We start from the raw sequence: 57671 nt of genomic DNA, 5'->3' as shown, positions 1-57671 counted from the left end.
CGCCGACCTGGTGCACGCGCACGGGATCCACGCGGCCCTGCGCGCGGCGCTGGCGCTCAGCGGGCGCCGCGTCCCCCTCGTCGTCACCTGGCACACCCGCTCGGAGGCGGACGGCGCCCGGGCGCACGTCCTGCGGCTCGTCGAACGCCGGGTCGCCAGGGCCGCCGCCGTGGTGCTCGGGACCTCCTCCGACCTGGTGGACCGGGCCCGCAGGAGAGGCGCGCGCGACGCGCGGCTCGCCGCCGTCGCGTTCCCGGCGCCGCGGCTGCCGGTCGAGCCGGTGGAACCCGACCGGTTCCGGCACAAGGCGCGGGCCGAACTCGGCGCGACCGACCGCCCGTTGCTCATCGCGGTCGGCTCGCTCGACCGGCACCGCGGCTACCACACCCTCCTGGACGCCTCGCGCGCCTGGTGCCGCCTCGATCCGATGCCGCTGCTGGTGATCGCGGGGGAGGGGCCGCTCCGCGCGGTCCTCCAGCGCCGGATCGAGGACGAGGAACTGCCGGTCCGGCTCGTCGGGCGGCGCGAGGACGTCGCCGAACTCCTGGCGGCCGCCGACGCCGTGCTGCTGCCCAGCAGATGGGAGTCCCGCTCGGTGCTGGCGCAGGAGGCCCTGCACGCGCGCGTCCCGCTCGTCGCCACGGCGGTCGGGGGCATCCCCGAACTGGTCGGCGACGCGGCCGAACTCGTCCCGTACGGCAACGCGAAGGCGCTCGGCGACGCCGTCGTACGCGTGCTCACCGATCCGGCGCGTCAGGAGGCGCTGCGGGAGAAGGGCGCCCGGCAGGCCGCCACCTGGCCGACCGAGGACGAGACGGTCGCCCAAGTGCTCAGCGTCTACGACGAGTTCACCCGCTTCCGGCCGCTGGCCTGACCGGCGAAGCGGCGGGCGCACCTCAGGGGACGTGTCTGCGGGCCCGCAGCGCCAGGCTCAACGCCAGTACGGTCTGCGGGTCGTCCAGGTCCATGCCCAGCAACTCGCCGATCCTGGCGAGGCGGTTGTACAGGGTCTGCCGGTTGAGGTGCAGTTCGCGGGCCGTCTCGGCCTTGCGGCCCGCGTGCGCCAAGTACGTCTGCAGCGTGGGCAGAAGAGGCGGCTTCGAGCGGACGTCGTGGTCGCGGAGCGGGCCGATCGCGCGCTCCACGAACGCGGCCAGGTCGGGATGCTCCCGCAGGCGCCACAGCAGCAGGTCGATGTCCAGCCGGCGCGCGTCGTACCAGGGCCGGTCCGACAGGCCCTGCGCGGCCGTCGCCGTCTCCGCCGCGTGCCGCAGGCCCGCCGACGCGGCCGCCCAGCCCCCGGCGACCCCGACGACCACCACCGGCGGCTGCGCCCCCGGCCGCTGCATGCCGGCCCGTTCCACCCCGGCGCGCAGCGCGGCCGCGACCCGGTCCGCGACGGCCGCCCGCTCCGACTCCGAGCGCAGGCCGAGCAGCAGCGGGACCCGGCCCTCGACGGGACGGACGCCCAGCAGCACCGGGACGCCCACCGAGGCCAGCTCCTCGGCGACGGCGCGGGCCAGGACCGCCCAGCCGCCGCCGGGCGCCAGACCGTCGGCGAGCCGCATCACGACCGGCAGCAGCGGACCGGCGCCGGGCTTGAACCCGAGGACGCGGGCCTGCGCCGGCGCGTCCTCGGCCTCGATCCGGCCCTCGGCGAGGTCGGTCAGGAAGTCGCCGCGCCCCCGCGCCGCCAGCTCCTCCTCCTGGCGGGCCTGCATCAGCACGACGGCCAGGATGCCGGCGGCCCGCTCGGCGGCGATCCGGTGCACCGGGGCGACCGGCGCGCCCACGGGCAGCAGCACCAGACGCGCCCGTACGGAGCCGGTGCCGGGACCGCCTCCGGGCACGTCGACCAGGGTGGTCCCCGCGGGCGGCTCCTCCTTGTGCTGGCCGCGCAGCCCCTCCCAGACCTGGAGCGGATCGGCGCCCGAGGAGCCGGCCCCGGCGGCGTACAGGAGCTGCCCGTCGGCCGTCTCCAGGAAGACCGGGCTGCCGCTGAAGTCGGCCAGAATGCACAGGACTTGAGGCACGCCGCCGCCGCCGAGCAGGGCCTCGGTGCAGCGCCGGTGGACTTCCTCCGCCTGCTGGAGCAGCGCGTAGTGTCCGTTGACGATCTCGGTGTGGATCTCCTCCGTGACCGTCACGAAGGGCACCTCGCGGTGCAACTGGACCAGCGGCAGACCGGTGGAGCGTGCCGTCTCCACGAGCGCTGCGGGCAGCCGGGCGAAGCGCGGGCCGAGTTCCACGACGAGCGCGGCGATCCCGCGCTCGGCGAGCGTGCGGACGAACGCGCGCTGGTCGGCGGGGCGGGTGCCGAGACCGTAGCCCGTGGTCAGCAGCAGTTCGCCGCCCTTGAGCAGCGAGGCGATGTTCGGCACCTCGCCCGCGTGCACCCAGCGCACGGTCCGGTTCAGGCGGTCGGCCCCGGCGATGATCTCCGGCAGCCCGCCGCGCAGTCCGGGCAGCTCGAGGGCCCGCTGCACGGTGATTCCGGCGCCCTGGGTGTCGTAACGGCTGTCCATGGAGCGGACGCTACCCGCGGACGGCTTCCGGGGGCATCTCCGGGCCCCGGCGGGGGACGGCCGGAGCCGCCGCGGGTGGTGTCCGGGGCGGGCGCCGAGGTCAGGCGCCGGCCGGTACCGGGGCGATGTTGTGGTTGAAGCGGAAGACGTTGTCCGGGTCGTACTCGGCCTTCACCGCGGCCAGCCGGCGCAGGTTGTCCTCACCGAGGCCGGCCGTGACGCGGTCCGTGCCCTCGTCCCCGATGAAGTTCAGGTAGACCGCGCCGGTGCTCCACGGCCTCACGTCCTCGCGGACCTTCCTGACCCAGTCGATGCACCGCTCGTCGTCGGCCGGGTCCTCCCAGATCCCGAAGGGATGCACCGCCCACGGCGCGTCGCGGTAGGGGACCGGGAACCGGGACGGTCCGGCGGCGATGGCGCCGCCCTGCGGGAACAGCACGTGCTGAGTGCCGGTGGGCACGGGCATGGCCTCGCCGAGGGCGCAGAAGACGTCCAGGAAGTCGTCGGGCGCGCCGGTGAGGTATTCCGCCGACCAGTAGTTCCGCAGGCCGGGCGGGTCGTCGAGCATGGAGTTGAAGTCGGGGTAGGGCAGGGCCGTGACGATCTCGACCTCGTGCGGCAGCGCCAGCAGCGGCTGCGCGATCTTGCGCATGTCCTCCTCGCCGCCCGCGTACGCCACGAGGGCGCCGCACAGCCGCGTGCCGACCAGATGCTCGGGCATGAACTCCTCGGGCGGGCCGGTCAGGTAGAGGACGCCGCCGCTCGCCTCGGGCGGCCCGTTCTCGATGATCTCGCGGTAGACGCGCAGGACGTCGGGGCCCGCGTCCGGCCGGAACATCACCATGGCGATCGAGAACTCGGGCAGCGGGTGGAGCTTGAGGGTGAGCGCGGTGGCGACGCCGAAGTTCCCGCCGCCGCCGTGCAGGGCCCAGAACAGCTCCGGGTTCTCCTGGTCGGTGGCGCGTACCGGCGAACCGTCGGCGGTGACCAGCTCGACCCCGAGGAGGTTGTCGACGGCGAGGCCGAGGGAGCGGTCCAGCCAGCCGCTGCCGCCGCCGAGGACGAAGCCGCCGACGCCGGTCGTCGAGACGCGGCCGCCGGTGGTCGCGAGGCCGTAGGGCTGGGTGGCCCGGTCGAGATGGCTCATCAGGGCTCCGCCCTCGACCCGGACCGTCTCGGACCCGGGGTGGACGGTGACGGCCTGCATGCGGCTGAGATCGATGACGAGACCGCCGTCGTTGAGCGACATGCCGGAGACGCTGTGACCGCCTCCGCGTACGGCGATCGGCAGATCCAGCTCACGCGCGAAGCGCACCGCGCGTGTCACGTCGGCCTCGCCCTCGCAGCGCACGATCACGGCCGGCCGTCGGTCGATCATCGCGTTGAAGATCGTCCGGGCCTCGTCGTACCCGGGATCGTCGGGGGTGAGGACATCACCGGAGAGACCCGCGCGGAGCGCGGTCAGCGCCGCGCCGGCCTTCGAAAGGGGAGCCATGGAAGCCGCCCCCTTCCATGAGGGGACAGGACTCCTTCCAGGCTAGGCGGGCACGGCGCATCGGGCGCGTCGGGGAGGTCCCGGCGCGCCCGGCGTGGTGCGGCTCAGCCGCCGTACGCCCCGCTCGCCGTCAGCCGCAGGGCCGTGTCGATCAGCGGAACGTGACTGAAGGCCTGCGGGAAGTTCCCGACCTGGCGCTGGAGGCGCGGGTCCCATTCCTCGGCCAGCAGACCGAGGTCGTTGCGCAGGTCCAGCAGGCGCTCGAAGAGCTTGCGGGCCTCGTCGACGCGGCCGATCATCGCGAGGTCGTCGGCCATCCAGAACGAGCAGGCGAGGAAGGCGCCCTCGTCGCCCTCCAGTCCGTCCACGCCCGCGTGCTCGCCGGAGGTCGGGTAGCGCAGGATGAAGCCGTCGGAGGTCGACAGCTCGCGCTGGATCGCCTCGATGGTGCCGATCACCCGCTTGTCGTCCGGCGGCAGGAAGCCCATCTGCGGGATGAGCAGCAGCGAGGCGTCGAGCTCCTTGGAGCCGTAGGACTGCGTGAAGGTGTTCCGCTCCTGGTCGTAGCCCTTCTCGCACACGTCCCGGTGGATGTCGTCGCGCAGTTCGCGCCATTTCTCCAGTGGGCCGTGCGCGTCCCCGGACTCGATGAGCTTGATGGTGCGGTCGACGGCGACCCAGGCCATCACCTTGGAGTGCACGAAGTGCCGCCGCGGGCCGCGGACTTCCCAGATGCCCTCGTCCGGCTGGTCCCAGTGGGTCTCCAGGTAGCGGATCAGCTTCAACTGGAGCAGCGAGGCGTAGTCGTTGCGGGACAGGCCTGTCATGTGGGCCAGGTGCAGGGCCTCGGTGACCTCGCCGTAGACGTCGAGCTGGAGCTGGTGCGCGGCGCCGTTGCCGACCCGGACCGGCGCCGAATTCTCGTACCCGGGAAGCCAGTCGAGCTCGGCCTCGCCCAACTCCCGTTCGCCCGCGATGCCGTACATGATCTGGAGGTTCTCCGGGTCGCCGGCGACCGCGCGCAGCAGCCACTCGCGCCAGGCGCGGGCCTCCTCGCGGTAGCCGGTGCGCAGCAGCGAGGAGAGGGTGATGGCCGCGTCGCGCAGCCAGGTGTAGCGGTAGTCCCAGTTGCGTACGCCGCCGATCTCCTCCGGGAGGGAGGTGGTGGGCGCGGCGACGATGCCGCCCGTGGGCGCGTACGTGAGGGCCTTCAGCGTGATCAGGGAGCGGACGACGGCCTCGCGGTAGGGGCCGTGGTACGTGCACTGGTCGACCCAGTCGCGCCAGAACTCCTCGGTCGCCTCCAGCGACTGCTCGGGCTCGGGCAGCGGCGGGGGCTCCTTGTGCGAGGGCTCCCACGACACGGTGAAGGCGATCCGCTCGCCCGGGGCCACGGTGAAGTCGGCGTAGGTGGTCAGGTCCTTGCCGTACGTCTGACAGTCCGTGTCGAACCAGACCGAGTCGGGTCCGGCGACCGCGACCGTACGCCCCTCGTGGCGGCGCACCCAGGGCACGACGCGGCCGTAGGAGAACCGCATGCGCAGCGTCGAGCGCATCGGCACCCGGCCGCTGACACCTTCGACGATCCGGATGAGCTGGGGCGCGCCGTCACGCGGCGGCATGAAATCGGTCACCCGGACCGTGCCACGGGGTGTGTCCCACTCGGATTCGAGGATCAGCGAGTCGCCGCGGTAGCGGCGGCGCGAGGCCGCCGGCGGCTGCGCGTCGGCGGCGTGCGCGGGACCGAGCCGCCAGAAGCCGTGATCCTCCGTACCGAGGAGTCCCGCGAAGATGGCATGGGAGTCGAAGCGGGGCAGGCACAGCCAGTCGACTGTGCCGTCCCGGCAGACCAGCGCGGCTGTCTGCATGTCTCCGATGAGTGCGTAGTCCTCGATGCGCCCGGCCACGTGCATCTCCAGTCGAACGGCCACGGCGCCCCTGCGCGGGGCGGTCGCTCTTGCGGTCAAAGGGAACGTAGGTACTGCAAAACAGTAGGCAATGGGAGTCGGTAACTGCGGAACGTCGATGATGGGGGACGTCCGCCGTGCGTCGCTGCGAAACGCCGGTTGTCGGTGCGATGGGCGATGCGATTGTCGTTTCGAAACGAACTGACAGGCCCTCTTTGTTCCGGTTACGTGCGGGATGGTGCCGTGTGCCGGAGGGGCTCGGCAGCGAGTGTCCGAGCAGGATACGACGCACGTGGATGATCCGCGTGCCGCTCCGGACAACCCGGCTGCGCCGATCGAGTGAGCGGTGTGTGAGGTGTGTGCCCGGGCGGCGGCCGGAGCGCGTTCGGCCGGTGTCCGGGTGTGCCCGCCGGTGTGCCCGGCCGTGCGCGGAGCGTGGCCGGAAGCGGCCTCGTCCGGTCGCTGATACCCTGGTAGCCCGTGGACCGGTGGGCAAGAAACCCCCGAACCGCAGCGACGGCAACCCCCGGAAATCTCCGGGCCCCACGCCGGCACGCACCCCAGACCGACCACGGGAGCCCCCTCTTGGCCATGCCGCCCAGTGCTTTTCGAAACAGCACAGCCACGACGACCAAGCACATCTTCGTCACCGGGGGTGTCGCTTCGTCCCTCGGCAAGGGACTGACCGCCTCCAGCCTGGGCGCGCTGCTCAAGGCGCGGGGTCTGCGCGTCACCATGCAGAAGCTCGACCCGTACCTGAACGTCGACCCGGGCACCATGAACCCGTTCCAGCACGGCGAGGTGTTCGTCACCAACGACGGCGCCGAGACCGACCTGGACATCGGGCACTACGAGCGCTTCCTCGACGTGGACCTGGACGGCTCGGCCAACGTGACCACCGGTCAGGTGTACTCCACCGTCATCGCCAAGGAGCGGCGCGGCGAGTACCTGGGTGACACCGTGCAGGTCATCCCGCACATCACGAACGAGATCAAGCACCGCATCCGCCGGATGGCGGCCGACGACGTCGACGTCGTCATCACCGAGGTCGGCGGCACGGTCGGCGACATCGAGTCGCTGCCGTTCCTGGAGACGGTCCGCCAGGTCCGTCACGAGGTCGGCCGCGACAACGTGTTCGTCGTGCACATCTCGCTCCTGCCCTACATCGGCCCGTCCGGCGAGCTGAAGACCAAGCCGACGCAGCACTCGGTCGCGGCGCTGCGCAACATCGGTATCCAGCCGGACGCGATCGTGCTGCGGGCCGACCGCGAGGTCCCCACCGCCATCAAGCGCAAGATCTCGCTGATGTGCGACGTCGACGAGGCCGCCGTCGTCGCGGCGATCGACGCCCCGTCGATCTACGACATCCCGAAGGTCCTGCACACCGAGGGCCTGGACGCCTACGTCGTCCGCAAGCTGGACCTGCCGTTCCGTGACGTGGACTGGGCGACCTGGGACGACCTGCTCGACCGTGTCCACAACCCGGTCCACGAGATCACCATGGCGCTCGTCGGCAAGTACATCGACCTGCCCGACGCCTACCTCTCGGTGACCGAGGCGCTGCGCGCCGGCGGTTTCGCCAACAAGGCCCGCGTCAAGATCAAGTGGGTCACCTCGGACGACTGCAAGACCCCGGCGGGCGCCGCCAAGCAGCTCGGCGACGTCGACGCGATCTGCATCCCCGGCGGGTTCGGCGACCGCGGCGTGTCCGGCAAGGTCGGCGCGATCCAGTACGCCCGCGAGAACCGCATCCCGCTGCTGGGCCTGTGCCTGGGCCTGCAGTGCATCGTGATCGAGGCCGCGCGGAACCTGGCCGACATCCCGGACGCCAACTCCACCGAGTTCGACTCCGGCACCGGCCACCCGGTCATCTCCACGATGGCCGAGCAGCTCGACATCGTGGCGGGCGAGGGCGACATGGGCGGCACCATGCGCCTGGGCATGTACCCGGCCAAGCTCGCCGAGGGCTCGATCGTGCGCGAGGTGTACGACGGCAAGGAGTACGTCGAGGAGCGCCACCGCCACCGCTACGAGGTGAACAACGCGTACCGCGCCGAGCTGGAGAAGAAGGCCGGTCTGCAGTTCTCCGGCACCTCCCCGGACGGCAAGCTCGTCGAGTACGTCGAGTACCCGCGCGACGTCCACCCGTACCTGGTCGCGACCCAGGCGCACCCCGAGCTGCGCTCCCGCCCGACCCGGCCGCACCCGCTCTTCGCGGGCCTGGTCAAGGCCGCCGTGGCGCGCAAGACGGGTAAGTAACACCAGGGTTGTACGGTGACCGGGGTGCGTGTTCGCGGGTGATCCCGCCGGACGCGCACCCCGGTTCCGTCACCGGACCGGCTTCTGTTTGCGTGCGTGGGAGGACAGGCCATGACCATCAAGGACACCCCCGAGGAGTGGGAGGTCCGGGCGACCGAGACCCCCTTCAAGGGCAACAAGACCTCGGTGCGCACCGACGACGTGGTCATGCCCGACGGATCCGTCGTCCGGCGCGACTACCAGGTCCACCCGGGCTCCGTGGCCGTGCTCGCCCTGGACGACCAGGACCGTGTCCTGGTCCTGCGCCAGTACCGCCACCCCGTGCGCCACAAGCTGTGGGAGATCCCGGCGGGCCTGCTCGACATCCCCGGCGAGAACCCGCTGCACGCCGCCCAGCGCGAGCTCTACGAGGAGGCGCACGTCAAGGCGGAGACCTGGCGCGTGCTGACCGACGTCTACACCACCCCGGGCGGCTGCGACGAGGCCATCCGCATCTTCCTGGCCCGCGACCTCTCCCAGGCGGAGGGCGAGCGGTTCGAGGTGGAGGACGAGGAGGCCGACATGGAGCTGGCCCGCGTCCCGCTCGGTGAACTCGTCGGCGGCGTGCTCGCCGGCGACCTGCACAACAACTGCCTGGTCGTGGGCGTCCTCTCGCTTCTCGCCGCACGCCAGGGCGACGGACTCGACGCCCTGCGCCCGGCCGAGGCGCCCTGGCCCGCCCGCCCCTTCGAGGCCTGACGTCCGCCTTCAGGGTGTCAGTCCTACGATCGCCTGATCCGATCGGGGGACGTCGCCGCCGCGCTCCGCACGGATCGTCGCAGAGCGTGAACTAGGCTCTGGAAAACGCCCGTACCGGAGTCCCGGCGGGCTTGCGCGTGCAGTGGAACGGGAGCGTGGCCCGTGGCGGATCAGGCGGTGGACGACGGCGGCACCGAGGTGTCGTCCCAGGGGCAGCGCCCGGCTGCCGGGTCCCCTCCTACGGGAAGTCAGTTCCTGGGCCGTACACGAGAGTTGAAGGAACTGCGCGCGGACATCGAGCGCGCGGGCCTCGACACCATCGCCGGCCGCAAGGCGCCGCGGGCACGGGTGCTGCTCATCGCGGGCAAGCCCGGCTCCGGCCGCACGGCGCTCGCCGACCGGCTCGCCGAGCAGGTCGCCGAGAGTTACCCCGACGGCCTCCTGCGCGCCCGGCTCACCGAGCCCGACGGCACACAGGTCCCCACCGAGGGCACCGCGCGCGAACTGCTCACCGCCCTCGGCGTGACCGCGCCCCCCGGAGCGGGCGCCGACGACCTCGGCGAGCGGCTGCGCGAGGCCCTCGCGATCCGCCGGGCGGTGCTCCTGCTCGACGACGCGGCCGACGCCGAGCAGGTCGACGCGCTGCTGCCCGACTCCCCGGACTGCCTCGTGATCGCCGTCTCGGGCGGGCCGCTGACCGGCATCGCGGACGTCCGCCCGTGCACGCTGGGCGGCCTGGACACCAAGTCCGCCCTCGAACTCCTCGGCCACTTCACCGGCTCGGTGCGCATCACCGTCGACCCGCTCGCCGCCGAAGGGCTCGTCGAACTGTGCGCCGGCCAGCCGACCGCCCTGGTGCTGGCCGGCGGCTGGCTTGCCGCGCGTCCCTCCTCGGCCGTAGCCGACCTCGCCAAGCACCTGCGCACCGAGGGCGAGGACGGCACACCCCTGGAGCGCGTCTTCCGGCTCTCGTACGCCTCCCTGCCGGGCACCGCCGCCCGGATACTGCGACTGCTCTCGCTCGCCCCCGCGGGCCTGGTCGACCCGCACACCGCCTCCGCGCTGGCGGGCTGCTCGGTCCAGGCGGCGCACACCGCGCTGGACGAGTTCGTCGGCCTCGGCCTGGTGCGGGCGGTCCCCTCTCCGCTGCCGCAGTACGAGGTCCCCGGCTGCCTGCACCCCCTGCTCCGCGCGCTCGTCGACACCCACGACCGGCCCGCCGAGGTGCAGCTCGCCCGCGCCCGGATGCTGGAGCGGACCGTACGGCTCCTGGTGTCGTGCCGTGCCGTCACCGAGACCCCCGGCTCGCCCGCCCGGGAGAAGCTCGCGGGCATGCCGCGCGCCCTGCGGTTCTCCGGTCCCGGGGCGGCCGCGGACTGGCTGCGCGTGCGCCGGCCCGCGCTGCTCGCCTCGGCCCGGCTCGCGGTCGCCGACGGGGAACTGGACACCCTCGCCCGGCGGCTGATGGCCGCCCTGGTGCGGGCGATGGTGGCTCATTTCGGCACCCGGGCCGCGGCCCCCGACCTGTACGGCGTCCACCGGCTCGTCCTGGACGTCGCCGAACGCCGGAACCTGCCCCGCGAGAAGGCGGCCGCGCTGCTCAATCTCGCCGACCTGGACGCGCAGACCGGCCGCAGGACCGACGCCCTGGCCCGCTACCGGGCCGCGCTCGACGCCGGACGTGAGGCGAACGACCCGTACGCGACCGGCCGCGCGATGGAATCCGTAGGCGGCGCCCACCAGGAACTCGGGGACCACGACCGGGCCGCCGACTGGTACGGCAGGGCGCTGGCCCAGCGGCTCGCGCGGGACGAGCGCGTGGACGCCGCCCGGCTGTACGGACGCATCGCCACCGCGCACACCTACGCGGGCCGCTACGGCGAGGCTCAGGTCAACTGGCGCGCCGCGGTCGCCTGGCATCGCAAGAACGGTGATGTCGCCTCCCAGGCAAGGGCGTTGAGCGAGATGGCCCGGGTCCAGGAGTACGCCGGACGGCCCGAGGATTCGCTGCGCACCTGCCAGGAGGCCGTGGAGTGGGCGCGTCGCGCGGACGACGTACGGCTGCAGGCCGCGCTCCAGGTCAGGCTGGCCGACACCCTGGACCGGCTCGGCGACCCGGCGGCCGCCCGGCTGCACCGAGCGGCGGCCGAGCGCATGCTGGGAGCGGAGCTCCCGGAGAGCACATCCGGGTCGGAACGCGACGGTAATGCCTACGAAATCCGCAGTGCATCCGCTGAAGATTGATGCATTGAAAGGCTAGACAGAGGGAATCCCTTCATTAGACTGGCTCCGCCGCGTTCTTCCGTGGTGTCTCCCGGTGTGCTCCCGTACGTCGGGTATGACATGCATTGCCTGGCTTGCATCGCCTCGGCATGCATTCCCCAGAGCCCTCTGAGTCAAGGACCGTGATCGACGTGAAGGTCGGCATCCCCCGCGAGGTCAAGAACAACGAGTTCCGGGTGGCCATCACCCCCGCCGGTGTGCACGAGCTCGTGCGCCACGGCCACCAGGTCTTCGTCGAGCAGAACGCCGGCGTCGGCTCCTCGATCACGGACGAGGAGTACGTCTCCGCAGGCGCGCAGATCCTGCCCACCGCCGACGAGGTCTGGGCCGTCGCCGACCTGCTGCTGAAGGTCAAGGAGCCCATCGCGGAGGAGTACCACCGCCTCCGCAAGGACCAGACGCTCTTCACCTACCTGCACCTGGCCGCTTCCAAGGAGTGCACGGACGCCCTCCTGGAGTCCGGCACCACGGCGATCGCCTACGAGACCGTCGAGCTGCCGAGCCGCGCCCTGCCGCTGCTCGCCCCGATGTCCGAGGTCGCGGGCCGCCTCGCCCCGCAGGTCGGCGCCTACCACCTGATGCGCGCCAACGGCGGCCGCGGTGTCCTGCCCGGCGGCGTCCCCGGCGTGCTGCCGGCCAAGGCCGTCGTGATCGGCGGCGGTGTCTCCGGCTGGAACGCCGCGCAGATCGCCATCGGCATGGGCTTCGAGGTGACGCTGCTCGACCGCGACATCAACAAGCTGCGCGAGGCCGACAAGATCTTCGGTACGAAGGTCAAGGCCGTCATGTCCAACTCCTTCGAGCTGGAGAAGGCCTGCCTCGAGGCCGACCTCGTGATCGGCGCCGTGCTGATCCCCGGCGCCAAGGCGCCGAAGCTGGTCACCAACGAGCTCGTCTCCCGGATGAAGCCGGGCAGTGTCCTCGTCGACATCGCGATCGACCAGGGCGGCTGCTTCGAGGACTCGCGCCCCACCACGCACGCCGAGCCGACCTTCCCGGTCCACAACTCGGTCTTCTACTGCGTCGCCAACATGCCCGGCGCGGTCCCCAACACCTCGACGTACGCGCTGACCAACGCCACGCTGCCGTACATCGTCGAGCTCGCCGACCGCGGCTGGACCGAGGCGCTGCGCCGCGACAACGCGCTCGCCAAGGGTCTCAACACCCACGACGGCAAGGTTGTTTACCGCGAGGTCGCCGAGGCCCACGGGCTGGAGCACGTCGCGCTGGAGAGCCTGCTCGGCTGACTTTCCCGACGACTCGCCAAGTCGACATTCGTCGCCGACTCGACGCCGGCAAAAGGCGATACGTCAACACGGTCGTCAACACCGCTCACCCGGCCGGACCTTGCCCGACAAGGTCCGGCCGCGTGTGTGTCGGCTCACTTTGCGACACTCGTTCAACTCGCCACGAACGTAACTCTTCAACCGATTCGCACACCGGTGAAACCTGCCGTGCGACGGCCTTACGCCCTTGACAGAGGGGTGTTCGGTTGCCGACACATCGGGTCGGGTCCGGCGGATTGTGTTGCTGTGGAGCGGTGACACGCCATAGAGTCGCCAATCGTCGGCATGGTGCCACGCTGACCTATCGAGAAGTTCCCTGGTCACCAAGGAGGTAAGACGACTTGTGAATGAGTCGACATTTACTCCCGGGGGTGGTCAACCAGGAATGCCGGCGCGGGGCCAGAGCCCCACGGGGCTCGAGGCTGTCGGCTCCGTCGCTGTCCGCACCTTCGCAGCCCACCAGAGTCCCCGGACGACTCAGACAGCACACCCGAGCATGGATGGCCATCACGTGAACGCCATGGCCGGCAACGGAAGTGGCGAGAACCACACCCACTTCGCCGACTACGACGAACTGCCCGAGGGGCACTTCTACGACCCCGACGCCGAGTACGAGCCCGATCCGGAGTACGCGGCGACGCTCGCGCCCGACGCGGCCCGCCAGCGCCGTGAGCGCATCGGCCCGACAGGGCGCCCGCTGCCCTACTTCCCGATCCCGGGCCCGCTGACCAGTCACGGCCCCGCGACGATCATCGCGATGTGCAACCAGAAGGGCGGCGTGGGCAAGACCACGTCGACCATCAACCTGGGTGCCGCGCTCGCGGAGTACGGACGCCGGGTGCTGCTCGTCGACTTCGACCCGCAGGGCGCGCTGTCCGTGGGACTCGGCGTCAACCCGATGGAGCTCGACCTCACCGTCTACAACCTGCTCATGGAGCGGGGCATGGCGGCCGACGAGGTCCTCCTGAAGACGGCGGTCCCGAACATGGACCTGCTGCCCAGCAACATCGACCTGTCCGCCGCCGAGGTGCAGCTCGTGAGCGAGGTCGCCCGCGAGTCCACGCTGCAGCGCGCCCTGAAGCCGCTGATGGCCGACTACGACTACATCGTGATCGACTGCCAGCCCTCGCTCGGCCTGCTGACCGTGAACGCGCTGACGGCGGCTCACAAGGTGATCGTGCCGCTGGAGTGCGAGTTCTTCGCGCTGCGCGGTGTCGCGCTGCTCACCGAGACGATCGAGAAGGTCCAGGAACGGCTCAACCCCGAGCTGGAGCTCGACGGCATCCTCGCCACGATGTACGACTCCCGCACGGTGCACAGCCGTGAGGTGCTCGCGCGCGTGGTCGAGGCCTTCGACGATCACGTCTACCACACGGTGATCGGCCGGACCGTGCGCTTCCCGGAGACCACGGTCGCCGGTGAGCCGATCACCACGTACGCCTCCAACTCCGTCGGTGCCGCCGCCTATCGCCAGCTCGCCAGGGAGGTGCTCGCCCGGTGTCACGCCGAGTGAGTCTGCCGGGGGCCGACGAACTGTTCCGTACCACCGGGGGCATGGCGCTCCAGTCATCCACCCCCACCCGCCGCACCAACGGCGAGGCCCGGGTGCCGGCCCCGGCCGGCGAGAGCGACGCGGCGGGCGGGGAGGACGCGCCCCAGTCGGTGCCCGTCCAGGGCGGTGACGGCGAGGGCGACGAACACGTCGCCACCGACGCCGAACCGTCCGACGCGGGGGAGTCGCGCAGCCGGGGCGGCGCCCCGGACCGTTCGGGGCGCGGCCGGCCGGCGCAGGAAGGTTCTGGCGCTCCTTCCACGTCCGTGCAGTCCTCCCGCAAGCGGGGGCGCGCCGCGAACCGCCGGCCCAGCGGGCGGGAGCGGCACGACGAGAAGATCACCGTGTACGTGTCCGCGGAGGAGCTGATGGACCTCGAACACGCGCGGCTGGTGCTCCGCGGTGAACACGGACTCGCCGTCGACCGCGGGCGGATCGTCCGTGAGGCGGTCGCCGTGGTGCTGGCGGACCTGGAGTCCCGCGGGGACGCGAGCATTCTCGTACGGCGACTGCGCGGGCGGTAGAGGTAGCCTTCGACGGCTATGACCTCGAACGTCCCGCCTCCGTCAGCCGCCCCCGGCGGCCGTCGGCGTGCACTGGGACGCGGTCCCGGCCCCGCGCCGGGACCGACCGAGGCACCCCCCGAGCCCTCCGCCCCGGCCCCCGAGCCGAGTCCGGCCCCACCGGCTGAACCCGCGCCGGCCGAGCCCGGGCGGGCCCCGGCGCCCGAGCCCGCTCCCGCCTCACCGGCCGAACCCGCGCCGGCCCCGGTGACCGAGCCCGAGCCCGCTCCGGCGCCCGAGCCCGGGCAGGCGCCCGCGGACGGCCATGCGCCCGCCCCGGCGGCCGAGCCCACACCGGCCCCACCGGTCGCGTCCGGGCAGGCCCCGGCGGCCGTTTCTCCGTCCGGCACGTCCCCCGCGCCCGCGACGACCCCCCGTGAGCCCTCCCAGGCGCCCCGTGAGGGCGTCGGGGGGACCGGCGGGCCCGGGGCGCCGACCGGGCACTCCGGGTCGCCTGAAGGCCCCGCCGAGCCCGCCGAGTCGCCCGCCGAGGGAAGCGGTGGCGCATCCGACGGCCCCGGGGACGGGGTCTTCAAGGTGCGGCTCTCGAATTTCGAGGGGCCCTTCGATCTGCTGCTCCAGCTCATCTCCAAGCACAAGCTCGACGTCACCGAAGTGGCCCTGTCCAAGGTCACCGACGAGTTCATGGCGCACATCCGCGCGATGGGCCCGGACTGGGACCTCGACCAGACGACCGAGTTCCTCGTCGTCGCGGCGACCCTCCTCGACCTGAAGGCCGCCCGGCTGCTGCCGGCCGCCGAGGTCGAGGACGAGGCCGACCTGGCCCTGCTGGAGGCCCGGGACCTGCTGTTCGCGCGGCTGCTCCAGTACCGCGCGTACAAACAGATCGCGGACATCTTCAACACGCGCCTGGAGGAGGAGGCCCGCCGCTACCCCCGTACCGTCGGCCTGGAGGCGCAGTACGCCGAGCTGCTGCCCGAGGTCGTCATCAGCATCGGTCCCGAGGGTTTCGCGCGGCTCGCGGTGAAGGCGATGCAGCCCAAGCCCAAGCCCCAGGTGTACGTCGACCACATCCACGCGCCGCTCGTCAGCGTGCAGGAGCAGGCCGGGATCGTGGTGGCGCGGCTCCGGGAACTCGGCGAGGCCAGCTTCCGCTCGCTCGTCGAGGACACCGACGACACCCTCACCGTGGTCGCCCGCTTCCTGGCCCTGCTGGAGCTCTACCGGGAGAAGGCCGTCGCCCTGGACCAGGAGGAGGCCCTCGGGGACCTCATGGTGCGCTGGACGGGCGGGGAGGACGACGAGGGGCCGCGGGTGACCGACGAGTTCGACCGGCCGGCCGAGACGGCGGACGACGCGGCAGGGCGCGGGACCAAGAAGGAGAAGGCGTGAGCGAGGAGACCACCGGCACCCCCGCGGGGCCGCCCACCGTCGCCGACCTCGATCTCGGGGCCGCCCTGGAGGCCGTCCTGATGGTCGTGGACGAGCCGGCCACCGAGGAACACCTCGCCAAGATCCTGGAGCGGCCCCGGCGGCAGGTCGCGGACGCGCTGCGCGCGCTGGCCGACGAGTACACCGTCCAGGGCCGCGGATTCGAGCTCAGACTGATCGCGGGCGGCTGGCGCTTCTACTCGCGTCCCGCCTACGCGAGCGCCGTCGAACGCTTCGTCCTGGACGGCCAGCAGGCCCGGCTCACCCAGGCGGCACTGGAGACCCTGGCCGTCGTCGCGTACCGCCAGCCGGTGAGCCGTTCGCGGGTCTCGGCGGTCCGCGGAGTCAACTGCGACGGCGTGATGCGGACCCTCCTCCAGCGCGGTCTGGTGGAGGAGGCGGGCACGGAACCCGAAACAGGTGCGATCCTGTACACGACGACGAACTACTTCCTGGAGCGAATGGGCCTGCGAGGTCTGGACGAGCTCCCGGAGCTCGCGCCCTTCCTCCCCGAGGCGGACGCGATCGAGGCAGAGACGCTGGAAGGGGTCCCGTCGTTCGATCCGGACGCACCGGATGCAGACGCAGACGACACGACGACGACGGAACTTTGATGCGAAGCAGTGGCAGCGGCAGTGGCAGGAACAGCGGGCGCGGCAACCCGCGCGGAACCGGCGGAAGCGGCGGTTCGCGCGGCAGCGGCGCGCCCCGCGGGGGCGGTGCCCCGCGCGGCGGAAGCGGGGGCGGCTCGCGCGGCGGAAGCAGCGGCGGCGGCTCGCGCGGTACGGGCGGCGGCGGCTTCCAGCCGAGGGGCTCGGCGGCGGGTTCGGGCGCGGGGCGTGACGACCAGCCGAAGCGTCCCAGCAAGCCCCGTCCCGAGGAGCGTCGCTACGACGTAGGCCCCGGGGGCTCGCACGAAGGACCGAAGTCCGGGCGCGGCGCGTCCGCGCGCGGCGGCGCCAAGGGCGGTCCCCGGCAGGGTCAGCAGCGCGGCGGCCGCACCGAGCCCGCCCGCTCCCGCGAGTACGAGACGCGGGCCGAGGAGCGCAACCGCGACCGGTACGCGGGCAAGCCCGACATCAAGCTGCCCAAGACCTTCCCGGGCGCCGAGGAGGAGGGCGAGCGCCTGCAGAAGGTGCTCGCCCGCGCGGGCTACGGCTCCCGGCGTGCCTGTGAGGAACTGGTCGACCAGGCCAGGGTCGAGGTCAACGGCCAGATCGTCCTGGAGCAGGGTCTGCGCGTCGACCCGGAGAAGGACGAGATCAAGGTCGACGGTCTGACGGTCGCGACGCAGTCGTACCAGTTCTTCTCGCTGAACAAGCCCGCCGGTGTCGTCTCCACGATGGAGGACAACGAGGGCCGCCAGTGCCTCGGCGACTACGTGACGAACCGCGAGACGCGGCTCTTCCACGTGGGCCGGCTCGACACCGAGACCGAGGGCGTCATCCTGCTCACCAACCACGGCGAGCTGGCGCACCGCCTGACCCACCCCAAGTACGGCGTGAAGAAGGTCTACCTCGCGCACATCGTGGGCCCGATCCCGCGCGACCTGGGCAAGCGGCTCAAGGACGGCATCCAGCTCGAGGACGGGTACGCCAAGGCGGACCACTTCCGCGTCGTCGAGCAGACCGGCAAGAACTACCTCGTCGAGGTGACCCTGCACGAGGGCCGCAAGCACATCGTGCGCCGCATGCTCGCCGAGGCCGGTTTCCCGGTCGACAAGCTGGTGCGCGTCGCGTTCGGCCCGATCACCCTGGGCGACCAGAAGTCGGGCTGGCTGCGCCGTCTGTCGAACACCGAGGTCGGCATGCTCATGGCCGAGGTCGGTCTCTGATCCCGCCCGCCCCCTGAGGCCCCGGAGCCCACTGGCTCCGGCGGCCCGCGGACGACGCACCGCGCCCGCGACGGCCGGTCCCGGAACTTCTCCGGGACCGGCCGATTCGTTTTCGCCTCCCCGCCGGTCTGTACCGGTGAACGGACCACGGGTGCGCCCCGGCGCGCCCCGTGCGAACGAAGGGAGCGGCGATGACCGCGACGACGCACCGGGACGAGTTCGTCCGGCTGACCGGCCCGTACCGGCGGGAGCTGCTCGCCCACTGCTACCGCATGCTCGGTTCGGCCGACGACGCCGAGGACCTCGTACAGGAGACGTATCTGCGGGCCTGGCGGTCCTACGAGGGGTACGAGGGCCGGGCCTCCCTGCGCACCTGGCTCTACCGGATCGCCACCAACACCTGTCTGACGGCCCTGGAGGGGCGCGGGCGCCGTCCCCTGCCCACCGGTCTGGGCGGGCCGGGAGACGCGCCCGAGGAGCCGCTGCCGGCCCCCGCGACCGACATCCCCTGGCTCCAGCCGCTGCCGGACACGCTCCTCGACCCGGCGACGGTCGTGGCGGCGCGCGGAAGCCTGCGGCTCGCCCTGGTGGCCGCGCTGCAGCACCTGCCCGCGCGGCAGCGGGCGGTGCTCATCCTGCGGGACGTGCTGGCCTGGCGGGCCCCGGAGGTGGCCGCCCTGCTCGACACGTCGACCGCGGCGGTCAAGAGCACGCTCCAGCGCGCGCGTGCCCGGCTCGACGAGGTCGCCCCGGAGGAGGACCTGGTGGTGGAGCCGGACGGCACCGACGACCGCGAACTCCTGGACCGCTACATGGCGGCCTTCGAGAACGCCGACATGGAGTCGCTGCTGACCCTGCTGCGCGACGGGGTCGAGCTGGAGATGCCGCCCCACCTGGAGTGGTTCCGCGGCAAGAAGGACGTCGTGCGGTTCCTTCGCGTACGGGCGTTCGCCGGCCAGGGGGCGGGACACGTCCGGATGGTGGCGGTCCGCGCCAACGGACAGCCGGCGGCCGCGGCCTACGAGCGCGACGCCGACGGCGTCCTGCGGGCGCACTCCGTGCAGGTGCTCACGGTCGAGGCCGGCGGTGTCGCACGGCTCACCGTCTTCCTGGACCCGGGACTGTTCGCCTCCTTCGGGCTGCCCGGGATCCTCCCGTGAATCCCGCGGAGCTCCTGGAGCGCTCGCTGGCGTTCGCGAGCGTCGGTGTCGCCGCCGTGCCGCGCGGGGGACTGCGGCGGCCGACGCCGTGCGCCGAGTGGGACCTGGGGGACCTGCTCCACCACCTCGACGACTCGGTCGAGGCGCTCTACGAGGGGGTCGCGGACGGGCGGGTCGGGCTGTGCCCGGCCCGCCCCGCCGCCGATCCGGTGTGCGCCTTCCGCGAGCGCGCCGGCGCCCTCCTCGGCGTCTGCGCCGCGGTGTCCGCGGCGCCCCCGGACCCGGCCGTGGGGGACCGGTCCCTGGGCGCCGGGCTGCTGGTGGCCGTCGGCGCCCTGGAGATCGCGGTGCACGGCTGGGACGTCGCGCGGGCCTGCGGGCGCGCCCGGCCGATCCCGTCCGCGCTGGCCCTGGAACTGCTGCCGCTCGCGCACCTGGTGGTCGCGGACGCCGACCGCGGGGTGCGCTTCGCCGACCCCGTCGACGCCCCGCCCGGGACGGCGCCCGGCGGCCGGCTCCTCGCGTTCCTCGGCCGGTGCCCCGGCGGCGATTCCTTTTCGGCTCGGGTCGGGTCGGTCTTCCGTGAGTGATCCTCACGGAAGGAACCGTCATGACCGACACCACCGCGCGCGCCCCCGTCCAGCGGCCGCCGGCCCCGCCCGCACGCCGTGCGTGGACCGTGATCCTGGCCGGACTCGGGGCGCTGCTCTGCTCCCTCGACGTGGTCGTCGTGGCCACCGCGCTGCCGGCCCTGCGGGCCGACTTCGGGGCGAGCCTGTCCGACCTGGAGTGGACGATCAACGCGTACAACCTCGTCTTCGCCTGCCTCACCCTCACCGGTGCCGCGCTCGGCGACCGGTTCGGGCGGCGGCGCATGTACGTCGTCGGGCTCGCCGTCTTCACCCTGGCCTCGGCCCTCGCCGCGCTGGCCCCGGGACCGGGTCAGCTCATCGCCGCCCGGGTGCTCCAGGGCGCCGGTGCCGCCGTCCTGCTGCCGCTCACCCTGACCCTGATCAGCGAGGCGTTCCCGGCCGAGAAGCGGGGCGTGGCCATCGGGATCTGGGGCGGGGTGACCGGTCTCGGCGTCGCGGCCGGACCCGTCCTCGGCGGCGCCGTCACCGAGGGCCTGTCCTGGCAGTGGATCTTCTGGCTGAACGTGCCGACCGGGCTCGCGATGCTGCCGCTCGCCGCGCTGAGACTGCGGGAGAGCCATGGCCCGCGTCCGCAACTCGACGTGGTGGGGCTGCTGTTGGCCGCCGTCGGACTGACCGGCCTGGCCTGGGCGCCGGTGCGGGCCCCGCAGGCGGGCTGGGGGAGCGCGGAGGTGCTGGGCGCGCTGGCCGTCGGCGTCGTCTTCGTGGCCGCCTTCCTCGGCTGGGAGCGGGCGGGGGCGCGCTATCCGATGCTGCCCCTCGGCTACTTCCGCAGGCGGGCCTTCTCGACCGCCAACGGCGCCGTCTTCCTGACGTTCATGTCGCTGCTCGGCTCGCTGTTCATGATCTCGCAGCTGTTCCAGCTCGGCCTCGGGAACTCGCCCCTCCAGGCCGGTGTCCGCATCCTGGTGTGGACCGGCATGCCCCTGCTCGTGGCACCGCTCGCGGGCGCGCTCGCCGACCGGTTCGGGAACCGTCCCTTCATGTTCGGCGGGCTCGTCCTCCAGGCGGCCGGACTCGCCCTGCTGGCCTGGCAGGTGCAGCCCGGTGTCGCCTACGGACGGCTGGTGCTGCCCCTGATCGTCGCGGGCGTCGGCATCTCCATGGTCTTCCCGACCGTCGCGAACGCCGTGACGTCCGCCGTGCCGCCCGCCGACGCGGGGGTCGCGGCAGGCGTCAACAACGCGCTGCGCGAACTGGGCGGAGTCTTCGGGATCGCCGCAGCGGCGGCTGTGTTCACGCACTTCGGCGGCTACGGATCGGCGCGGGACTTCGTCGACGGATGCGGCCCGGCGCTGTGGGTCTCGGCCGGAGTCGCTGCCGCCGGAGCGCTGGTGGCCGCCTTCGCCCCGGCTCACGCCCCGGCGCTCGAACCGGACGCGCCCCGGGCCGGCGTCCGGCGGCCGGAGGAGTCTCCCGCCCGGGCGCGGTGACACGACCTGCCGTGGGAGCCGCAACTTCCCCGGTCGAAAGCCTTGTTGACACCCCGCGCTCCCTTTATAGTCGTAATGACCATGGTCAAGGTGACCATAAAGGGTCATCGACACGACGGGGGCGCGGGAGTGGACACGGGCAAGGGCCGCGCGCCGGGGGGTGCGGCACCCGAGGGCTATGACAAACACGCCTTCGAGCCCTTCGCCGTCACCGTCGACCTGGCCGTCCTGACCGTGCGCGCGGGCGCACTCCAGGTACTGCTGATCGAACGGGGCCAGGAACCGTACGCGGGCCGCTGGGCCCTGCCCGGCGGCTTCGTGCTGCCCCGCGAGTCCGCCGAGGCGGCGGCCCGGCGCGAACTCGCCGAGGAGACCGGCCTGTCGGACCTCTCGGGACTGCACCTGGAGCAGTTGCGCACCTACAGCGAACCCGACCGCGACCCCCGGATGAGGGTCGTCTCTGTCGCCTTCGCCGCCCTGCTGCCCGACCCGCCCGAACCGCGCGGCGGCGGCGACGCGGCACGGGCCGAGTGGCGGCCGTTCGACGCGCTCGGCCCGCTCGCCTTCGACCACGACCGGATCCTCGCCGACGCCCACGAACGCGTCGGCGCCAAACTGGAATACTCCTGTCTCGCCACGTCCTTCTGCCCGCCCGAGTTCACCCTCGGGGAGCTGCAGCACGTCTACGAGACGGTGTGGGGCACCCCGCTCGACCGGCCCAACTTCCGGCGCAAGGTCCTCGCCACGCCCGGATTCGTCGAACAGGTCCCCGGCGCCGCCCGCCTCACCGGCGGCCGCGGCAAACCCGCCGCCCTCTACCGCGCGGGCGACGCCAAGGTTCTGCATCCACCACTGCTGCGTCCCACCTCGTAAGGACGGCCCCGATGACCAGCACGACCCTCACCAAACGCGCCGCCACCGGTTCGCTCATCGGCCTGGCCCTCGGAGACGCGCTCGGGTTCCCCACCGAGTTCAACAGCGTGCCCGCGATACTCGAGAAGTTCGGCCCCTGGCGGCAGATGGCGCTGCCCCGGCCCGCGATCGTCACCGACGACACCCAGATGACCCTGGCGCTGGCCCACGGACTGCGCACCGCGACGGACCGCGGCCTGCTCGGCCCGCTGCGCATGGAACGGCCGGTGCGCGAGGAGTTCGTCAACTGGTACCAGTCGCCCGAGAACAACCGCGCCCCCGGCCGGACCTGCCTGGTCGCCTGCGACCTCCTCAAGGACGAGAAGCGCCGCTGGCAGGAGGCCAGCCAGACCGGCTCCAAGGGCTGCGGCGCCAACATGCGCGTGGCGCCCGTCGGGCTCGTCCGCGGACTGAGCGACGAACAGCGCGCGGGCGCCGCCCAGTTGCAGGCCGCGCTCACCCACGGCCACCCCACCGCGCTCGCCGCCTCGGACCTCACCGCGCACACCGTCCGGCTGCTCTCCCAGGGGGCCGAGCCCGCGGAACTGATCGGCCTGCTGCTCTCGTACGCGCACGAGAACCGGTACCGCTACCACTCCCGCTGGCTCGGCGACCTGTGGACCTTCTGCCACGACGCCACACCCGAGGCGTACATCTCCCGGGGCTGGGACGAGTGCATCACCGTCCTGGGCAACCTCCGTCAGGCCGTGCGCACCGCCTCGCCCGAGGACGACCCCTGCCTGGCCACCGGCGAGGGCTGGATCGCCGAGGAGGCGTTCGCCACCGGTCTGCTGTGCTTCCTGATGTTCGTCGACGAACCCGTCACCGCGCTGCGCCGGGCCGCCTGCACCTCGGGCGACTCCGACTCCATCGCCTGCCTGACCGGGGCGTTCGCCGGCGCCCACCACGGCTCCGAGGCCTGGCCGACCGACTGGGCCGACCGCGTCGAGTACCACAGCGACCTCATGTCCCTGGGGGCGCTCTGGGATGCTTGAGCCATGACAGACGTCCTCGGTCCCGGTGCCGACCTCGCGCGCGTGGTGGGCGAACAGCCCGACCCCGTCCTCTTCGCCACCGTCTCCGGGGCGCACCTGTACGGCTTCCCCTCCCGTGACTCGGACATCGACCTGCGCGGCGTCCACCTGCTGCCGACGGCCGCCCTCGTCGGGCTGGGCGAGCCGGAGGAGACCCGGTCGCGCATGTGGTTCCAGGACGGCACCGAGATGGACCTGGTCACCCACGACCTGCGCAAGTTCGTACGGCTGATGCTGCGGCGCAACGGCTATGTGCTGGAGCAGTTGCTGTCGCCGCTGGTCGTGCGCACGAGCGAGGAACACCGTGAGCTGATCTCGCTCGCCCCCGGGGTCCTCACCCGCCACCACGCCCACCACTACCGCGGCTTCGCGGCCACGCAGTGGCGGCTCTTCGAGAAGAGCGGCGAACTCAAGCCGCTCCTCTACACGTTCCGTGTGCTGCTCACCGGCATCCACCTCATGCGCAGCGGCGAGGTGCAGGCCGATCTGCCCACGCTGGCCGCACAGATCGCCTCACCCGCGTACCTCCCGGACCTGATCGCCGCGAAGGCGGAGCACGAGCACGGGCCCGCGGACCTCCCGCGCGACCGGGCCGAGGAGGACGTGGAGCGACTGCACGTCCTCCTGGACGAGGCGCAGGAGGTCTCCGAACTGCCGGACGCCGCCTCCGCGTACGACGCGCTGCACGCCTTCGTCGTCAGGGTCCGCCTCGACGGCTTCGGCGGAGGCGAGGACCTGGTCCCCGAAGGGCTAACGGTCCCCGGCGGAGTCCCGGAGCACTGAGGCCCGGCGGGTGCGGACGAGGAAGTCCTCCACGCGCGCGTGGTCCGGCTCGGGCGGCAGGGGGCTGCGGACGGCCGCCTCCTCGGCCTCCGTCGCCAGCCGGAGCATCCGGCGCTCGACCTCGGCCCAGGACACCTCGCCGCGCTTCACCGCGAGCAGCGGCTCGCGGTCCGCCCCGACGTCGATCGTCAGGGACCCGGTGCGCAGCAGGTCGCGCGAACTCGTCAGCAGACGCAGCAGATGCATGGCGTGCTTCCAGCGCGGGGCTCCGTGCGTGCGGACGTCGGCCTCCAGCTTCTTGCGCTGGCCCACGGCGTAGCGGGCGAACGTCTCGTGCGCCTGACGGGAGAGGAAGGCCCCACGCAGGGCGAGGAGTTCACGGCCGCAGTCGTCCGCGTACTCGACGAGCGGGGAGTGCAGGCACTCCAGGATGTTCGGGTTGGCGCGCAGCGCGAGCGCGCAGAACCGCTCCAGTTCCCAGCTGAACTGCTCCGGTGCCGGGCCCTCGACGTGCGTCGGCGGCTTCTCGAAGCGCCAGAACAGCGCGGTGGGGGCGAGGAAGACGCCCCGGAGGTCCGTGTCGCTGTCGTCCGTGGCCAGTCCGAAGGCGCGTGAGCCCATCACACAGGAGTAGATGGTGTGGTCCCGCACCAGCGAGAGGCCGGCCGCCGGGACCACCGAGGCGGGCGGGGCAGACGGTGCGGGCGGGTCGGACGGCACGACCCGCGCCGGTGACACCTGCCGCGCTGGCGTTGCCTGGTGGCCGGGGGCTGCCTGGGGTGCGGGGTGCTCGGAGCGCATGCCAGGAGCGTACGGGCCCGCTCACGCCAGCCGGATCGAGTTTCCCTGCACCGTGATCTTCTCCGCGGGCAGCGGACGCGGCGCGGGACCGGCCTTCACCGCCCCGTTCTCGACACTGAACCTGCTGCCGTGGCAGGGACAGTCGATCGTTCCGTCGGCCACCTTGTCCACCAGGCACCCCTGGTGCGTGCAGACCGCCGAGAAGGCCTTGAAGTCGCCCTTCGCCGGCTGGGTGACCACGACCTTCTGGTCCTTGAAGACCGTGCCTCCGCCGACCGGGATGTCGCTCGTGGTGGCGAGCTGCTGCCCGCTGGAGGCCTTCGGCGACGCGTCCGAGGAGCCGCCGCTGTCGCCGTACTGACTGCACGCCGCGAGCAGCGCGGACGCGCCCGTGGTGAGGATCACCGTGCGCCGCGTCGAGCGGTTGGTCATGTCGTCACTCCGAACGTGCGGAAGAACCAGAAGGCGGACGTCAGCCAGAGCGCCGTGAGCACGGCGAAGACGAGGCCGCCGACGACCGGCAGCAGCCAGCCGGGCAGGCGCTCCCAGCGGAGCAGCAGCATCTTGGCACTGAAGGCGCCGAAGAAGAAGCACCCCAGGAGCGAGTGCCACATGACGCGCGTGCTGTACGTCTGATAGCCCAACGCGTACAGACAGTGCACCGCGACCGGGACCGCCACCAGGAACGCGATCCGTCCCGACCACCGGTGCAGCGTCGCCGACCAGGACGGGCCCGGCAGCTTCCCGTACATCATGAGCGCCGACACGAGCTGCACGAGGGCGAAGAAGAACGCCGTCGTCGCCAGCCAGGACTTCACCGCGCCCGTGCTGCTGAACCCGGCGAGGTTGAACGCCGTTCCCGCCGGGTCGTGGACCTTGCCGTAGGCCCCGAGGGCGACCGCGACGGCCGCGCCGACCAGGGCCGGGACGAGGTAGCGGGCGGGGCTCGGGCCGTGGCCGGGCGGCCGGGAGGGGAAGCCCTGGGTGGCGGCGTTCGGGTCCACGGTCATGAACGGCTCCCTGTGGAGGAGGAGGTCAGGGGGTGACGGGACGGGCGACGATCTTCTGGCCGTCGATGGTCACGGCGCCGGTCTCCGGGTCGATCTCGGGCGCGGCCGAAGGAGTGCCGTCGCGGTCGACGACGCCGACCTGCCGTCCGCCGGGCAGCACGATCCAGCCGCCGTCGATCTTCGCGCCGCGCACGGTGGCCGTCGCCCGGTACAGGCCGGACGGCTTGACGGCCCGGTCGGCGGTGAACGCGTACCGCTGCCCGCCGACGTCGGCCGTGCCGCGGATCAGCTTGTCGTCCTTGAGGGTGCCGTTCAGCTCGTCGCCGTTCCCGCCCGTGAGCTTCATGGTGCCGTCGGCCTCGACCGCGCCCTTGAGCCAGGACTCCTTGTCGTGCCCGTCGCAGAAGTAGGCGATCGCCTTGCCGCCCCGCAGGGAGACCGCGACCGCGGAGGTGTCGTCGTCGGTGCGGCCCGCGTAGTCGGCGTTGGGCACGGCGGCGCGGGAGGGCGAAGGACTCGACGACCGCGACGGCGACGGAGGAACGGAGGCCGAGGGCGCGGTGGCCGACACCGAGACGCCCGGCGACGCCTCCTTGTACGGGTTCGACGCGCTCTTCGTCCCCGTCGTCGCGTTGAGCGTCAGCAGGAACACGCCGAGCACGAGCCCCGCGAGGAGCGTGAGAAGGGGTCCTGGTCGGTTCATCCGGTCCTCCCCCGGCGCGGGCCGCCTGCCATCAGCCATGAGAGCGGACGGGCGCGCCCGCGTCCAGAGGCGCACGGGCGCGTTCTCACCAGAGGTGACGGAATAGGGCGATTCGGGTGACATCGGCATGGCCGGACGACCGGGCCGGGCCGCGCCCGGCGTCTGCCCCGCGTCTCGTCAGACGGGCGCCGCGCACCCGCGCGCGAGGGGCTGACTACGCTGGTGTGACAGGACGTGCACACGGACCGGCGAGACGTTCGGACGGACCGGCGACACGTGCACACAGATCAGCGAGGAGCATCACCGTGGCGGTACGAGCGGTCCGGGGCGCCGTCCAACTGGAACGGGACGAGGCCGGACACATGGACGAGCAGGTCAGCGAGCTGCTCACCGCCATACTGGAGCGCAACGCGCTCACCACGGACGACCTGATCAGCATCTGGTTCACGGCGACCCCCGATCTGCACAGCGACTTCCCGGCGGCCGCGGCGCGCAAGCTCGGCATCGTCGACGTCCCGCTGATCTGCGCGCAGGAACTGGACATCGAGGGCGCGATGCCCCGGGTGGTCCGTGTTCTCGCCCACATCGAGTCCGACCGGCCGCGCGCCGAGGTCGTCCACGTCTACCTCGGCGCCGCGGGCGCACTGCGCAAGGACATCGCCCAGTGAGGACCGCGCTCGTCATCGGAACCGGGCTGATCGGCACGTCCGCCGCCCTCGCCCTCGCCGCCCGCGGCGTCGTCGTCCACCTCGCCGACCACGACCCGGAGCAGGCCCGTACGGCGGCCGCGCTCGGTGCCGGCACGGACGAGGCCCCCGAGGGGCCGGTCGACCTCGCGATCGTCGCCGCACCTCCCGCGCACGTCGCCGCGACCCTCGCCGACGCCATGAGCCGCGGTCTCGCCCGCGGCTACCTCGACGTCGCCAGCGTCAAGGGCGGCCCCCGCCGCGAGCTGGAGGCGCTCGGCCTCGACCTCACCCCGTACATCGGCACCCATCCCATGTCGGGCCGCGAGAAGTCCGGCCCGCTGGCCGCGAGCGGCGACCTCTTCGAGGGCCGGCCCTGGGTGCTCACCCCGACCCGGGACACGGACACCGAGGTCCTGAACCTCGCCCTGGAACTGGTCTCGCACTGCCGTGCCGTGCCCGTCGTCATGGACGCGGACGCCCACGACCGTGCCGTGGCGCTCGTCTCACACATGCCCCACCTGGTGTCCAGCATGGTCGCCGCGCGCCTGCAGCACGCGGAGGAGACGGCCGTACGGCTCTGCGGTCAGGGCATCCGCGACGTGACCCGGATCGCTGCCTCCGACCCGCGGATGTGGATCGACATCCTCTCCGCGAACCCGGGCCCCGTCGCGGACCTCCTCGCCGACGTCTCCGCCGACCTCGACGAGACCGTCCAGGCCCTGCGCGCCCTGCAGTCCTCCGACGAGGCCAAGCGCCGCGAGGGCGCCTCCGGCATCGAGGACGTCCTGCGCCGCGGCAACGCCGGCCAGGTCCGCGTCCCCGGCAAGCACGGCTCCGCGCCCCGCGTCTACGAGGTCGTGGCCGTCCTCATCGACGACCAGCCCGGCCAGCTCGCCCGCATCTTCGCCGACGCGGGGATGGCCGGCGTCAACATCGAGGACGTACGCATCGAGCACGCCACCGGTCAGCAGGCCGGTCTGGTGCAGCTCATGGTGGAGCCGAAGGCGGTGCCGGTGCTCGCCGCGGCCCTGCGGGAGCGGGGCTGGGCGCTGCGCCAGTAGGACCGGGGCCCTCCCGGTGAGCGGGCGCCGGGAAGGGCCAGTAATACGGGGTCCGCGGGGCCGGTAACCTTGTCCGGGGCGCGCTCGCGTCCCGCAGAGACCTCCACCCCGCACCAGGAAGGTGTTCCCACCGTGGACAACGGCGCCGCCCGTACCGCTCCGGCTGTGATTGTCGCCATCGACGGCCCCTCCGGCACGGGCAAGTCGAGCACCTCGAAGGCCGTGGCCGCGAAGCTCGGCCTGAGCTACCTGGACACGGGCGCCCAGTACCGCGCCATCACGTGGTGGATGGTCAGCAACGACATCGACATCACGGACCCCTCCGCGATCGCCGCCGCCGCGGGCAAGCCGGAGATCGTCTCCGGCACCGACCCGGCCGAGCCGACCATCACGGTCGACGGGACCGACGTCGCCGGCCCGATCCGGACGCAGGAGGTCACCTCCAAGGTCAGCGCGGTCAGCGCGGTGCCCGAGGTGCGTGCCCGCATCACCGAGCTGCAGCGCGCGCTCGCCGCGTCCGCGTCGGCCGGCATCGTCGTCGAGGGCCGGGACATCGGCACCACCGTGCTGCCCGACGCCGACCTGAAGATCTTCCTCACCGCCTCCCCGGAGGCGCGTGCCGCCCGCCGCAGCGGTGAGCTGAAGGGCGCGGACATCGCCGCCACCCGTGAGGCACTGGTCAAGCGGGACGCGGCCGACTCCAGCCGCAAGACCTCCCCCCTCGCCAAGGCGGACGACGCGGTCGAGGTGGACACCTCCGACCTCACGCTCCAGCAGGTCATCGAGTGTGTCGTCACCCTCGTCGAGGAGAAGCGGGCCGCCGCGTGAGCGCACCCTCCGAGAGAGGCGCCGAGGTCGGCCGCCGGATCGGCGTCGGCCTGATGTACGGGCTGTGGAAGCCGCGCGTGCTCGGCGCCTGGAAGGTCCCGGCGACCGGACCGGCGATCCTGGCCGTGAACCACTCGCACAACATCGACGGGCCGATGGTCATGGGCGTCGCGCCCAGGCCCACGCACTTCCTGATCAAGAAGGAGGCGTTCGTCGGCCCGCTCGACCCGTTCCTGCTCGGCATCGGCCAGCTCAAGGTCGACCGGGAGATCGCCGACCGCGCCGCCATCACCGACGCCCTCGGCGTCCTGGCGTCCGGCGGAGTCCTCGGGATCTTCCCCGAGGGCACCCGCGGCGAGGGCGACTTCGCCTCGCTGCGAGCCGGGCTCGCGTACTTCGCGGTGCGCAGCGGAGCCCCGATCGTCCCCGTCGCCGTACTGGGAAGCACCGAGCGGACCAGCCGGCTGACCAAGGCGCTGCCCCCGCTGCGCAGCAGGGTCGACGTCGTGTTCGGCGACCCCTTCGAAGCGGGCGACGGCAGCGGCCGGCGCACGCGACAGGCACTGGACGAGGCCACCGGCCGCATCCAGAAGCACCTCAGCGCCCACCTGGACAACGCCAGACATCTGACCGGGCGCCGGGAAAACACCGGGCGCCCCGCCGGGCGCTAGGCGACACTTAGTAGTGGATCACCCGGTTTGCGGTTGATCCACCGATCACCACGATGAACGACGAGGTACGGACTTCATGAACGACCACATCCAGCCCGACGGCTCGGCAGAGCACGATCACGGGGCGCTTGGCGATGCCGAGTACGCGGAGTTCATGGAGCTCGCCGCGGAAGAGGGCTTCGACATCGAGGACGTCGAGGGCGCGATCGAGGAGGCGGGCCACGGCCCGCTGCCCGTCCTCGCCGTCGTCGGCCGCCCGAACGTCGGCAAGTCGACCCTGGTGAACCGCATCATCGGCCGCCGCGAGGCGGTCGTCGAGGACAAGCCCGGCGTCACCCGCGACCGCGTCACCTACGAGGCCGAGTGGGCGGGCCGCCGCTTCAAGCTCGTCGACACCGGCGGCTGGGAGCAGGACGTCCTCGGCATCGACGCGTCCGTCGCCGCGCAGGCCGAGTACGCGATCGAGGCCGCCGACGCGGTCGTCTTCGTCGTCGACGCCAAGGTCGGCGCCACCGACACCGACGAGGCCGTCGTCCGCCTGCTCCGCAAGGCCGGCAAGCCCGTCGTCCTGTGCGCCAACAAGGTCGACGGCCCGAGCGGCGAGGCCGACGCCTCGTACCTGTGGTCCCTCGGTCTCGGCGAGCCCCACCCGGTCTCCGCCCTGCACGGCCGCGGCACCGGCGACATGCTCGACGCCGTCCTGGAGGCGCTGCCCGAGGCCCCGGCGCAGACCTTCGGCACCGCGGTCGGCGGACCCCGCCGCATCGCCCTCATCGGCCGCCCGAACGTCGGCAAGTCCTCGCTGCTGAACAAGGTGGCCAACGAGGACCGCGTCGTCGTCAACGAGATGGCGGGCACCACCCGCGACCCGGTCGACGAGCTGATCGAACTCGGCGGCGTGACCTGGAAGTTCGTCGACACGGCGGGCATCCGCAAGCGTGTCCACCTCCAGCAGGGCGCCGACTACTACGCCTCGCTGCGCACCGCCGCCGCCGTCGAGAAGGCGGAGGTCGCGGTCATCCTGATCGACGCGTCCGAGACCATCTCGGTGCAGGACCAGCGCATCGTCACCATGGCCGTCGAGGCCGGCCGCGCGATCGTCCTCGCCTTCAACAAGTGGGACACCCTCGACGAGGAGCGCCGCTACTACCTGGAGCGGGAGATCGAGACCGAGCTCCTCCAGGTGGCCTGGGCGCCCCGGGTGAACGTCTCGGCCCGCACCGGCCGGCACATGGAGAAGCTCGTCCCGGCGATCGAGACGGCCCTGGACGGCTGGGAGACCCGCGTCCCGACCGGCCGTCTGAACGCCTTCCTCGGCGAGCTGGTCGCCGCTCACCCGCACCCGGTGCGCGGCGGCAAGCAGCCCCGCATCCTGTTCGGCACGCAGGCGGGCACCAAGCCCCCGCGGTTCGTGCTCTTCGCCTCCGGCTTCATCGAGCACGGCTACCGCCGCTTCATCGAGCGCCGGCTGCGTGAGGAGTTCGGCTTCTCGGGCACGCCGATCCACATCTCGGTGCGGGTGCGCGAGAAGCGCGGCGCGAACAAGAAGAAGTAACGCCCACGGGCGAAGCGTGAGGGGCGGCTCCTTGGGGAGCCGCCCCTCACGCGTTGTCGTCCGCGGTCCTCGCCGCTACACGCCCCTGCGTGGCGCGGGCGGCAGCGCGGCCGGGATGTGGTGCATCCCGGTGCCGTGCTGGCGGGCGCCCGGCTGCCAGACGGATGGCGTGGCCGAGGTGTGCCCCTGCTGTGCCGCGATCTGCCGGGCCGTCTGCGCCCCCGCGCTGTACGAGCTGTACGTGCCCGAAGAGCTGAACGAGTTCGAACCGCGTCCGAGGATCCCGAAGGCCTTGAAGCCCATGTTCTCCTCACCGTGGCGGTCGCCGGGCAGGGTCCTGAACGCCCTGATCCACTCGGCGTAGAGCGCGTCGTAGATCGGCGTGGCCGATGAGCCGCCCTGATGGGAGTCCAGCACCGGACTCGACGCCGGCACCTCTCTGCTCGAACGGAGGGGGGAGCCAGAGGGGGGGACCGGCTGAAAGGGCCGGTGGCCGGGGACGTCGTAGGTGTGCACGTACGTGCCAACGACCCCGCCGCCCGACGGATGCGGCCGGAACGGTCATTTCGCGAGGCGTCCGGAGTGAGGGCGCGCGCGGGGGCGCGGGGAACCGTGCGGGCACCCCACGGCGGCCGGCCTCGGCCACCTGCCCGCGGTTCCCCGCGCCCCCGTTCGCCGGGACTCAGATGCCGGCGAGCGGCATCGCCGCCGCGACCAGCTTTCCGTTGGCCGCGGCCTTGTCGAGCGCGTCGCGCAGCAGGTCCTCCCGCGGCTGACGGCCGATGGAGCCGACCGGCGCCGCGAACAGGAGCACCTGCTGGAGCTTGTTGGCGGCGGCGCGCCAGCCGTCGGTGACCTGGAGCGCCTGGTGGGCCTGCCACCAGGCGACGGGCGAGCCGCCGCCGGCGCCCGGCTGGAGCACGGCGTGGAGCTGGCCCGCCGCGAGCAGCACGGACCAGCCGTGCAGGACCGCCGGGACCGAGTTCAGTTCGGTGGCGGGCATGAAGCCCTGCTCGATCAGCAGGGGCAGGAAGTCGTCGCCGATGTCGGTCGAGCCGGGGCGCACGATCGGACCGGTCGGCTCGACCACGAGCGCCGGGTGGAGCTCGCCGTTGATCAGGACGAGTCCGCTGGTGACACCGAGCACGGCCTGCTCGGGGACGGGGTCGGAAGGCGCGCCGTCGGGGTGGATCGAGCGGACGGCGCCCTGGAGTTGTTCCTCGGTGACCTGCACGACCTGCGAGGGCAGGCAGGTGGCGTGGGCGAAGGCGAGGACGGCGGTCTCGTCGCCGATGAACAGGACGGTGCTGGTGCGCTCCTGTTCCGAGTCGCCCGGGGTGCGGCACGACGTGCAGTCGTAACTGCCGGGGGCGTTCTCTCCGGCGAGCAGCCGGTCGGCTTCTTCGTCGCCGATCTCGGCGCGTACGTCGTCGCTGACGTCGAGCATGCGCGGCACGGTGGCTCCTCGGGATGCGGTGCGTGGCGGTGCCGGGTGGCTCCCGGCCCATGAACCGGGGGGTTCCCGGCTCATGAAGATGTCAACGGGTGATCTGTGGCCGGAGTCACGCCCGAGGGCGAACGGAATCGAACCATCCGACGCCCAGGGTGAAAGCGCCCCCGGAATTGGTTACTCCCAGTCAACTTCCAGGAGGCCTAAGGAAGTTGACTGGGTGAAGTAAGTCACAGATCACATCGGGCGGGGGTCGACAAATCCGGAAATCACCCTATGAAGTGGGTGGCCGAAAATCGATGATACCTGCGGTAACCGTTAACTGGCCTCGAATGACAAGGAGTTGGTTGATATCGGGGCGCCCGGGTCCATAGATTCCTCCGCCGTGTGCAACGAGCACCGCTCGGGTACGTCCGCCGGCCGATCCGCTTCGGATCACAGCACGCCGCCGGTGGACGGGTCGGAGCGCGAGGGCCGCGTCCTACGCGCAGGTCACCGCGTCCCGTCCTGGGGGACCCCGGGTGTTTCGAGAGGGAACTACATGTCCGCATGTGCCGACAGCACTCACGAGAACGGCCACAAGGCTCGTACCGCGAACAAGACACGTACGACAGCGGTCCTCGCCGGGGCGGCACTGCTCGCCCCGCTCGGACTGCTCGCCGCGACCGGTGAGGCCGCGGCGGCCGACAGTGGAGTGTGGGACCGCATCGCCCAGTGCGAGAGCGGCGGCAACTGGCACATCAACACCGGCAACGGCTACTACGGGGGACTCCAGTTCTCCGCCGGCACCTGGCGCGCCTACGGCGGCGCGGCGTACGCGCCGACCGCCGACCAGGCCTCCAGGAGCGCGCAGATAGCCGTCGCCACCAAGGTCCAGAGCGCACAGGGCTGGGGCGCCTGGCCCACCTGTTCGGCCCGGGCCGGCGCCTACGGCAGCGCGCCCGGCTCCTCGGGGTCCGGGGGGTCGACGGGGTCCGCGAGCACCAAGCCGGCCTCGAAGCCGGCCCAAAAGTCCGTCCCGGCGAAGCGGGAAGCGGCAAAGACGCCGTCCCGTGCGCCGGGCCACGTGAACCGCGGCTCGTCCCGCGGCGACTACACCGTCCGCGAAGGCGACACCCTGAGTGTCATCGCCGCGCGGCACGGGACCACCTGGCGGAAGATCTACGCCGCCAACCAGTCCGTGATCGGCGGTGATCCCGACCTGATCGTGCCCGGCCAGCGGCTCGACATCTGAGCCACGCTCCCCCTCGCGCCGGGCACGGGCCCGGTCCGGTCCCGGCGACCGGACCGGGCGTCGCCGGGCGGGCGGGACGCCACGGACACACCCCAGGCCCCGCCCGGTCCTCCGACCGGGTGGGGCCCCGGGCGTGCCGGGCACGGGCTCGGCGGGCGAGCGGGACCCGCTGCTTAGCGTGGCCCGATGCCCTTCATGCCGAGCAGGCGGATTCCGCCGACCGCACGCACCGCGTCCCGGCTGCCGACCGCTCGTGTGCGGTACGCGGCCGTCGCCGCCGCCCTCCTGGCCGCCCTCGTCCCCGGCTCCGCGAACGCCGCGGACACGGCGGCACCGCCCCCGCTCCCGGGCCCGAGATCCGTCCGCGGGGCCTTCGACTGCGCGAACGACGAATGGCCCTGGACCTGCCTCGCCGAGTGCGAGAGCGGCGGCCGCTGGCACGCGAACACCGGGAACGGCTTCTACGGCGGGCTCCAGTTCTGGCAGCCCACCTGGATCCGGTTCGGCGGGCTCGCCTACGCGCCGCGCGCCGATCTCGCCACCCGCGCCCAGCAGATCAAGGTCGCCAAGAAGGTGCTGGCCGAACAGGGCTGGGGCGCCTGGCCCGAGTGCTCGAAGTCGTACGGGCTGCAAGGGCCCTTCCACGTGGTGAAGGCGGGCGAGACGCTCGTGTCGATCGCCCGCAAGTACAAGGTGCCGGGCGGCTGGCGCACGCTCTACAACGTCAACAAGAAGAAGGTCGGCGCCAGCCCCGACCGGCTGGCCAAGGGCCTCCAGCTCGTCATCCCGAAGGCGGGTGGCGCCTCCCGCGCCGCGGGTCCCGCCCTGTTCGGGCCGCCCCTGAACCCGGTGGCCCACCGTTCAGCGCCACCGTCTCTGCGGCTTCTCCGCTGAACACGACCGCGCCACGGCGCAGTTCATGGACGTACGTCGTCCTCCCCGGCCGCTCGCGCAGTCCCGGCGGCAGCCGCTGCTCGGCGATCACCACGCACGCGTCGAGGGCACCGAGCAGCGCGTACGTCCGGGCCGCGACCGCCGGTGACATGCCCTGCGCGGGTTCGTCGACGAGCACCACGCGCGCGCGGGGCGACAGGGCGCGGGTCAGGGCCAGCATGCGCTGTTCGCCGCCGGAGAGGGTGCCCGCGTGGCGCGGGAGCAGCGGGGCCAGTTCCGGGTAGGCCTCCAGCGCCACCGGCAGGCCGGCCGCCCCGAGTTCGAGGTTCTCCCGGACGGTCAGGGAGGCGAACACCGCCCGGCGCTCCGGGACGAGGCACAGCCCGCGCCGGGCCCGCTCGAACGCGGGCAGCCGGGTCACGTCGGCGCCGTCCCAGACGACGGCACCGGACGCGAGCGGCACGGACCCGGCCAGCGCGCGCAACGCGGTCGTACGGCCGGAGCCGTTGCGTCCCAGCAGCACGGTGAGGCCGGGGCCCGGGGCCACCAGGCTCACGCCGTGCAGGGCCTCCAGGGGGCCGTAGCGGACGCGCGCGTCGCGCAGGGCGATGGTCATCCGCCGGTCCTCGTGTCCAGGACGCGGTCGGCGGGACCCGAGGTGACGATCCGTCCGGCCGCCATGACGTGGACGGTGTGCGCCAGGTCGGCGACCAGATCGAGGTCGTGCTCGACGACCAGGAGGGCCATGCCGTCCGCGGCCAGCGCCCGCAGGACCCGGGCCAGCGCGGCCACCTCGGCGGTGTCGAGACCGGCCGCGGGCTCGTCGAGCAGCAGCACCCGGGGGTTCCCGGCGAGGGCCCGGGCCAGCTCCACGCGCCGGAGCGTGCCGGTCGGGAGGCCCGCCGCCGGCAGTGACCGCACCGGCCCGTCGAGGCCGAACAGCCGCAGCGCCCGCTCCACCGACCCCCGGTCGGCGGTCCGGCCCTGCTCGGCGCCCACGCGCACGTTCTCCGCGACGGACAGCGACGGGAAGACGGCCAGTTGCTGGAAGGTCCGGGCCACGCCCAGCCGGGTCCGGGCGTGCGCCGCCAGCCGGGTGATGTCCCGCCCCGCCAGCAGCACCTGTCCGTCCGAGGGGCGCAGGGTGCCGGCGAGACAGTGGAAGAGGGTGCTCTTCCCGGCCCCGTTGGGCCCCACGAGCGCGGTGACCCGTCCGGGCGGGACGTCGAGGGCGACCCCGTCGAGAGCGGTGAACCCGCCGTAGACGACACGAAGCCGACGGGCGGTCAGCCCCTGGCCCCCACTCCCGGACCGAACCCCTCCGCCCCCGGCCCGCGCCCCCACGCCGCCCCGTCCGGCGACCGAGGCCCCCACACCCGACGCCCCCACACCCGACACGCCCGCGCCCGCACGGGGCCCGGGTTCCCGGCCGGTGCCGGTGGGCGCCGGGTGGCTCGCGCTGGGCGCGGTTTCCTGGCCGGTGGGCGCGGTGGGCGCGGTGGGCGCGGTGGGCGCGGTGGGCGCGGTGGGCGCGGTGGGCGTGGTGGGTTCCGGGTGGGGTCCGGGTCTCCGGCCCGTACCGGTGGGCGCCGTGCGGTCCGGGCCAGGCCCGGCTTTCGGGCCGATGCCGGCCGGTGCTGCCGGGCCCCGGCGGGGTCCGGGTTTCCGGCCGGTGCCGGGCAGGGCGGTCGTGGCCGCTGTGGTGTCCTTCGCCGTGATCGGCCTCGTGGCCCGCACGGCGCCCTTCGCCGGAACGGGCCCCGTGACCGCCGCAGGCCCGAGGGCTTCGTGGCCCCCGGCGGCGGCGCGCAGGTGGTGGCGGGTCCGGGTGCCCAGCGGGGTGAGGGTCGCCCGGGGGCGGCGGAGCCGGGTCGTGGCCGCGCGCAGGGCCTCGTACGGGCCCTCGGGGAAGCGGCCGACGAGGACGGCGAGGAGGCCGATCAGGGCGGCCGCCACCCCGCCGCGGGCCCCCGCGTCGAGCCCGACGAGCAGCGCGGCGGCGACCAGCGCCCCGAGGACGCTGTCGGCGCCGAGCACGACGACCGCCGCGAACCAGAGCAGGCTGCGGACCGGGTCGTACTGCGTGGCGTCGAAGGCGCGCAGCCCCATGCCGAGCATGGCCCCGCCGAGCGCGGCCAGCGCGGCCCCCGCCACGAACGCGGTCAGTTTCAGCTCGGGGACGCGCACGCCCGCCGCCGACGCGCCCGCCTCGTGGTCCCGCATGGCGGCGAGGGCCCGGCCCGTCCTGCCCCGGCGCAGGCCGTGCGCGGCGAGCACGGCGCCGGCCAGCAGGACGAGTTCGAGTACGTAGTACGCGCGGTCGCCGCCGAACCCGGCCGGCCGGTCCAGGGACAGGCCCGCCACCGCGTACGGCTGCGCGAACACGAACCGGCTGACCCCCACGCCCACCGCGAAGGTGGCCACGGCGAGCGCCAGGCCGTGCCGTTCGATGGCCGGCCAGCCGGTCAGCACCCCGAGCGGGGCCACCAGGAGCACGGCCACCGCGAGCGCGGCCAGTTCGGGCAGCCGGGGCAGCCCCGGGAACCTGCCGGCGGCCAGCAGGGCCGTGAACAGGGCGCCCAGACCGGCGTACGCGGCCTGCCCCAGCGAGATCTGGCCGCCGCGGCCGGTGACCACGACCAGCGACAGCAGGACGACGCCGAGCGCGGGCACCTGCACCGCCGTGTGCAGGTCCGAGCCGGCGAGCCCCAGCGGCAGCAGGAACAGCACGACGGCCACGGCCCAGGCCCCGGGCGGGGTCGGCACGCGGACCGTCGCCGGGCGCGGGAGCGCGTCACGGGTGCCGATGCCGGGCAGGACGAGCGCGGCGACGAGCAGCGCGACCACGAAGAGGTTGGCGCCGACCGCCAGCAGCAGCGGCTCCGCCCAGCCCGAGGGGTGCAGCCGGGTGAGCTGGCTCTGGGCGACACCGATGCCGAGCGCGACCACGATCGCCACCGTGAGGCTGCGCATGCGGGCCGCCACGGCGACGGCCATGACCTCGATGACGAGCAGCGGCAGGCCGTACGGGTCGAGCCGCACGTACGGCGCGAGGAGCACGCCCGTCAGGCCCGCCGTGAACGAGCCGAAGGCCCAGCCCGCCGCGGCCACCCGGTCCGCGTCGATCCCGCCGAGCACCGCGAGCGGCCGGTCGTCGACGACCGCCCGCAGCTCCGTCCCGAAGCGGGTCCAGCGTGTCACCGCGCCCACCCCCGCGGCCAGCGCGACAACCACCGCGAGCTGCCCCCACGGATCCGCCGACACCAGCGTCGGCGCGTCCGCCCGCGCACCGGTGCCCCACACGAGCGCCGCCCCGCCGACCAGCAGCACGAACACCCCGATGCTCGCCACCAGGGTCTGTGCCGGATCGCCGCCGAGCACGGCCAGTGGCCGGAACACGAAGCGCTCCAGGGCCATCCCGATCGCCGGGGCCACCAGCAGCAGGGTCACCGTGGCGCCGAGCGCGAGCGGCCAGCCCCACTCGACCGTGAACTGGCGCAGCAGATACGCGCACACCATCGCGATCGCGCCGTGCGCGAAGTTGAGCACCCCGGTGGCGCGGTAGGTGACGATCAGCCCGATGCCGGTGAGCGCGGCGGCGGCACCGATCGAGAGCCCGGCCAGGGTGAGGTCGTACGTCAACGAGGACATCAGTCGCCCGGACCGGCGGAAGGGACGTCCCCGGCGTCGGGCTCGGCGTCGGGCTCGCAGATCGGGCACGGCCCCAGGTCCCCGCTCGCGAGGACGCGCGAGTCGGCCGGCACGGCCTCCGGCTTCCCGGCCACGAGGGGACAGTCCGCCCGGTGGTACAGGGTGCCGCCGGGCACCATCAGGAGGTCCCCGGCCGCGGCCGGCGCCACGGCAGCCGCCGGCCCCGGCTCCTCCTCGGCGGACCCCGCCGCCACCAGCAGTCCGTACAGCTCCTCGACGCGCGCCGTCGCCGAGGCGTTCCGGCCGTGGGTGAGCAGCACCGACCCGGCGACGATCAGCGCGGCACCGGGCAGCGTGCAGGAGGCGAGGTAGGGGAGCTGGCGTTCCGCGTACCGCTCGCCCGAGATGCCGTACCAGCCGACGACACACAGCACCGCCCCGGCGGCCAGCGCGGCCCAGCCGGCCCACAGGACGGGGTGCGCGCTGCGCGGTCGAGCTGTCCGCATCCGGACTCCCACACGTCGGGTATCTGTCCATGTCAGCCGATGGCTTGCACTATGCCTTCTGGAAGCTGACCCTGAAAGCACCGGGCGCTTTTGGCCCGGACCGACACCCGGTGGTGAGCCAGATGGTTCTCGGGAGCGACCTCAGGCGGGGGAACGTCGGGGGAGTGGCGGCGGCAGCGGTTCTCGTCCTCGCCGCGGCCCTCACGGCGTGCAGCGACGACAACGGCGGCGGGAGTTCCGCGTCGCCCACCCCCACGGCGGAACAGTCCACCGCCACGGCTCCGGCCGACCCGGCCGCGGCCCAGCAGGAGATCAAGCAGAACTGGGACAAGTTCTTCGACCCGGCCGTCTCCGCGAAGGACAAGCTGGCCGTCCTGGAGAACGGCGAGCAGATGGCCCCGGTGCTGCAGGGCTTCAACGGCGACCAGCGCGGTCAGCAGGTGAAGTCGAACGTGGAGAAGATCGAGTTCACCTCGCCGACCGAGGCGAACGTGACCTACACGCTGACCCTGAACGGCGCCACCGCCCTGCCGAACGCCTCGGGGACGGCCGTCGAGCAGAACGGCACCTGGAAGGTCTCCGTCAAAACGCTCTGCGCGCTGGTGCAGCTCAGCGGCAACGGGTCGTCGAGTCCCGTCCCGGGCTGCTGATCAGCGGTGCGGCGCACAGCGACCGGCGCCGCCGTCGCGGGCCTGCTGCTCCTGCTCGGCACGGCCTGCGGCAGCCGGCTCCCCGAGAGCGACTTCGAGAACCGCGCCACGCCCACACCCCGGGCGTCCGCCGAGCCGATCCGCGTCGGCGTCATCAGCAGCGCCACCAGCCCCGTCGGCGCCGCCGCGTTCACCGGACCGCGTGACGGGGCCAAGGCCTGGTTCGACCGGCTCGACGCCCGCGGCGGCATCGACGGGCGGCGCGTCGAGGTGCGCACCTGCGACGACGGCGGCAGCGGGGTGGGCAACAGCGCCTGCGTGCGCCGGCTGATCGACCAGGACAAGGTCGTCGCCCTCGTCGCCACGACCGCCCTCGACTACGCCGGCGCCTCCCAGGTGTCCCGCGCGGGCGTGCCCGACATCGGCGGCCAGCCCATCGGCGCCGCCTACGACACGTATCCGCACCTGTACGGGATCTACGGCAGCCTCGCGCCACGCCACGGCACCCCCGGCTGGGACGGCGAGCTCTACGGCGGCACCGAGGTCTACCGCTACTTCAAGCGCGTCCACGGCGCCCGGACGGCCGCCGTCGTCTCCTACAACCAGTCCGCCTCCGCCGCCTACGCCCGACTGGTCACCGACGGGCTCAGGGCCGAGGGCTACCGGGTGGTCGGCGAACAGGTCGACTTCGCGCTGCCCGACTTCCGCGCCGCCGCGGCCGACCTCAAGGCCCAGGGCGCCGACCTCGTCTTCGACGCCCTCGACACCCACGGCAACTCCCAGCTCTGCAAGGCCATGGACGACGTCGGCGCCCGGGTCACCGCCAAGGTGACCAACGTCCAGAACTGGACGTCCACCGTCCCCGAGGACTACAAGGACGCGCCGCGCTGCCGCAACGCCCTGTGGGCCACCGGGGCGAGCCGCAACTACGAGGACACCGGCGACACCGCGGTACGGGAGTTCCGCGACGCGACGAAGGGGCTGCCGAGCCACTCCCAGTGGCAACTCGAGGGATGGGCGGCGGCCCGGTGGTTCACGGACGCGGCCACGTCCTGCGCGCGTACGGGCATCACCCGGGGGTGCGTCGACGCGTTCATGAACCGGGGCGAGCCCTACACCGCGGGCGGGCTGCTGCTCCCCGTCACCTACGAGCGGCTGGCCGAGCCGCCGAAGACGCGCCGGACGTGCCTCTCGGTGGCCCGCTGGCGCGACGGCAGGGGCTGGGTCACCCAGGGCGACATGAACACGAACTGCTTCGACGTGCCGCAGATCGCCTACCGCCCGTGAAGCCCGCGGCGCCCGTGGAGCGCCAGGATCGCGGAGTCCGTGAAGCCCGCGGCGCCCGCCAGGCTGGCCGCGTCCGGGGAGTCGGCCGGGCTTCTGAGGGACGTCGTCTTGCGGACAGTGGCTGTCCGCAAGCGCTGGCAGACTCGGCGGCATGTTGGAGACATCCGCACGACTGCTGCGCCTGCTCTCACTGCTGCAGGCCCACCGCGAATGGTCGGGCGCGGACCTCGCCGAGCGGCTGGGCGTCACCCCGCGCACCGTCCGCCGTGACGTGGACCGGCTGCGCGAGCTGGGCTACCCCGTCAACGCGAGCCCCGGTACGGGCGGCGGCTACCAGCTTGGCGCGGGGGCCGAACTGCCGCCGCTGCTCCTGGACGACGACGAGGCCGTCGCGGTGGCCGTGGGCCTGCGCACGGCGGCCGGGCAGGGCATCGAGGGCATCGGCGAGTCCTCGGTGCGCGCGCTCGCCAAGCTGGAGCAGGTCCTGCCGAGCAGGCTGCGGCGCCGGGTCGGCGCGCTGAACGCCTTCACGGTGCCGATGCTGCGCGGTCCGGAGGCCTCCGCCGTCGATCCCGCCGTCCTCACCGAACTGGCCAACGCCTGCCGTGACAGCGAGCGGCTGCGCTTCGAGTACCGCGATCACGGGGGGTCCTCGACGCGCCGGACCGTCGAGCCGTACCGGCTGGTGTGCACCGAGCGCCGCTGGTACCTGGTGGCCTGGGACGTCGACCGCGAGGACTGGCGCACCTTCCGGGCCGACCGCATCACGCCCCGGCCGCCGCACGGACCGCGCTTCGCACCCCGTACGCCACCGGCCGGGAATCTGGCCGAGTACGTCTCCCGGGGCGTCTCCACCGGCGCCTACGCCACGCACGCCGTCGTCCGGCTGCTGGTGCCGCTGGAGGAGGCCGCCGCACGGATCTCGCCGTCGGCCGGGACCCTGGAGGCGTCGGACGGCGACACCTGCATCCTGCGCACCGGGGCGCCGAGCCTCGACGTCATGGTCATCCACGTGATGATGACGGGGCTCGAGTTCGAGGTCCTGGAGCCGGCCGAACTCGGCGACGTGATCAGGACGGCCCGGGACCGGTTGTCCCGCGCGCTGGAGCGGCCGGGCCGCGCGGGAGCCGGTGCCGGGGAACGGGGTCCGGGGGAGCGGGGTCCCGAGGGTGCGGCGGTCACGGGCCGCGTGCCGTAGCGGAAGTCCCGGGTGCCGCGGCGGCCGTGCGGGGGTTGTGTGCGCGTGGCGTGTATTTCCTATGCGGCGTCAGCTTCCGCGGCCCGAGCCGGAATCGGAGCGGCCCGGAATGGAAAAGCGCCGCGGGACGCGCGCCGGCCACCGCCGTGCACATTTCAGGGGACTATTCGGTGAGCTCGTACGGCGGCTCCGAATTACGTTCGAAGGCGTGCGGAACACGGAAGCGGCCCCTCATACGGGTGATGGAGTTCGGCGAAACACGTGTCGTGATCCTGTGACAGAAGTGTGACCGGCGGGGGACAGGTGACGCTTCGTCGCCGATCGGGCTTCCGCCGCCCGGGCGTGCCGCCTAACGTGGCGGTCATGGCACCCAATCCCCCCTCTCACACAGAGCCGCAGGACGATCCGGAGAGCTATGTCGGGCTGGAGGTGGACGGGGCGCGTGAGCGTGCGCTGGAGCGCGGCTGGCCGACGGTCCGCTCGCTGCCGCCCGGCGCGATCATCACCATGGAGTACCTGGTGGGGAGGCTGAACTTCGAGGTCACGGACGGTACGGTGACGCGCTGCTGGAAGGGCTGAGCGCCCGGACCCGGCCCCGCGAACGCCGCCGCGCGGCACCGAGTTGAGCGCCGCCCACGACGCGCGAAGGCCCCCGGCTCGTCGAGCCGGGGGCCTTCGTCGTGCGGGGAGAGGCTGTGCGTACCGGCCCCGCGGTCCTCAGCCGCCGGTCAGCGGGCGGGCCGTCGCCGCGGTCGCGCGTGTCGGACGGTCCGGATGCGGCGGGCGGTCCGGGTGGGCCGGACGGCGGCTGCCCGCCGGTGTCACCGGCGTGCGCTCCGAGCGGGCGGTGTGCGGGCCCGGGGCCAGGTGGACGGGGGATCTGGGCGGACGGGAGGCGACGGCCCCGCGGGCCGGCATCTCGCTGTCCACCGCGGCGGCCCGCGGGGACATGACCGGCGCGGGGACCGGAGCGGGAACCGGGGCGGGCGTGGGCGCGGTGCGGCCACGACGGGTGCGCCACAGATCGCGCAGCGCGAAGATCCCGGCCTCGGAGCGGGCGATCAGGGGCTCGCACCAGGGCAGCGCCAGCAGGATCAGCAGGCCCGCGGCCCAGCCCAGCAGGACGTCGCTCAGCCAGTGCGTACCCAGGTAGACGGTGGTGAGGCCGACGCCCAGCGAGGTCACGGCGGACAGCGCCGAGAGCCAGCGTCGGGCTCTCGGGGTCGACGCCAGATAGGCCAGGATTCCCCAGGTCACGACGGCGTTGGCGGTGTGGCCCGAAGGAAATATATCGCCGCCCAGGCCCATCTCGTTCGAGCCGATGGTGATGGCGTAGTGCGGGCCGAGACGGCCCATGCCGAGCTTCGCGGCGCCCACCGTGATGTTGAGCAGCAGCAGCGACGCGCCCAGCGTGAGCAGCGGGCGCAGGGTGTGCTGACGCCAGGAGCGCCAGCCGAGCCACGCGGCGACCATCACCGCGGTGGGGCCGCGCTGGCCGAGTACCACGTAGTAGTCCAGGAACGCGTGGATCTCCGGCCACTGCTGGTAGGGCCGGAAGAACATGACCTGCCAGTCGAACCGGACCAGCCACGACGTGATCGCCACGGCCCACACGATCGCCAGGTAGAAGGCCAGGGTCGCCGCGAAGAGGACAACCCTGTGCCGACTCATCTTCGGCACATCGATGTGGGCCGGTCGTTCCGGCTCACGGTCCAGCCGGGCGAAGACCCGGTCCAGACGGGTGAGGTTTCGTTCGGTACGCACTCAATCGACGTTACAGCGAGTGAGCTGCGTTCCAGGCCGAATCACTCGGTTTGTGATGACGATGTGATGTGGGATTCCTCTCAGGATCATGCTTAATTCTAATGAATCGCTAATCCCGGCACCCCGGAGCCTTCAATTCCATTGATCGCCGAGGGTCTTCGAGTTTATGGCACTTTTATATTCGTTCACCGAATGATGGCGTGGAATTCGCCGCCCGCTCACCGCTCCCGCGTGGGGCGCCGCGGGGCGGGTCAGGGGGGTCCCGAGCCGTTCAGCCAGAAGGCCCCGTAGGCCGCCGAGGCCACCGCGACGCCCCCGAGGACCAGCGCTGACCTGGACGTACGCAGCCGTGCCAGCGCCCCGGCCGGAGGGAACAGGAGAGGGAAGGCGGGCAGCAGCAGGCGTGGCTTCGAGCCGAAGTAGCTCGACGCGCACAGGGCGAGCGCGACGACGATTCCCGTGTAGACCAGGAGCGCCGGCGGCTGACCCTGGCGCACACAGGTCACGTAGAGCGACAGGATCAGCACCACCCCGGCGACCAGGGCGGCACCGGCGAGCGCGGACGGGAACGAGGTGAACTTCTCCGCCACGAAGCGCCCGAACGCGTACCCGCCGTCGAAGCCGTTGCGCCACCCCGCCTGGACATCGAGATAGCCGAGCGGGCCCTTGCCCGTGCGATGCCCCACCCACAGCACGTAACCGGCGGCTCCGAGCGGCGCGATGATCATGGCGAGGGCGCGTCGCCAGGGACGCGCGCCGTCCGTCCGGGGCGTGCTTCCGCCACGCCGTCGTTCTCCCACGAACGACGTAATCGCCGCCACCCACAGGGCCGCGACCACCGCGACTCCCACCGGCCGCGTCAGTCCGGCGAACGCGGCGAGCAGCCCCGCGGTCAGCCAGCGGCCGGTCAGCACCGCGTACAGCGACCACGCGGCGAGCGCGGTGAACAGTGACTCGCTGTACGCCATCGACTGCACGACGCCGACGGGCAGGACCGCCCACACCAGCACCGCGCAGACCCCCGCCCGGCGGCCGTGGACGTGGTCGGCGACCGCGAAGATCCCCCAGGCCGCGGCGAGCGAGGCCACCGCGGAGACCAGCAGGCCGGCGTCCGCGTACGACAGCGGGGTCACCGCGTGGACGATCCGCTCCAGCCAGGGCAGCAGCGGGAAGAACGCCAGATTCGCGTGCACGTCACCGTTCGGGAGGCGGACCTCGTAGCCGTAGCCGAGCTCGGCGACCCTCGTGTACCAGAGCGAGTCCCAGCGCCCCGACAGCAGCCGGTGGGCGCCCTCGCCGTTCGCCGCGCTCCACACGGCGAGCGTGACGAGGCCGAGGGCGCGGACCGCCGCGTACCCGAGGAGGGCGGGCGCGGCGCGGCGCAGGGCGCCCGCGAAGGTCGTCGCGGCGGGGCTCTCGGAATCGGTCACGGGCCCGATTATCGGCACAGGGCGGAACCGGCGGGCCGCGCGGGGCGTGACCAGGGGTGAGCGGCGTGGCGTACGCCACACACCCGGCCGGCGAACGTGAGAGGTCCGCCACGTGACCCGGGCGAGAACTGTCGTACGCTGACGGCTCACTCGCCTTTGCTGCGTGGGCCCGAGACTCCGCTCTCCGGGCCGCAGCCCCAGGGAGTCCCCACCCTGCGGATCCGCAGAACGCGAGGGAACCTCTGGAGGTACGTACATGTCCGGGACGACCACGGCCGCTGCGCGATGCCGTCGGGAGACCGGAGCCGGTGCCAACCGCTGGGTCGTTCTCGTCGTCCTGTGCGTCAGCCTGCTGCTGGTCGCCCTCGACGCCACCGTTCTCCACGTCGCGGTACCCGCCGTCACCGAGGACCTGAAGCCCGGCGCGATAGAACTGCTCTGGATCGTCGACGTCTATCCCCTCGTCTGCGCCTCGCTCCTCATCCTCTTCGGCACGCTCGGTGACCGGATCGGCCGCAGACGCGTCCTCCTCCTCGGGTACACCCTCTTCGGGGTCGCCTCGGGCATCGCGGCCTTCTCCGGGAACGCACAGCTCCTGATAGGCGCCCGTGCCCTGCTCGGCATCGGCGGCGCGATGATCATGCCCGCCACGCTGTCGATCCTGCGCGAGGTCTTCCCCGACCGGCGCGAGCGGGCGCTCGCGATCGGCATCTGGAGCGCCGTCGCCGCCGTCGGCGCGGCGGTCGGACCGCTCCTCGGCGGGTTCCTCCTCGAACACTTCTGGTGGGGCTCGGTCTTCCTCGTCAACATCCCGCTGATGATCATCAGCCTTCCGGTCGGGCGGCTGCTGCTGCCCGAGTCCCACGGCGACCGCGACGGTCCCTGGGACGTCGTCGGCGCGCTCATGGCCGCCGCCGGCCTGTTCGGAATCGTCCTCGGCGTGAAGCGTCTCGGCGGCGGTGAGGCGCCCTTCGGCCCCCTCACCCTCGGATCACTGCTCGTCGGCTCCGTGCTGATGGCCGTCTTCGTACGGCGCCAGCGGCGGCGCGCGCATCCCCTGGTCGACCTGCGCATGTTCGCGCGTCCGGCCTTCAGCACGTCGGTGGGGTGCATCGTCCTCGCGATGCTCGCGCTGGTGGGCCTGGAACTGATCGCCGCGCAGTACCTCCAGCTCGTACTCGGCCTCTCCCCCCTGCAGACCGGGCTGCGGCTGCTGCCGCTCACCATCGCGGCGATGGCCGCCGGTCTCGCGGGCGCGAAGCTGCTGCGCCGGTTCGGGCCGCGCGCGATGGTGTCCTTCGGGTTCTGTCTCACCGCGGCCGCCGTGGTCACCCTCACCGCCATGGGCGGCGACGACGACACCGGACTGCTGCTCTTCGGCTTCGTCCTGCTCGGCTTCGGCCTGGAGACCACCCTGTTCGGGGCGTACGAGTCCATGCTGAGCGAGGCGCCGCAGGCGCAGTCGGGCGGCGCCGCGGCGATCGGCGAGACCTCCTACCAACTGGGCGCCGGGATCGGGATCGCGCTGCTGGGAAGCGTGATGAACGCGGCGTACGCGCCCGGGCTGTCGTCCGTCCCCGGCGTCGGCGCGGCCGACTCGGCGGCGGCGGGACACTCGCTGGGCGAGGCGTACCAGGTCGCCGACCGCCTCGGAGGCGCGTCCGGCCGAGCCCTGCGGCACGCCGCCCGGGACTCCTTCGTGCACGGACTGCACGTGACGCTGCTGGTGAGCGCCGGCCTGCTGCTCCTCGGCGCCGTGATGGCCCTGCGGCTGCCGCGCGTCATGGACTGCGGGGCCCCCGCGGCGGGTACCGCCGGGATCCCGGCCCCCCGGGATGTCGCCGAGCCCCGCGAGATCCCCGAGACCACCCGGACCCCCGGGAGCTCCGAGATCCCCAAGATCCGGGAGGTGCCCGGAGTGCCCCGGCCCCCCGGCGCACCCGCGCTTCCCGAGGTCTCCGAGACCCGCGTCTCCGCCTAGGGCGACGCCGGCCGGGCGAGCCAGGCGTCGCCGGGCAGGCGAGTACTTCGCGGGCACGACCCAGGGCGTCGCCGGACAGGCGGGACTCACCGGACCCGCCCCAGGGCCGGGTGACGGGAATCGCCGGACCGGGCCGGGCCGGAGCCGCGCGGGAAGTGGCCTGGACTTGCGGGACGCCGCGTCGTAACGTCGGGCCGAGATCCTTGACTAGCGGTGCTAGTTATCACCCTGCCGGAGGCTGTCGTATGTCCGCGTCCTCGAAGCTGCCGTCCTTCGACCCCGCCGACCCACTCGGGATCGACGACCTGCTGGACGCGGAGGACCTGGCCGTCCGTGACACCGTGCGGGCCTGGGCCGCGGACCGGGTGCTGCCGTACGTCGCCGAGTGGTACGAGAAGGGCGAGCTCCCCGGCATCCGGGAGCTGGCACGCGAACTCGGCGGGATCGGCGCCCTCGGCATGTCGCTCCAGGGGTACGGATGCGCCGGCGCCAGCGCCGTGCAGTACGGCCTCGCCTGTCTGGAACTCGAGGCGGCCGACTCCGGGATCCGCTCGCTCGTCTCGGTGCAGGGCTCCCTGGCCATGTACGCCATCCACCGGTTCGGCAGCGAGGAGCAGAAGCAGACCTGGCTGCCCCGCATGGCCTCCGGCGAGATCATCGGATGCTTCGGACTGACCGAGCCCGACCACGGCTCCGACCCCGCCTCCATGCGCACCCACGCCAAGCGCGACGGCGGGGACTGGGTCCTGAACGGCCGCAAGATGTGGATCACCAACGGTTCCGTCGCCGGTGTCGCCGTCGTCTGGGCGCAGACCGACGACGGCATCCGCGGATTCGTCGTGCCCACCGACGTGCCCGGGTTCTCCGCCCCCGAGATCAAGCACAAGTGGTCCCTGCGGGCGAGCGTGACCAGCGAGCTCGTCCTCGACGACGTACGGCTGCCGGCCGACGCCGTCCTGCCCGACGTCGTCGGCCTCAAGGGCCCGCTCGGCTGCCTCTCGCACGCGCGGTACGGGATCGTGTGGGGCGCCATGGGCGCGGCACGGTCCAGCTTCGAGTCCGCCCTCGCCTACGCGCGGACGCGTGAGCAGTTCGGACGCCCCATCGGCGGCTTCCAGCTCACCCAGGCCAAACTCGCCGACATGGCCGTCGAACTGCACAAGGGCATCCTGCTCGCCCATCACCTGGGCCGCCGCATGGACGCGGGACGGCTGCGCCCCGAGCAGATCAGCTTCGGCAAGCTCAACAACGTGCGCGAGGCCATCGAGATCTGCCGTACCTCGCGCACGATCCTCGGTGCCAACGGGATCTCGCTGGAATACCCCGTCATGCGGCACGCCACGAACCTGGAGTCGGTGCTCACCTACGAGGGCACCGTCGAGATGCATCAGCTCGTGCTGGGCAAGGCGCTCACCGGGCTCGACGCCTTCCGGTGAAGAACCCGCCGGTGAAGCCCCGGTGAGGCAGGGCCGGTGAGCGGCCCTGCCTCAGCTCTGGTTGAAGAAGCCGTCCGTCTGACGGCCCGCGGCCTCGCCGCTGACGATCTCCGTGTGCGCCGGGGTCAGCAGGAAGACCCGGGTCGCCACCCGCTCGATGGTGCCGCGCAGGCCGAAGGTCAGGCCGGCCGCGAAGTCCACCACGCGCTTGGCGTCGGCGGCCTCCATGGACGTGAGGTTGATGATGACCGGGACGCCGTCCCGGAAGAGTTCGCCGATACCGCGTGCGTCCCGGAAGCTGTCCGGGGTGACCGTGCCGATCCGGCGGCCCTTCTCCTCCGCCGTCTCGGAAGCAACCTTCACGCGAGGGTCGGTGACCCAGGCGTCGCCGGAGTCCTGACCCTCGGCGTAGTCGTCGTCGTAGTAACGCTCGTCATCGTTGTCGTCGACGAGGCCAAGCCAGGCACTCGCCTTGCGCACCGATCCCATGGACGCCTCCTCTCACAGCGGTCTTTCGTGCTCCGCATCCCCATGGTCGTCCATGATGCGGATGTCGCGCCAAGTGGATAGACGCCGCGTGGGGGTTTCGTGACGGTACTGGTGCACAGCGGATCCGTCGAGAGCCCGCGCCCCCCAAGGGTCGTACGGGGTAAGGCTGCTGACTGAGAGTGAAATATGATTTCTCGCGGCGACCGGGTGACGAGCGGGGCGTACGGGTGAACGGGAGGGTCGATACGATGCCCGACCGCAATGTCGTACGGGTCACGGGGGAGTGTCGTGTTCGGAATCGTGAGGCCCTGCAGCCACCGGCTCGGTGAAGGGCTCAAGACGCAATGGATGGCGCATCTGTGCGGGCTCTGTCTCGCGCTGCGCGGGGACCACGGCCAGTTCGCGCGGGTGGTCACCAACTACGACGGCCTGCTGATATCGGTTCTGACGGAGGCTCAGGCCGAGAAGGCGACGGGATGGCGGCGCACCGCGGGCCCCTGTCCGCTGCGGGGCATGCGGACCGCGTCCGTCGCGCAGGGCGAGGGCGCGCGGCTCGCCGCCGCCGTCTCGCTGGTCCTCGCCTCGGCGAAGGTCCGTGACCATGTCGCCGACGGGGACGGGCTCCTGGCGCGCAGGCCGGTCGCGCTGGCCGCGCGCCGGGTGGCCACGAGCTGGGGCAGGGCCGGGGCGCGAACGGGAAGCGCCGTCGGCTTCGACACGGCCGTGCTCGTCGACGCGGTGGACCGGCAGCTCGGGATCGAGGCGCTCGCCGGGCCGGGAACGCCGTTGCTGACGGTCACGGAACCCACCGAGACCGCCACCGCCGCCGCCTTCGCGCACACCGCCGTCCTCGCCGGCCGCCCCGGCAACGCCGCTCCGCTGGCCGAGGCCGGACGGCTCTTCGGGCGGCTCGCGCATCTGCTGGACGCCGTGGAGGACAGGGAGTCAGACGCCGCGTCAGGAGCCTGGAACCCCCTCACCGCCACCGGTACCCCGCTCACCGAGGCCCGCAGGCTCGCCGACGACGCCCTGCACGGGATACGGCTCGCCCTGCGCGAGGCCGAGTTCACCGACGGCAGACTCGCGCACGTGCTGCTCGTCCACGAACTGGGCCGCTCGGTGGACCGCGCGTTCGGGACGTCGGGATGCGGGCACACCGCGGATGGGGCGCACGGACCGCACGGCTCCCTCGGCTCCGGCGCGGGCCCTCTCCTCGGCGGGCCGGGCTCCGCCGTCCTGCTCGCCCCCGAGGGTTCCTTCGGGCCGCCGCCCCAGCACGGCGGGAATCCGTACACCGGCGGCGGCAACCCCTTCGGTGGCGGGCCGTCCTTCCAGCCCCCCGCCCCGGGCAAGCGCGGATTCTGGGCCGGCTGCGCCGCGGCCGTCGGGCTGTGCTGCACCTGCAAGATGTGCTGCGCCGACGAGTACGAGGGTCCGTGGTCGCGCAAGAAGCGCGAAGGGTGCCTGAGCGACTGCGACTGCGACTGCGGTTGCTGCGAGGCGTGTCAGTGCTGCGAGTGCTGTGAGTGCTGCTCGTGCTGCGACTGCGGGTTGTGAGAAGCCCGGCCGTGCCGGTGTGAAAAAGTTGATCACATGACGACGGACGCATCCGAGGACTGGAAGCACTGGCAGGAGCACCGTGTGGCGACGGTGTCGGCGCCGTACGGGCCGCTCGCGCTCATCGGGACCCACTGGATCGAGGACTATCCGGAAGGGCGACTTCCGGACACTCCCGGGCATTGGGCGCTCAAGGGCGACCAAGTGGTCCTGACGGCGGTGGCCGAGGAGGGGCTCACGGTCGACGGCGAGCCCTTCACCGGCGACATCGTGCTGGACGCCGACTACGGAGGAGCCGGCGGAGCCCGGGTCGCGCGCGGGGAGCGGCGGTTCGTCGTCCTGGTGCGCGAGGGGATCTGGGGCGTACGGGTCTACGATCCCGACGCGCCCACCCGGAAAGCCTTCGTGGGTATCGAGGCGACCCCCTACGACGAGCGCTGGGCGGTGCCCGGACACTTCACCCCGTACGGCGAGGGCCGCACCGTGCGGGTCGAGAACGCCGACGGTGTGACGCGCGGGCTCGCCCTCGGCGGCGTCCTCGCCTTCACCCTGGACGGGCAGGACCTCACCCTCCAGGTGTCGGTGGAGAGCGACGGCACGCTGTGGGCCGTCCTCGCCGACACCACCAGCGGGGACGGCAGTTACCGCTTCCGGTTCCTGCGACCCGCGGCGCCCGACGCCGAGGGGTGGACGACGGTGGACTTCAACCGGACCGTGCTTCCGCCGTGCGCGTTCGCGGATCATTTCGTCTGCCCGTTCCCGCCGCCCGGAAATACGCTGCGCGTGGCCGTCGCGGCCGGGGAGCGCCGACTGAGCTGAGGCCCCCGGGGCTCCCGAGGACTCGGGGGGAATCCGGCGTCTTCAGTGGTCCGATGATCAACCTCCTCCGTATGAGGGCAAGTTGAACGCTGCACGGCCGAAAGGCGCCCTTGCGCCTGTCGGCCGCGCAGCCGAATACTCCCCCTCAGCGCTTGTCAGGGGCATGGCTTGTTCGGAATCCGGACGGGCGGCTCCCGGCTGCGCCTCACGGGCCCCGACCCCACGACATGGGGCCCCTTACTTCCCTTCGGAGGAATGAAACGTGAGGATCAAGCGCACAACCCCCCGTGGTGGCATCGCGAGACGGAGCCGGCTGATCGCCGTTTCCACCGGACTCGTGGCCGCCGCAGCGTTCGCGGTCCCCAGCGCGAACGCGTCCGACGCCCAGACGTTCAGCGCCACCCAGCTCAGCAGCGTCAGGCAGTCGGTACTCACGTCCGATGTCGCGGGCACCGCCTGGGCGGTCGACGCCAAGACGAACCGCGTGGTCGTCACCGTCGACAGCACGGTCTCCAAGGCGGAGATCGCGAAGATCAAGCGGGACGCCGGCGGCAACGCGGCGGCGCTCACGATCAAGCACACCCCCGGCACCTTCAAGAAGCTCATCAGCGGCGGCGACGCCATCTACGGCGGCGGCTACCGCTGTTCGCTCGGCTTCAACGTGCACAGCGGGAGCACCTACTACTTCCTGACCGCCGGCCACTGCGGTGAGGTCGCCTCCACCTGGTACTCCAACTCGGGCCAGACCACGAAGCTGGGCACGAACGTCAGCTACAGCTTCCCGACCAACGACTTCGCGCTGGTCCGCTACACCAACACCTCGGTCGCGCACCCGAGCGCGGTCGGCAGCCAGACGATCAGCAGCGCGGCCACGCCCAGCGTGGGCACGACGGTCTACCGGCGAGGCTCGACCACCGGTACGCACAGCGGCCGCGTCACCGCGCTGAACGCCACGGTCAACTACGGCAGTGGTGACGTCGTCTACGGCATGATCCAGACCACGGTCTGCGCCGAGGGCGGAGACAGCGGCGGTCCCCTGTACGGCGGCAGTGTGGCCTACGGCCTGACCTCCGGAGGCAGTGGCAACTGCACCTCCGGCGGTACGACCTTCTTCCAGCCGGTCACCGAGGCGCTCAGCTACTACGGCGTGAGCGTCGGCTGACCGTCCGGTCGCGCGACGGACCGGCCGTTCGTCGACCCTCGGCCGACAGGACCGGCACCCCCCACGGATTCCGCGCGACCGGACCCATGGCAGAAGGACCCAAGAGCGAGCCCCCGCACGCAACCGGCGTGCGGGGGCTCGTCCTTGTCCCGGCGAGTCCGCCCGCGGAGCGCGCGCTGCCCGACCGGGGGCAGGAGCCGATGACCGACGGCCCGGCGATCGGCTGGAGCGCGCGGACCGACCCGCGTCCGGGCGGTCCGCCGGGCGGAGCAACCGGTGCGGAAGCAACCGATGTGCGGGCGGGCCCTCTTGGGATCACTCCGTCCGGGGGCGATATCAAGACAGGCCCAGGTCCCCCGATCGTGACGGTGTGATGGAGGCTCAGTGTTTGCGGTGCGAATCCGTGGGCGTGACCATGCGCGGTCAAGACGTAGGACACGTACGGCTGTTGTCGTACAGGAGTCCTGAAGTCGACCTTGTGTGTTCCCTGTGCGTCTCGGAATAGTGGGTCGAGGAACAACTGGCATGGACGCGACGGTACGGACTTTTCCACCGTGCTCAGGGCCCATGCCGTACGCCTTCAGGTCCCGGAGGTCCCCACAACCGCCCGGACCGACCCCCCACAGGAGGACGTGAGTTGAAGCACCGACGCGTATCGAAGAGGCATGCCCTCATGACGGGTGCGGGCGTCACCGCGCTGATCGTCGCCGGCGTCACCTTCCAGACTGCGAACGCGAGCGAGGTCCCGAAGAGCCCCGCGCCGCACACCCTCTCCGTCACGGCGGCCGGAAAGCTCGCCTCGGCCCTCGGCGAGGACCTGGGCACCGACGCCGCGGGAACGTATTACGACGCGAAGTCCCGGCACCTCGTCGTCAACGTGCTCGACCAGGCCGCGGCCGAGACCGTCACGGCCGCCGGCGCCAAGGCCAGGATCGTCGAGAACTCCCTCGCCGAGCTGGCCGGTGCCCGCACCACGCTCAAGAAGGACGCGACCATCCCCGGTACGTCCTGGGCCACCGACCCGGAGACCAACCAGGTCGTCGTCACCGCCGACCGCACGGTCTCCGACGCCGAGTGGGCCAGACTCACCAAGGTCGTCGACGGACTCGGGGCCAAGGCCGAACTCAAGCGCACACAGGGAGAGTTCAAACCGTTCATCGCCGGCGGCGACGCCATCAGCGGTTCCGGCGGGCGCTGCTCGCTCGGCTTCAACGTGGTCAAGGGCGGGCAGCCGTACTTCATCACCGCCGGGCACTGCACCGCGGAGATCTCCACCTGGTCGGACTCCGACGGCAAGGAGATCGGCACGAACGAGCAGTCCAGCTTCCCCGACAACGACTTCGGCCTGGTCAAGTACACGGCGACCACGGACCACCCGAGCGAGGTCGACCTCTACAACGGCTCCACGCAGGCCATCACCAAGGCGGGCGACGCCACCGTCGGCATGAAGGTGACCCGCAGCGGCTCCACCACCCATGTGCACGACGGCACGGTCAAGGGCCTGGACGCCACCGTGAACTACGGCAACGGCGACGTCGTCAACGGTCTCATCCAGACCGACGTCTGCGCGGAGCCCGGCGACAGCGGCGGCTCGCTCTTCTCCGGCGACACCGCCATCGGCCTCACCTCCGGCGGCAGCGGTGACTGCACCGCGGGCGGCGAGACGTTCTTCCAGCCGGTGACCGAGGCGCTCTCGGCCTTCGGGGCCCAGATCGGCTGACCTTCCCGGTCCGGCCTTCCCGGTCAGGCCACCCCCGGGGAGGCGGAGCCCCGCTCCCGCGCATGTCGCGGGAGCGGGGCTCTTGGGTTTCCCGGCCCGGAAGCCCCATGCCGGAGGGGTACCGGCGCCGGCGCCCCGCCCGGCCGCCCCGCGGTCCGTGTCGTCCGGTGTTCGCGCAGGTGGGAGCAGGTCCGAGCAGATGTAGCACAAGTGTTCGAGAATTGGTCTATGGTGGGGGTGAGGTAACTGGGAACAAGTGTTCGAGAGCCATGAAGGCTCACAGGTCGGGAGGTGTGCGTGCCGGGATTCACGCATCTGCACACCGCCTCCGGGTTCTCCCTGCGCTACGGGGCCTCGCACCCGGAGCGCCTCGCCGAGCGCGCCGCAGAGCGGGGCATGGACGCCCTCGCGCTCACCGACCGGGACACCCTCGCGGGCTCGGTCCGGTTCGCCAAGGCCTGCGCGAAGGCGGGCGTCCGCCCGCTGTTCGGCGTGGACCTGGCGGTCGGGGAACCCGTACGAGGGGAACGGCGCCGCACCCCGGTGCGCGGCGGTGCCTTCATCGACGAATCGACACCCCGGGCGACCTTCCTCGCCCGGGACGGAGCCGCCGGCTGGGCCGACCTCTGCAGAATCGTCACGGCGACGCATGCGGGCGGCAAGGCGGACGGGCCCCCGCTGCTGCCCTGGTCCGACAACCACGCCGAAGGCCTGACCGTACTGCTCGGCCCCGGCTCCGATGTCGGCCGCGCACTCGCCGCGGGCCGCCCCGACCGCGCGGCGGCGCTGCTCACGCCCTGGCGGGAGATCTACGGTGACGCCCTGCGCCTCGAAGCCGTCTGGCACGGCCGTCAGGGCACCGGCCCCGGCTCCCTGCGCCTGGCCGCCCGCACGGTCGGCTTCGCCGCCGAGCAGCGGGTGCGTCCCGTGCTCAGCAACGCCGTCCGGTACGCCGACGCCGGCCTCGGCCCGGTCGCCGACGTCCTGGACGCGGCCCGCCGGCTCGTCCCCGTCGACCCCCGCCGCGAGCTGGACTCCGGCGAGGCATGGCTCAAGGACGAGGCCGTCATGCTGGCCGCCGCCGAACGGATCGTCGAGGCGGCGGGCTACCGCCGTGACACCGCGCACCGGCTGCTCGAACAGACCCGGGCCACCGCGGCCGCCTGCCGTGTCGACCCCGAGGACGACCTCGGCATCGGCGGCGTGCACTTCCCCGAACCGCGGCTCGTCGGCGCGGACCGGCGCACCGCCCAGCGCGTCCTCGCCTCCCGCGCGGCGGCGGGCATGGTGCGGCGCGGCTACGCCGGCCGGCGCGCGTACTGGGAGCGGATGCACCACGAGCTGGACATCATCGCCCACCACAACTTCGCCTCCTACTTCCTGACGGTCGCTCAGGTGGTGGACGACATACGGGAGATGGGCATCCGGGTCGCGGCGCGCGGCTCGGGGGCCGGCTCCCTGGTCAACCACCTCCTCGGCATCGCGCACGCGGACCCCGTCGAACACCGGCTGCTGATGGAACGCTTCCTGTCCAAGCGCCGCCCGGTGCTGCCCGACATCGACATCGACGTGGAGTCCGCGCGCCGTATCGAGGTCTACCGCGCGATCATCGGCCGGTTCGGCACCGAGCGCGTCGCGACCGTCTCCATGCCCGAGACCTACCGCGTCCGGCACGCCGTGCGCGATGTCGGCGCCGCCCTCTCGCTGGACCCGGCCGAGATCGACCGGATCGCCAAGGCCTTCCCGCACATCCGGGCCCGTGACGCCCGCGCGGCCATGGAGGAACTCCCCGAACTGCGCGAGCTGGCGAGGGAGAAGGACAGATACGGCAAGCTGTGGGACCTCGTCGAATCCCTCGACGCCCTCCCGCGCGGTATCGCCATGCACCCGTGCGGGGTGCTCCTCTCCGACGCCTCCCTGCTCGCCCGTACGCCGGTCGTGCCGACCAGCGGCGAGGGCCTGCCGATGTCGCAGTTCGACAAGGAGGACGTCGAGGACCTCGGGCTGCTCAAGCTCGACGTGCTGGGCGTGCGGATGCAGTCCGCGATGGCGCACGCGGTGGCCGAGGTGGAGCGGGCCACGGGGGACCGGCCGGACATCGACGCGGTGGCACCGGGCGACCCGGCGACGTACCGGCTGATCCGGTCCACCGAGACGCTGGGCTGCTTCCAGATCGAGTCGCCGGGCCAGCGCGACCTGGTCGGACGGCTTCAGCCCGCGACCTTCCACGACCTCGTCGTCGACATCTCGCTCTTCCGGCCGGGGCCGGTCGCCGCCGACATGGTGCGGCCGTTCATCGAGGCGCGGCACGGCCGGGCGCCGGTCCGCTACCCGCACCCCGACCTGGAGGAGCCGCTGAGGGAGACGTACGGGGTCGTCGTCTTCCACGAGCAGATCATCGACATCGTCGACATCATGACCGGCTGCGGCCGTGACGAGGCGGACCGGGTGCGGCGCGGGCTCTCCGACCCCGAGTCGCAGGGGCGCATCCGGTTCTGGTTCGCCCAGCACGCGGCGGCGAAGGGGTACGACGCCGAGACCGTCGCGCGCACCTGGGAGATCGTCGAGGCCTTCGGGTCGTACGGCTTCTGCAAGGCGCACGCCGTCGCCTTCGCCGTCCCGACGTATCAGTCCGCGTGGCTGAAGGCCCATCATCCGGCCGCCTTCTACGCGGGGCTGCTCACGCACGACCCCGGGATGTACCCGAAGCGACTGCTGCTGGCGGACGCGCGGCGGCGCGGGGTGCCGATCCTGCCGCTGGACGTGAACCGGTCGGCGGTCGCTCATCGGATCGAACTGGTGTCTGATTCAGGGGCGGGGTCGGGGTCGGGGTCTGGAGCTGGGGTGGAGTCCAGGGCTGGGTCTGCGATTGGGATGGAGGCCGGGGCTGAGGCCGGGGCGGGGGCGGAGTCGAGGTCGGAGTCCGGGTCGGGGCTGGAGTCTCGGTCCGGTGCCGGGGCCGGTGGTTCCGGCGGTCGCTGGGGTGTCCGGCTGGCGCTCTCCGACGTGCACGGCATCAGCGAGGCCGAGGCGGCGCGCATCGCGGACGGACAGCCGTACGCCTCGCTGCTCGACTTCTGGGAACGGGCCCGGCCGAGCCGACCGCTCGCCCAACGGCTCGCACAGGTCGGCGCGCTGGACGCGTTCGGTGCCAACCGCCGTGATCTGCAACTCCACTTGACCGAACTGCACCGCGGCTCACGGGGCGCCGGCGGCGGCCAACTCCCGCTGGCCGGAGGGCGGAACACCGCCTCGGCCGGGCTGCCCGACCTGTCCTCGGCGGAGCGGCTGAGCGCCGAACTGGGCGTGCTCTCGA

The 57671-nt window shown here is 72.7% G+C and carries 49 protein-coding genes (2 of these 49 cut by a window edge); 34 read left to right on the top strand and 15 right to left on the bottom strand.

Annotated features, from left to right (window positions below; translation table 11 throughout):
* Window positions 1–874, top strand: the 3' portion of a protein-coding gene (locus tag ACZ4TO_RS34655) for a glycosyltransferase family 4 protein (protein ID WP_382789555.1). The gene continues 263 nt to the left of window position 1, outside the view; the window shows 874 of its 1137 coding nt (coding positions 264–1137); the start codon falls outside the window, past its left edge; the stop codon is at window positions 872–874.
* Window positions 875–896: 22 nt separating this feature from the next.
* Here ACZ4TO_RS34655 and ACZ4TO_RS34650 read toward each other — a convergent pair whose 3' ends face one another.
* From ACZ4TO_RS34650 to ACZ4TO_RS34640, 3 genes are all read right to left on the bottom strand, one after another.
* Window positions 897–2525: a PucR family transcriptional regulator gene (locus ACZ4TO_RS34650; protein WP_468026277.1), complete on the bottom strand. Its 1629-nt coding sequence runs from the start codon at window positions 2523–2525 to the stop codon at window positions 897–899.
* A 100-nt stretch (window positions 2526–2625) separates the two neighbouring features.
* Window positions 2626–4020: an FAD-binding oxidoreductase gene (locus tag ACZ4TO_RS34645; RefSeq protein ID WP_382789549.1), complete on the bottom strand. Its 1395-nt coding sequence runs from the start codon at window positions 4018–4020 to the stop codon at window positions 2626–2628.
* A 104-nt stretch (window positions 4021–4124) separates the two neighbouring features.
* The gene (locus ACZ4TO_RS34640; RefSeq protein WP_382789628.1) at window positions 4125–5927 is read right to left on the bottom strand and encodes a glycoside hydrolase family 15 protein; all 1803 of its coding nucleotides are present in this window, start codon (window positions 5925–5927) and stop codon (window positions 4125–4127) included.
* Between the two features lie 591 nt (window positions 5928–6518).
* Between ACZ4TO_RS34640 and ACZ4TO_RS34635 the strand changes: the two genes are divergently transcribed.
* The 15 genes from ACZ4TO_RS34635 (at window position 6519) to ACZ4TO_RS34565 (ending at window position 23809) form a co-directional block, all read left to right on the top strand.
* On the top strand, window positions 6519–8186 hold the full coding sequence (locus ACZ4TO_RS34635) for a CTP synthase (protein WP_355768120.1): 1668 nt from the start codon (window positions 6519–6521) through the stop codon (window positions 8184–8186).
* A gap of 111 nt (window positions 8187–8297) precedes the next feature.
* Entirely contained in the window at window positions 8298–8924 is a 627-nt protein-coding gene (locus ACZ4TO_RS34630) for an NUDIX domain-containing protein (protein ID WP_382789546.1), read from the top strand.
* A gap of 162 nt (window positions 8925–9086) precedes the next feature.
* Complete coding sequence (locus ACZ4TO_RS34625) at window positions 9087–11168, top strand: tetratricopeptide repeat protein (RefSeq protein WP_468026276.1); 2082 nt, start codon at window positions 9087–9089, stop codon at window positions 11166–11168.
* Between the two features lie 161 nt (window positions 11169–11329).
* The gene (gene ald / locus ACZ4TO_RS34620) at window positions 11330–12454 is read left to right on the top strand and encodes an alanine dehydrogenase (RefSeq protein WP_382789541.1); all 1125 of its coding nucleotides are present in this window, start codon (window positions 11330–11332) and stop codon (window positions 12452–12454) included.
* A 424-nt stretch (window positions 12455–12878) separates the two neighbouring features.
* Window positions 12879–14006, top strand: a complete 1128-nt coding sequence (locus tag ACZ4TO_RS34615; protein ID WP_326788637.1) for a ParA family protein — start codon at window positions 12879–12881, stop codon at window positions 14004–14006.
* Window positions 13991–14569: a hypothetical protein gene (locus tag ACZ4TO_RS34610; RefSeq protein ID WP_385042654.1), complete on the top strand. Its 579-nt coding sequence runs from the start codon at window positions 13991–13993 to the stop codon at window positions 14567–14569. Before ACZ4TO_RS34615 ends, ACZ4TO_RS34610 begins: the two co-directional genes overlap by 16 nt.
* A gap of 18 nt (window positions 14570–14587) precedes the next feature.
* Window positions 14588–15961, top strand: a complete 1374-nt coding sequence (locus ACZ4TO_RS34605; protein ID WP_468026275.1) for a segregation and condensation protein A — start codon at window positions 14588–14590, stop codon at window positions 15959–15961.
* A complete protein-coding gene (scpB, locus tag ACZ4TO_RS34600; protein ID WP_355768100.1) occupies window positions 15958–16614 on the top strand; it encodes an SMC-Scp complex subunit ScpB in 657 nt (218 codons plus the stop codon). Before ACZ4TO_RS34605 ends, scpB begins: the two co-directional genes overlap by 4 nt.
* Window positions 16614–17834 (top strand): pseudouridine synthase, encoded by a 1221-nt coding sequence (locus ACZ4TO_RS34595; RefSeq protein ID WP_382789532.1) that lies wholly within the window; start codon window positions 16614–16616, stop codon window positions 17832–17834. The genes scpB and ACZ4TO_RS34595 overlap by 1 nt, the downstream gene beginning before the upstream one ends.
* A gap of 191 nt (window positions 17835–18025) precedes the next feature.
* Window positions 18026–18994, top strand: a complete 969-nt coding sequence (locus tag ACZ4TO_RS34590; protein ID WP_468026274.1) for a sigma-70 family RNA polymerase sigma factor — start codon at window positions 18026–18028, stop codon at window positions 18992–18994.
* On the top strand, window positions 18991–19584 hold the full coding sequence (locus ACZ4TO_RS34585) for a TIGR03086 family metal-binding protein (RefSeq protein WP_468026273.1): 594 nt from the start codon (window positions 18991–18993) through the stop codon (window positions 19582–19584). The genes ACZ4TO_RS34590 and ACZ4TO_RS34585 overlap by 4 nt, the downstream gene beginning before the upstream one ends.
* A 20-nt stretch (window positions 19585–19604) precedes the next feature.
* Window positions 19605–21080: an MFS transporter gene (locus ACZ4TO_RS34580; RefSeq protein WP_382789526.1), complete on the top strand. Its 1476-nt coding sequence runs from the start codon at window positions 19605–19607 to the stop codon at window positions 21078–21080.
* Window positions 21081–21161: 81 nt separating this feature from the next.
* Window positions 21162–21953, top strand: a complete 792-nt coding sequence (locus ACZ4TO_RS34575) for an NUDIX hydrolase (RefSeq protein ID WP_382789523.1) — start codon at window positions 21162–21164, stop codon at window positions 21951–21953.
* A gap of 11 nt (window positions 21954–21964) precedes the next feature.
* Window positions 21965–22987 carry an ADP-ribosylglycohydrolase family protein gene (locus ACZ4TO_RS34570; RefSeq protein WP_468026272.1) on the top strand — a complete coding sequence of 341 codons (1023 nt, stop codon included), beginning with the start codon at window positions 21965–21967 and terminating at the stop codon, window positions 22985–22987.
* Window positions 22988–22990: 3 nt separating this feature from the next.
* On the top strand, window positions 22991–23809 hold the full coding sequence (locus ACZ4TO_RS34565; protein ID WP_468026271.1) for a nucleotidyltransferase domain-containing protein: 819 nt from the start codon (window positions 22991–22993) through the stop codon (window positions 23807–23809).
* Here ACZ4TO_RS34565 and ACZ4TO_RS34560 read toward each other — a convergent pair.
* The 4 genes from ACZ4TO_RS34560 to ACZ4TO_RS34545 form a co-directional block, all read right to left on the bottom strand.
* Window positions 23777–24430, bottom strand: coding sequence for a nucleotidyltransferase domain-containing protein (locus ACZ4TO_RS34560; protein ID WP_468026290.1), 654 nt, complete (start codon window positions 24428–24430; stop codon window positions 23777–23779). The two genes, ACZ4TO_RS34565 and ACZ4TO_RS34560, sit on opposite strands and share 33 nt — an antisense overlap.
* Before the next feature lie 201 nt (window positions 24431–24631).
* Entirely contained in the window at window positions 24632–25042 is a 411-nt protein-coding gene (locus ACZ4TO_RS34555; protein ID WP_382789516.1) for a Rieske (2Fe-2S) protein, read from the bottom strand.
* Entirely contained in the window at window positions 25039–25620 is a 582-nt protein-coding gene (locus ACZ4TO_RS34550) for a DUF6529 family protein (protein WP_382789513.1), read from the bottom strand. The genes ACZ4TO_RS34555 and ACZ4TO_RS34550 overlap by 4 nt, the downstream gene beginning before the upstream one ends.
* A 25-nt stretch (window positions 25621–25645) precedes the next feature.
* Window positions 25646–26323 (bottom strand): hypothetical protein, encoded by a 678-nt coding sequence (locus ACZ4TO_RS34545; protein WP_468026270.1) that lies wholly within the window; start codon window positions 26321–26323, stop codon window positions 25646–25648.
* A 305-nt stretch (window positions 26324–26628) separates the two neighbouring features.
* On the opposite strand from ACZ4TO_RS34545, the gene aroH reads away from it, so the two are divergent.
* The 5 genes from aroH to der all read left to right on the top strand — a co-directional run bounded on the left by aroH (window position 26629) and on the right by der (window position 31127).
* On the top strand, window positions 26629–26991 hold the full coding sequence (gene aroH, locus ACZ4TO_RS34540) for a chorismate mutase (protein ID WP_328454065.1): 363 nt from the start codon (window positions 26629–26631) through the stop codon (window positions 26989–26991).
* Complete coding sequence (locus tag ACZ4TO_RS34535; RefSeq protein ID WP_382789504.1) at window positions 26988–28073, top strand: prephenate dehydrogenase; 1086 nt, start codon at window positions 26988–26990, stop codon at window positions 28071–28073. The genes aroH and ACZ4TO_RS34535 overlap by 4 nt, the downstream gene beginning before the upstream one ends.
* Before the next feature lie 132 nt (window positions 28074–28205).
* The gene (cmk, locus tag ACZ4TO_RS34530) at window positions 28206–28901 is read left to right on the top strand and encodes a (d)CMP kinase (protein ID WP_382789501.1); all 696 of its coding nucleotides are present in this window, start codon (window positions 28206–28208) and stop codon (window positions 28899–28901) included.
* Window positions 28859–29572: a lysophospholipid acyltransferase family protein gene (locus ACZ4TO_RS34525; protein WP_382789499.1), complete on the top strand. Its 714-nt coding sequence runs from the start codon at window positions 28859–28861 to the stop codon at window positions 29570–29572. Before cmk ends, ACZ4TO_RS34525 begins: the two co-directional genes overlap by 43 nt.
* Window positions 29573–29648: 76 nt before the next feature.
* On the top strand, window positions 29649–31127 hold the full coding sequence (gene der / locus ACZ4TO_RS34520; RefSeq protein WP_382789496.1) for a ribosome biogenesis GTPase Der: 1479 nt from the start codon (window positions 29649–29651) through the stop codon (window positions 31125–31127).
* Window positions 31128–31202: 75 nt separating this feature from the next.
* Here the strand turns inward: der and ACZ4TO_RS34515 are convergent, their stop codons facing one another.
* Window positions 31203–31562 (bottom strand): hypothetical protein, encoded by a 360-nt coding sequence (locus tag ACZ4TO_RS34515; RefSeq protein ID WP_468026269.1) that lies wholly within the window; start codon window positions 31560–31562, stop codon window positions 31203–31205.
* Between the two features lie 247 nt (window positions 31563–31809).
* Entirely contained in the window at window positions 31810–32583 is a 774-nt protein-coding gene (locus ACZ4TO_RS34510; protein WP_468026268.1) for a hypothetical protein, read from the bottom strand.
* Between the two features lie 535 nt (window positions 32584–33118).
* On the opposite strand from ACZ4TO_RS34510, the gene ACZ4TO_RS34505 reads away from it, so the two are divergent.
* Together ACZ4TO_RS34505 and ACZ4TO_RS34500 are read left to right on the top strand one after the other, a co-directional pair.
* On the top strand, window positions 33119–33811 hold the full coding sequence (locus tag ACZ4TO_RS34505; protein WP_382789488.1) for a transglycosylase family protein: 693 nt from the start codon (window positions 33119–33121) through the stop codon (window positions 33809–33811).
* 186 nt (window positions 33812–33997) lie between these two features.
* Window positions 33998–34705, top strand: a complete 708-nt coding sequence (locus ACZ4TO_RS34500; protein WP_382789484.1) for a LysM peptidoglycan-binding domain-containing protein — start codon at window positions 33998–34000, stop codon at window positions 34703–34705.
* On the opposite strand, the gene ACZ4TO_RS34495 is transcribed toward ACZ4TO_RS34500, so the two are convergent.
* From ACZ4TO_RS34495 to ACZ4TO_RS34485, 3 genes are read right to left on the bottom strand one after another with little or no spacing between them, the layout of a single operon-like run.
* Entirely contained in the window at window positions 34593–35321 is a 729-nt protein-coding gene (locus tag ACZ4TO_RS34495) for an ABC transporter ATP-binding protein (RefSeq protein WP_468026267.1), read from the bottom strand. The genes ACZ4TO_RS34500 and ACZ4TO_RS34495 overlap by 113 nt on opposite strands.
* Window positions 35318–38356 carry an ABC transporter permease subunit gene (locus tag ACZ4TO_RS34490; protein WP_468026266.1) on the bottom strand — a complete coding sequence of 1013 codons (3039 nt, stop codon included), beginning with the start codon at window positions 38354–38356 and terminating at the stop codon, window positions 35318–35320. The genes ACZ4TO_RS34495 and ACZ4TO_RS34490 overlap by 4 nt, the downstream gene beginning before the upstream one ends.
* On the bottom strand, window positions 38356–38862 hold the full coding sequence (locus tag ACZ4TO_RS34485; protein WP_468026265.1) for a hypothetical protein: 507 nt from the start codon (window positions 38860–38862) through the stop codon (window positions 38356–38358). The genes ACZ4TO_RS34490 and ACZ4TO_RS34485 overlap by 1 nt, the downstream gene beginning before the upstream one ends.
* A 122-nt stretch (window positions 38863–38984) precedes the next feature.
* On the opposite strand from ACZ4TO_RS34485, the gene ACZ4TO_RS34480 reads away from it, so the two are divergent.
* The 4 genes from ACZ4TO_RS34480 (at window position 38985) to ACZ4TO_RS34465 (ending at window position 42576) form a co-directional block, all read left to right on the top strand.
* The gene (locus ACZ4TO_RS34480; protein WP_382789472.1) at window positions 38985–39512 is read left to right on the top strand and encodes an MTB12 C-terminal domain-containing protein; all 528 of its coding nucleotides are present in this window, start codon (window positions 38985–38987) and stop codon (window positions 39510–39512) included.
* A 6-nt stretch (window positions 39513–39518) separates the two neighbouring features.
* Window positions 39519–40799 carry an ABC transporter substrate-binding protein gene (locus tag ACZ4TO_RS34475; RefSeq protein ID WP_468026264.1) on the top strand — a complete coding sequence of 427 codons (1281 nt, stop codon included), beginning with the start codon at window positions 39519–39521 and terminating at the stop codon, window positions 40797–40799.
* A gap of 151 nt (window positions 40800–40950) precedes the next feature.
* Window positions 40951–41997, top strand: a complete 1047-nt coding sequence (locus ACZ4TO_RS34470) for a helix-turn-helix transcriptional regulator (protein WP_468026263.1) — start codon at window positions 40951–40953, stop codon at window positions 41995–41997.
* Between the two features lie 363 nt (window positions 41998–42360).
* A complete protein-coding gene (locus ACZ4TO_RS34465; protein WP_382789466.1) occupies window positions 42361–42576 on the top strand; it encodes a proteinase inhibitor I78 in 216 nt (71 codons plus the stop codon).
* A 138-nt stretch (window positions 42577–42714) separates the two neighbouring features.
* Here the strand turns inward: ACZ4TO_RS34465 and ACZ4TO_RS34460 are convergent, their stop codons facing one another.
* Together ACZ4TO_RS34460 and ACZ4TO_RS34455 are read right to left on the bottom strand one after the other, a co-directional pair.
* Entirely contained in the window at window positions 42715–43761 is a 1047-nt protein-coding gene (locus ACZ4TO_RS34460) for a phosphatase PAP2 family protein (RefSeq protein ID WP_382789464.1), read from the bottom strand.
* A 251-nt stretch (window positions 43762–44012) separates the two neighbouring features.
* The gene (locus ACZ4TO_RS34455; RefSeq protein WP_468026262.1) at window positions 44013–45191 is read right to left on the bottom strand and encodes a glycosyltransferase family 39 protein; all 1179 of its coding nucleotides are present in this window, start codon (window positions 45189–45191) and stop codon (window positions 44013–44015) included.
* Between the two features lie 256 nt (window positions 45192–45447).
* Here ACZ4TO_RS34455 and ACZ4TO_RS34450 point away from each other — a divergent pair, with 256 nt between their 5' ends.
* Both ACZ4TO_RS34450 and ACZ4TO_RS34445 read left to right on the top strand, forming a co-directional pair.
* Entirely contained in the window at window positions 45448–47172 is a 1725-nt protein-coding gene (locus ACZ4TO_RS34450) for an MFS transporter (RefSeq protein WP_385042621.1), read from the top strand.
* A gap of 245 nt (window positions 47173–47417) precedes the next feature.
* Window positions 47418–48608, top strand: coding sequence for an acyl-CoA dehydrogenase family protein (locus tag ACZ4TO_RS34445; protein ID WP_382789457.1), 1191 nt, complete (start codon window positions 47418–47420; stop codon window positions 48606–48608).
* Between the two features lie 51 nt (window positions 48609–48659).
* Here ACZ4TO_RS34445 and ACZ4TO_RS34440 read toward each other — a convergent pair whose 3' ends face one another.
* Window positions 48660–49097 carry a cell division protein SepF gene (locus tag ACZ4TO_RS34440; protein ID WP_037628578.1) on the bottom strand — a complete coding sequence of 146 codons (438 nt, stop codon included), beginning with the start codon at window positions 49095–49097 and terminating at the stop codon, window positions 48660–48662.
* Window positions 49098–49385: 288 nt separating this feature from the next.
* Here ACZ4TO_RS34440 and ACZ4TO_RS34435 point away from each other — a divergent pair, with 288 nt between their 5' ends.
* From ACZ4TO_RS34435 to ACZ4TO_RS34415, 5 genes are all read left to right on the top strand, one after another.
* Window positions 49386–50654 carry a DUF5685 family protein gene (locus ACZ4TO_RS34435; protein WP_468026261.1) on the top strand — a complete coding sequence of 423 codons (1269 nt, stop codon included), beginning with the start codon at window positions 49386–49388 and terminating at the stop codon, window positions 50652–50654.
* 36 nt (window positions 50655–50690) lie between these two features.
* Window positions 50691–51473, top strand: coding sequence for a DUF1684 domain-containing protein (locus ACZ4TO_RS34430; protein ID WP_468026260.1), 783 nt, complete (start codon window positions 50691–50693; stop codon window positions 51471–51473).
* Between the two features lie 262 nt (window positions 51474–51735).
* Window positions 51736–52635 carry a S1 family peptidase gene (locus tag ACZ4TO_RS34425; protein WP_382789451.1) on the top strand — a complete coding sequence of 300 codons (900 nt, stop codon included), beginning with the start codon at window positions 51736–51738 and terminating at the stop codon, window positions 52633–52635.
* Between the two features lie 637 nt (window positions 52636–53272).
* Window positions 53273–54355 (top strand): S1 family peptidase, encoded by a 1083-nt coding sequence (locus tag ACZ4TO_RS34420; RefSeq protein ID WP_468026259.1) that lies wholly within the window; start codon window positions 53273–53275, stop codon window positions 54353–54355.
* Between the two features lie 297 nt (window positions 54356–54652).
* Window positions 54653–57671 carry the 5' portion of a DNA polymerase III subunit alpha gene (locus ACZ4TO_RS34415; protein ID WP_468026258.1) on the top strand. 698 nt of this gene lie beyond the right edge of the window, so 3019 of the gene's 3717 nt are visible here — the first part of the coding sequence; its start codon is at window positions 54653–54655; its stop codon lies beyond the right edge, outside the window.

The organism is Streptomyces sp. NPDC028298, assembly GCF_055565895.1.
This window is presented reverse-complemented; position numbering and strand designations above follow the sequence as displayed.

Excerpts from the sequence above, each read along its gene's own strand:
- ACZ4TO_RS34650 (WP_468026277.1), bottom strand. The coding sequence starts at position 2,525 with ATGGACAGCCGTTACGACACCCAGGGCGCCGGAATCACCGTGCAGCGG.
- ACZ4TO_RS34645 (WP_382789549.1), bottom strand. The coding sequence starts at position 4,020 with ATGGCTCCCCTTTCGAAGGCCGGCGCGGCGCTGACCGCGCTCCGCGCG.
- ACZ4TO_RS34635 (WP_355768120.1), top strand. The coding sequence starts at position 6,519 with ATGCCGCCCAGTGCTTTTCGAAACAGCACAGCCACGACGACCAAGCAC.
- ACZ4TO_RS34630 (WP_382789546.1), top strand. The coding sequence starts at position 8,298 with ATGACCATCAAGGACACCCCCGAGGAGTGGGAGGTCCGGGCGACCGAG.
- ACZ4TO_RS34615 (WP_326788637.1), top strand. The coding sequence starts at position 12,879 with ATGCCGGCGCGGGGCCAGAGCCCCACGGGGCTCGAGGCTGTCGGCTCC.
- ACZ4TO_RS34605 (WP_468026275.1), top strand. The coding sequence starts at position 14,588 with ATGACCTCGAACGTCCCGCCTCCGTCAGCCGCCCCCGGCGGCCGTCGG.
- ACZ4TO_RS34595 (WP_382789532.1), top strand. The coding sequence starts at position 16,614 with ATGCGAAGCAGTGGCAGCGGCAGTGGCAGGAACAGCGGGCGCGGCAAC.
- ACZ4TO_RS34590 (WP_468026274.1), top strand. The coding sequence starts at position 18,026 with ATGACCGCGACGACGCACCGGGACGAGTTCGTCCGGCTGACCGGCCCG.
- ACZ4TO_RS34580 (WP_382789526.1), top strand. The coding sequence starts at position 19,605 with ATGACCGACACCACCGCGCGCGCCCCCGTCCAGCGGCCGCCGGCCCCG.
- ACZ4TO_RS34575 (WP_382789523.1), top strand. The coding sequence starts at position 21,162 with ATGGTCAAGGTGACCATAAAGGGTCATCGACACGACGGGGGCGCGGGA.
- ACZ4TO_RS34570 (WP_468026272.1), top strand. The coding sequence starts at position 21,965 with ATGACCAGCACGACCCTCACCAAACGCGCCGCCACCGGTTCGCTCATC.
- ACZ4TO_RS34565 (WP_468026271.1), top strand. The coding sequence starts at position 22,991 with ATGACAGACGTCCTCGGTCCCGGTGCCGACCTCGCGCGCGTGGTGGGC.
- ACZ4TO_RS34560 (WP_468026290.1), bottom strand. The coding sequence starts at position 24,430 with ATGGGCTCACGCGCCTTCGGACTGGCCACGGACGACAGCGACACGGAC.
- ACZ4TO_RS34555 (WP_382789516.1), bottom strand. The coding sequence starts at position 25,042 with ATGACCAACCGCTCGACGCGGCGCACGGTGATCCTCACCACGGGCGCG.
- ACZ4TO_RS34550 (WP_382789513.1), bottom strand. The coding sequence starts at position 25,620 with ATGACCGTGGACCCGAACGCCGCCACCCAGGGCTTCCCCTCCCGGCCG.
- ACZ4TO_RS34545 (WP_468026270.1), bottom strand. The coding sequence starts at position 26,323 with ATGAACCGACCAGGACCCCTTCTCACGCTCCTCGCGGGGCTCGTGCTC.
- der (WP_382789496.1), top strand. The coding sequence starts at position 29,649 with ATGAACGACCACATCCAGCCCGACGGCTCGGCAGAGCACGATCACGGG.
- ACZ4TO_RS34505 (WP_382789488.1), top strand. The coding sequence starts at position 33,119 with ATGTCCGCATGTGCCGACAGCACTCACGAGAACGGCCACAAGGCTCGT.
- ACZ4TO_RS34500 (WP_382789484.1), top strand. The coding sequence starts at position 33,998 with ATGCCCTTCATGCCGAGCAGGCGGATTCCGCCGACCGCACGCACCGCG.
- ACZ4TO_RS34495 (WP_468026267.1), bottom strand. The coding sequence starts at position 35,321 with ATGACCATCGCCCTGCGCGACGCGCGCGTCCGCTACGGCCCCCTGGAG.
- ACZ4TO_RS34490 (WP_468026266.1), bottom strand. The coding sequence starts at position 38,356 with ATGTCCTCGTTGACGTACGACCTCACCCTGGCCGGGCTCTCGATCGGT.
- ACZ4TO_RS34485 (WP_468026265.1), bottom strand. The coding sequence starts at position 38,862 with ATGCGGACAGCTCGACCGCGCAGCGCGCACCCCGTCCTGTGGGCCGGC.
- ACZ4TO_RS34480 (WP_382789472.1), top strand. The coding sequence starts at position 38,985 with ATGGTTCTCGGGAGCGACCTCAGGCGGGGGAACGTCGGGGGAGTGGCG.
- ACZ4TO_RS34470 (WP_468026263.1), top strand. The coding sequence starts at position 40,951 with ATGTTGGAGACATCCGCACGACTGCTGCGCCTGCTCTCACTGCTGCAG.
- ACZ4TO_RS34465 (WP_382789466.1), top strand. The coding sequence starts at position 42,361 with ATGGCACCCAATCCCCCCTCTCACACAGAGCCGCAGGACGATCCGGAG.
- ACZ4TO_RS34450 (WP_385042621.1), top strand. The coding sequence starts at position 45,448 with ATGTCCGGGACGACCACGGCCGCTGCGCGATGCCGTCGGGAGACCGGA.
- ACZ4TO_RS34445 (WP_382789457.1), top strand. The coding sequence starts at position 47,418 with ATGTCCGCGTCCTCGAAGCTGCCGTCCTTCGACCCCGCCGACCCACTC.
- ACZ4TO_RS34440 (WP_037628578.1), bottom strand. The coding sequence starts at position 49,097 with ATGGGATCGGTGCGCAAGGCGAGTGCCTGGCTTGGCCTCGTCGACGAC.
- ACZ4TO_RS34430 (WP_468026260.1), top strand. The coding sequence starts at position 50,691 with ATGACGACGGACGCATCCGAGGACTGGAAGCACTGGCAGGAGCACCGT.